The organism is Sphingomonas sp. KRR8, from assembly GCF_023559245.1.
Lineage (GTDB): Bacteria > Pseudomonadota > Alphaproteobacteria > Sphingomonadales > Sphingomonadaceae > Sphingomicrobium.
This window is the reverse complement of sequence record NZ_CP097462.1, coordinates 2,755,559-2,813,229: the sequence shown is the minus strand read 5'-3', so window position 1 is coordinate 2,813,229 and position 57,671 is coordinate 2,755,559. Positions and strand designations below refer to the sequence as shown.

Genomic DNA, 57,671 nt, shown 5'->3' with positions numbered 1-57,671 from the left:
ATGCTGGTCGATTCCAGCGGCTCCATGAACCCGCCGGACAGCCCCACGGCGATGCAGTTGCGGTGCCATTGTGCACGGCGGGCGCCGGCCTTGAAGCGAAGCCGGTTGGGCTCCGTCAACCGCGGACCGGTAAGCACGCCTTCGAACCGCTCGAACGCCGCATCGTCGTTGAGGAAGGCGCTGCAATAGACGATTCCGTTGCCCGTCCGGTGCTGCAGCGGGATGCGCCACTGCCACCCGGCGTCGTGGGCCATGGCGCGGGTGAACGGAACCGCCGGCTCGACCGAGCGCGTCTGCGCGGCGATGGCGCGATCGCAGGGCAGCCAGTGTGTCCAGTCCTCGAACCCGACGCCAAGCGCGCCCTCCATCAGCAATGCGCGAAAGCCCGTGCAATCGAGGAACAGGTCGCCGGCGATCCGCTGACCGTCGGCCAGGACCAGCGATGCGATGTCGCCGCTCTCACTATTAAGCTCGACCGTGGCGATCTTGCCCTCGACCCGGCGGCAGCCCTCGGCCTCGGCCATCTTGCGCAGGAAGCGCGCGTAGAGCCCGCTGTCGAGTTGGTAGGCGTAGTTCATCTTGTCGCCCGGGAGATGAGCGAACCGGCCTGCCTCCGCCGCCTTCAGCTCCAGGCAGAAATCGTCGTAGGAGCGATTCAGCCCGCGTGCGCGTCCTTCCAGCCAGAAGTGCTGGAAACCCGCGGACCAGTGGTCGGTCCCGGTCGCGCCGAAGGAATGGAAATAGCCCTCGCCGGGTACCCGCCAATTTTCGAACTGGATGCCCAGCTTGAAGGTCGCCTGCGTGGCCCGCATGAACTCGGCCTCGTCGATGCCGAGCAGGCGATTGAAGGTAGCAAGCGGAGGGATCGTGCTCTCACCCACCCCGATGGTGCCGATCTCCTCGGACTCGACCAGGGTCAGCTCGACCGCATGGCCGAGCGTGCGCGCGATCGCAGCCGCGGCCATCCAGCCGGCGGTCCCGCCGCCCGCGATCACAACCCGCTTCAGTGGCCAGGCCGAGGCACTCATCGCGACAGACTCCGCAGGATGTTGGCGCGGAGACTTCCGGCGGTCTCCGCGGTGAGCGGGGCGAGCACGCCGCGCGCATTCTCGGGGATGTGAGCGGTCACTTCGTCTCCATTCTCGAACACATAATGGTCGAACAGCGCGCGCCAGTGCGCCTTCGCCTCGGGCTTGAGGTCGCGGATCGCAAGCATCGCGTGATGTAGCGCGTCCTGCGGCATGCCGAGGAACGGACGCACCTCGCGCCACCAATAGTTCACCAGGATGTTGAAGGGGCTGAGCGCCTCGACATGGTGCCACCACAAGGACGGAACGAACAGCGCGTCCCCGGGCTCGAGCTCGGCAATCTGCGCGGTGGCAAGCGCTTCCCGGAACCGGGGAAAAGCTTCGAAGTCGGGGCGGGTGAGGTCGACCATGCTGACCGTCCGGCCAGCGGGCGTGTGGTCGATCGGCCCCAGGTAGAGGTTGGCGAACTGGTCGGGCGGGAAAAGGGTGAAGCGGCGCCTGCCCGCCGCGCAAACCGCGAGGTTGTCGGGCACGTCATTGTGGGCGGCGATCCGCGTGGGCGTACCGATCCAGATGCTGGCAAGCGGCTTGCGCTCACCCAGCGGGACGTGATTGGCCTCGTGCAGCCCGTCGAAATAATGCTGCATGTCGATCGAGGCGAGATAGATCGCCGGCCCGCCGGGCTGCCCCTCGGTGGCGTCGATGGCGCCGAACACTTCGGGCAGGCTGCCCTTCAGCGTCCGGAAGTTCATCTCCATCCGGTCGTCGTAGAACAGCCGCTCACCCGCCCCCGGCTGCCCCAGCGAGAAGGTGAACGCCCGTTCGCGGCGGTGGCGGAGGAGATAGGCGCGCGCCTCTCCGCCAGACTGTAGCCCGGCTTTCACCAGGGGCCAGTCGGCGGCAAGCGCGCGGATCACAAAGGGCCGGTCGGCGCCCGCCAGACGCGCATCGAGGTCGGCCGCCGAGCCAACCTCTTCCTCGGCGATGTGCGGGAGGGTGGAAAGATCGAAGGCGGCGGCCTCAGCCATGCCCCATCCGGCGGTTCTTGCGGCTGATCAGCGCCGGAAAATTGGAAAGGGAGGCAAGCGCCATGAAGATCGGCATCAGGTGTCCAGCCGAGTGAAGGTCGCCGAGCGCCGCGGCGTCGAGCGCACGCAACTTGTCCTCGTCGATCAATTGATAGCCGACCATCCGGTGGCTTGCCCCGTCCGCCAATTCGACATCGAGCGAGAAGGGCTCGAGCAGCTCATAGCGCTCCAGCGCGGCGAAGAAGTCGGCCGAGGCGCGATAGCCCTCGTCCAGTTCGCCGAGCTGGTCGGCGATGGTCTCGAGGTACGGGGTTGGCACGCCCGCCTCGTCGAACAGCCGCATGCCTTCGCCGCCCGTCGCAATCCGCGGGTGACCCATGTCGATGTGGACCTGCCCAGGCCCCTCCCCATCCGCCGAACGGCCGATCAGGAACGGCTGGATCGATAGCGCGAGCGGGCGATAGGGCGCATCCCAGCGGCCATCCTCGACGAACAGGTTCTCGCCCTGCTCGAAACCCAGCAGCGCGAGCGCGGAGAGCGTGCCATGCTCCAGGTCCCGGCGGAACAGAATCGGGAACACATTCTGCAGTCGGCGGAACTCGCTTGGCACCGCGAGGCAGCTCATGACGCCGTCACCGAGCGCCGGATCCGCGTCGGCATGGACGCGCAGGTCGCGGTGGGTGGTGCTGTCGAGAAGCTGGTGAGTGGTCATGCGAGGCGAATGTCCTGGGCAGGCGCGGCGGCTGTGCGCAGCGCATCGAGATAGGTGCGGTTGGTGGGCAGCGCGGCGGCAAGCGCCCGGGCACGCTGGCGAACCGCCGGGTCGACCGCCCCGACGGGTTCGCCGGCGGACGCCGTAAGGCCGCCGAGTCCGTAATAAACGTACTGATAGCTGGCGGCCGGAAAGAGCTCGTCGGCGAGCGGGAAGTCGTAGGCCGACGGTGGCTGGTCACGCCAAAGCTGGCGGAGGTCAGCCAGTCGCGGGCTCACCGATGCCGGGTCGCGATGCGCGCGCCAATAGGGCTGGTCACGCTCGCTGAGCAGGTAGTGGAGCTTGAGAAAATCGATAATCCGCTCCCACCGTTCGCGGAACAGGCTGTCGAAGCGGCGGCCGTGGACGGGCAGCGCGTCCCGGTTCGCCGGGAAATTATCGCACAGGTAACGCAGCGACAATTCGATGAGGACGATCGCAGTCGCTTCCAGCGGCTCGATGAAGCCCGCCGACAAGCCGATCGCAACCGTATTACCCACCCAGAAGCGGGAACGGTGGCCGGTCGGGAAAGCAAGCTTTCGCGGCGTCAGCGCGGCGACATCGGCGAATGGCGCGGCTTGCGCGATATAGTCGCGCAGGATCGCCTCCGCCCTTTCATCGTCGAGGAAGCGGGACGAATAGACGCAGCCTATACCTCGGCGCGTCGGCAGGCCGATGTCCCACAACCAGCCGGCTTCATGCGCCGTGCCGATGGTCTGCGAAGCGATCGGCGAGCCTTCGGGAACCGGCACCTGCACTGCCAGCGCCCGATCGTTGAACAGGCTGCCACTCCGGTCTTCCCAGCCGACGCCGTGATGACCGCCGACCAGCAAGGCCGCGTGACCGGTGCAATCGAGGAACAGGTCGCCCTCGATGCGGCCGTGCTGACGGGTCGAAACAGCGGCAATCAGGTCGCCGTCACCGGCTTCGACCGCGTCGACATGGTCCCGAATGTGAATAAGGCCGAGCCGCTCCACCGCATGGCGGGCAAGCAGCGCGGCGAGCCTCGCCGCATCGAGGTGATAGCCGTAGTTCGCGGCTCCCGCATAGTCGGGCATGGAGCGCTGGCGCGGGGCGAGGTCCTGCGCGCACAGCTCCGCCTGGGGCGTCGCCGCATCGGCAAAGGCCAGCGATGCCTCCTCGCCGTTGAGGGCGGCGATCAGCGGGCCGGCATCTCTGGCCGGCGGCGTGAAGGGATGGAGGTAAGTGTCATCTGCCTGCCCGGTCCGCCAGCCATCGAAGCGGGAGCCCTGCTTGAACGACGCATCGCACGCGGTGAGGAACTCGACCTCACCGATGCCGATGCTGGCGAGTGTCGCGCGCATGGTCGGCCAGGTGCCTTCGCCGACGCCGATGGTCGCGATGTCCGGGGATTCGATCAGGGTGATAGTTTTGGCGCGCGCGCTTCCGGCGGGAAAGCGCGCCGCAAGGACGGCAGCCGCCAGCCAGCCAGCCGTACCGCCGCCGACGATCGTGATCCGATCGAGCGGGGCCGTGGTCGAGGACTGGTCCTGCCTGTTCATCCGTGTCGTCCACACCCGCCTGGTAGACGCGGCGAGAGCCGCCCCGCGCTGACGGGACGACTCTCGGTTACGCACACTGGGGAAGCAAGCCCCAGCTAGAAGCTGAACCGGATTCCGGCGGCGTAGCGGGCATAGCCCGGCGCCGCAAAGTAGACGGTCTGGTTGTTGCGCATGTGTCCGCGGCGATCGGCATTGGTGATGTTGATGCCTTCGACAAAGGCGGTCAGGCCCTTGCGGAACTCATAGCTCGCGCTGGCGTCGAACTGGCCATAGGGTTCCACGTAGAACGGATCGAGCCCGTAGCCGGACAGGAAGCCGTCGCGCCAGTTGTAGGCGACACGCGCCTGCAACCCGCCCTTGTCGTAGAACAGCACCGCATTGGCGCTGTTGCTGACGCCGGTAATCGCGAACTGCGTCGCGGTGTAGCGGAGCGTGTTGTTGTACTTCGTGTCGCTCTTCACGATCGTGTAGTTGAGGATGGCGCCGAAGCCGGTGTTCCAGAAGCTGTGCTGGAGCGCGAATTCGAAGCCATGGATGTGGCCGACCTGGTCACTGTTGCCCGGCTGGCCGACGGTGAAGATCAGCGCCGGATCCCCAGGACGCCCAGCGATACCCACCGGAACACCATTGGCGTCACGAACGATCGCCGTCGGATTGTTGGCCAGCACGTAGTTCAGGATGCTGGCGTTCGCTGCGCCTCCCGGCACGTAGGCGAAGGACGCGCTCGGCCCGAGCGCGGACTGCGCGGCAAGGAAGGCTGCGCCCTGGCCAGGATTGACCAGCCCGAACTGCGGACCCTGGGTGGTAGTGGTCCCGATGAAGTTGCTGACGGTCTTGTGGAAGAAGCCGACCGACGCATAGCTCACAGGATTGTAATACCACTCGGCCGACAGATCGATGTTCTTCGACTTGTACGGCAGCAGGCCCGGATTGCCGCTCGAGCCCGTGCTTCCGCCACCCGGACGCGCCGGCGAGTTGACGGTCAGGCCGCCTTGCAGGCTGGCGTAATCGGGGCGGGTGATGGTGTGGCTGTAGGCGGCGCGCAGCTTGACGTCGCGAATGGGCGACATGTCGAAGTCGATGGCGGGCAACCAGTTATGGTACTCGCCCTTGAGCGTCGTGAAGTCGCTCGCGCCGACCGGCTGCACGATCGAGATCTCGTTGAACGATACCAGCGTCGTTCCGGTCGGCACCGGCACCAGCGCGGAGCTGGTGATCTTGGTCCGCTCGTATCGCAGGCCGAGCCGCAGATGCGCTTCATAGTCGAACAGATTGAAGGCATGCGTTGACTGGATGTACGGCGCGATCGACTTCTCGTTGATCCGGCGATCGACCTGGTACTGCGCCAGGCAGGAGCCAGGGACAACCGACGCCGCGCAGACGTTGAGGCTGGTCTGCAGCAGGTTGATCAGGCCCGGCGTATTCACCTGGAAGTAGTTGGGAATGATCGCGCTGTTGTTCGAACCTTCCATTCCCGACAGGCGGTCGGGCAGGTTGGTCAGCGTGAACAGGTCATCGGGGGTCTGCGCCGCGCTGAGCGTGCCGCCCCAGGTGTCGTTCTGGATGAAGCCATAGGCCGAGCGGACCTTGTTGTCGGTATAGGTCGCGCCGAAGTCGATGCTCTTGATCAGATCCGTGTCGAAGTCATAGCCCGCGCGGAGCGTCGCCTCGTTGATCCGGTCCTTCATGAAGGCGTTACGGAAGGCGTTGCCGGCCGGACGGATGTTCGACGCTTGGATTTCGGAACCCGGATACATCGAGACCGAGATCACGGGCATGTCGTGGGTGTAGTCGACCCGCTGCGACTGCACTCCGAAGATGGCGCTGCCGACCGCGATGTTGCTGCCATAAGGCGAGGTCGGCTTGCTGGTCGCCGTTGAATGATGCGCGTCGAGCTCGATCCGAGCGCCGCCGAGGCCCTTCCAGGCGAGATTGCCGCCGATTGAGCGATTGATCGAGCGATTGGCCGCGACCGCGCCGGTGATCGCCAGATCCTTACCCTCGCCCTGCGTAAAGGCTTCGGCGTAGAAGTTCGGCCCGGCCGCCGGACCGTTGGTCCAGCTGCTGCTCGTGTTGTTGTGGTTGAACCAGACACCGATGCTGCTGGTGCGCGCGTCGATCGTGTTCTGCGAGAAGGTGTAGTCGACCGTCGCCGTCAGATTGTCGACCGGACGCGCCTGCAAGACCAACTGGCCGTTGATGCGCTTGCGATCGACGTCCGTGAAATCATAGCCGGCGTTCTGCGTGACCTGGTAGATGTCGGTCGGCCCGGGCCGGTTCTGGATGTTGGCGTAACGCGGGTCGCCCGGGAAGGCGAGCGAGCCCCAGTTGTTTTCCGATCCGAGATAACCTTCGCGCCAGCCGGCATTGAACTGCGCCTGGCTCGACTTGCGGCGCTGGTACGAGCCGGTGAGCAGGATGCCGATGCGGTTGTCGGCGAAGGTATCGCTGACGATGCCCGACAGTTCGGGTGACAGCTTGCTGCCGCTGAACCGCGACGTGTCATAGACGGCCTTGAAGCCGAAGCTGCCGCGCAGGCCCGGCCGGTCGAGCGGTCGCGGCGTGCGGATGTTGATGGTCGAGCCGATGCCGCCCGTGGGGAGCGTCGCCCGGCCCGACTTGTAGACCTCGACCGCGGCAATGCCTTCGGACGCGAGATTGGCGAAATCGAAGCTGCGCGAGGCGGGCGCACTGCAGCAGTCACCGAGCCCCGAGGCGGGCATCTGGCGGCCATTGAGCAGGACGAGGTTGAAGTCGGGACCGAAGCCGCGAACGGTGACCTTGGAACCTTCCCCGTTGGTACGGTCGATGGACACGCCGGTGATGCGCTGCAGCGACTCGGCAAGGTTGGTGTCGGGGAACTTGCCGATGTCCTCGGCCGAGATGGCGTCGACCACGCCTTGCGAGTCGCGCTTGATGTTGCGCGAGGAGCGAAGGCTGGCGCGGATGCCGGTCACCGTGATGTCCTGCCCGGTGGTGTCGGGCAGCGCCGCGCCCGGAGCAACCGAGCCAACCTGCGGACTGGCCTGGACCTGGGCCTGCGCCTGCTGAGGCGCGGCAAGCGCGGCGAACGAGCCGCCGGTCAACAGGATTGCCACAAAATGCTCGCGACGGTTCGTCATGAATCCCCCTTCAATGAGCGAGCCGCGACGACGCAGCTTCCTCCCACTCTTTCGCAAAAATTGAATGTGAACGTTCACTTTGTCAAGTTACTGAAACAGGCAGGGCATTACGTCGGGGCCCTGTGTCCCGGGCGCCACGGCGCCGCTCGTCATTTGGCCGCAAGCTGCTAGGCCGCACTTAAGAGGAAGCGTGATCGAGCCATTCTCCAGCCAACAGCGCCGCCAGCCGCGCAGCTTTCTGGCCGCTTACGCCCTCGCCTGGGCCGGCGGCTTGATCGCCTACACACCGTTCCTGACCGTGCTCCTGCCGATCCGCTTCAGCGTGCTGGCGGGCGGTGGCGACGTGGCGTGGCTCGCCTTATGCGCCACCATCGGTGCGATTGCCGCGGGTCTCTCCAACATCGTCTGGGGTTGGGCGAGCGACCGCTGGCCGGCCGGGCCGAACAGGGCGCGCCTGCGCTGGACGATGGCGGGACTGGCGGCGACGGCGGGCGGCATGGCGGCGATCGTCGCGGCGCGGCATCCGGCCACCCTGCTGATGGCGGTGGCCTGCTGGCAGGTCGGGCTCAACCTCCTGCTCGCCCCCCTGTCGGCCTATGCGGCCGACAGTGTCGGTGACGAGCAGAAGGGCGTCCTCGGCGGCTTCCTTTCCTTCGCCCCGGCGCTCTCGGCCGTGTCGGTGATCGGAGTGGCAGCGGTCGGCGGTGGCTTCGAGCGGCAGATGGGGCTGATCTTCCTGATCGTAGCGGGGATGATGCTGCCGCTGCTACTCCGCGGCCACGCACGAGCCTTCGGCCAGGCCGAGGCAACTCCCGATCGCCATGATCGTGCGCTCGACCGCCGCATCTTGTGGCGGCTGTGGCTGTCGCGGCTGTTCGTCCAGGTCGCCGAAGGCCTGCTGTTCCTGTTCATCTATTACTTCCTGCGGAGCGTCTCGGGAGGCGCGCTGTCGCTTGGGGAATATGCGTGGACCAACGCCATCGTGCAGATCCTCGCGATCCCGGTGGCGCTGGCGATGGGCCGATTGTCCGACCGTTATCAGCGCCGCAAGGCACCGTTGCTGGCGATGATCGGGTTGATCATGATCGGTCTCGCCGGAATGGCGCTAGCGCACTCCTGGCTGCTGGTCGTGTGCTGCTACGGCATCTTCCTGAGCGGGTCGAACAGCTTCCTTGCGCTGCATTCGGCATTCGCCATGCAGCAGCTTCCCGACCGCCGGCATTTCGGCCGCGACCTTGGCCTGTTCAACCTCACCAACACCCTTCCCTCGCTCATCTCGCCCCTGCTTGCAGCGGTGGTGATCGGGCAGCTCGGTTACCAGAGCCTGCTGATGATCCTTGCCGCGCTCATGCTCGTTCCGGCCCTGCTGCTCAGCCGGCTGGCGATCCGCTGAGCCTCAAACCCGCTTGCCAACGAAGAAGCGGCAAGCGTATTTGATAACGTTCACAAAAGTAGTTGGGGGAGCAGGTGATGGGCGTTTCGATCGGGAATGGGCGCTTGCTGGCGACCTCGAGCGCGGCGCTCCTGCTGGCCGGAACCGCCGCCATCGCCACCGCGCCGCCGGTCGCGCGGTCGCCGGTCGCTCACCCCAATCTGTGGCCCCGCGCGCACAGTCCGGCGGCGATCACCGACGCCGCGACCGAGCGCCGTATCACCCGCATGATCGCGGGGATGACGCTCGAGCAGAAGGTCGGCCAGACCATCCAGGCCGACATCAGCTCGATCAAGCCGGAGGACCTCGACGTCTATCCGCTCGGCTCGATCCTCGCCGGCGGCAATAGCGGCCCGTTCGGTGACGAGCGCTCCAGCAGCAGCCGCTGGGCCGAACTGGTGCGCCAATATCGCGCGCACTCCAAGGCATCGGGCGGCATTGCGGTCCTATTCGGGGTGGACGCGGTGCACGGCCATTCGAACCTGCCCGGCGCGACCATCTTTCCGCATAACGTGGGGCTCGGCGCGACCCGTGATCCCGCGCTAATCCGCGCGATTGGCGCGGCCACTGCCGACGAAGTCACGGCCAGCGGCATCGAATGGACTTTCGCGCCCACCATCGCCGCGCCGCAGGACGTGCGCTGGGGCCGCAGCTATGAGGGATATTCGTCCGACGACCAGCTGGTCGCGACGCTCGGCCGGGCAATGGTCCTTGGCCTGCAGGGAGCGTTGGTCGCCGGTCGGCCCGTCGCCGCGGACAAGGTCGCCGCGACGCCCAAGCATTTCCTGGCGGACGGCGGGACATTCAACGGCAAGGATCAGGGCGATGCCCGCATCAGCGAACGCGAGCTGATCGCCAGGCACGCCCAAGGCTATCCGCCCGCCATCGACGCCGGGGCGCTGACGGTGATGGTGTCCTTCTCGAGCTGGAACGGCGCCAAGCACCACGGCAACCGCTCCCTCATCACGGACGTGCTCAAGGGCCGGATGGGCTTCCAAGGGCTGACCGTCGGCGACTGGAACGCGCACGGCCAGGTCGATGGCTGCACTACAACCCACTGCCCCGCGACCTACAATGCCGGGCTCGACCTGTTCATGGCGCCCGACAGCTGGAAGGGGCTTTACCAGAACACGCTGGCTGACGTGCGCGAGGGCCGAATCCCCATGGCGCGGATCGACGATGCCGTGCGACGGGTGCTGCGGGTGAAGGCCAAGCTCGGGCTGCTCGACGGCCGGTCGGTACGTGACGACCCATCGCGGATCGGTACCGACGCGCATCGCGCCCTCGCTCGCCGTGCGGTCGCCGAGAGCTTGGTGCTACTCAAGAACGAAGGCTCGGTGCTGCCGATCCGGCCAGGCGCGCGGATCCTCGTCGCCGGGGCAGGCGCCGACAACATGGCCAGGCAGGCCGGCGGCTGGACCATCACCTGGCAGGGCACGGACACCAGCAAGCGCGACTTTCCCAAGGCCCAGACGATCTACGACGGCATCGCGGAGGCTGCACGCGCCAGCGGCAGCAGCGCCACGCTGTCGGTCGATGGCAGCTTCAGCGAGCGTCCGGACGTCGCGATCGTCGTGTTCGGCGAGGAGCCCTACGCCGAATTCCAGGGCGATGTTCCGACGCTCGCCTATCAACCCCAGGCGCAGACCGACCTTGCACTGCTCCGCAAGCTCAAGAGCGCCGGGGTCAAGGTGGTCTCGGTGTTCCTGTCCGGCCGGCCGATGTTCGTCTCGCCGGAAATCAATGCTTCGGACGCATTCGTGGCGGCCTGGCTGCCCGGAACCGAGGGCGGCGGCGTGGCCGACGTGCTGATCGCCGGTCGCGACGGCCGCCCGCGCCGCGACTTCACCGGCAAGCTCGCCTTCGCCTGGCCGCGCGACGCCCGCTCGCCGGTGGTGCGGCCGCTGTTCCCGCTCGGCTATGGCCAGAGCTATGCCCACCCCGTGCACATCCCGACGCTGAGCGAAGCGCCCGGCGTCGACATCAAGGCCGCGCTCAATCTCGATCGCTATTTCGAGAACGGCCGGGCGCTCGCGCCCTGGACCATGACGCTTGTCGATGATGGCGGTGCCCGGCCGGTTGGCGCTGGCCCGGTGAGCAGCCCGACGGGCGCAGTGAGCGCGCGTCCGGTCGACCTCGCCGCCCAGGAAGACAGCCGGCAGGTGCGCTGGGTCAACAGCGGCAGCCTGTCGATCGACGGACCTAAGGCCGACCTCTCCCGCGAGCTTGGCGAAGGGTTCGCGGTGATCATCGAAGGGCGCGTCGACCAGCCCGCGACCGGCCCGGTCACCCTGTCGTTCGCCGGCGTGGCCAAGGATGTCGCCCCCGCATTCGCCCGGGCCGGCGCGCTGCGGCTCGCCATTCCGCTCCACTGCTTCACTTCCGACCAGGCCCGGCTGATGGCCGTCGACAGTCCGGTGCGGATCAAGGCCGCCGCTCCACTAACGGCGACCATCAAGCGGATCGGTCTGGCGGCGGTCGCGGACCAGACCTGCCCGCTCACCCCATCGCCGCAACCCGCTCGCTGACGGCCTCAGCGCGCAAGAAGGAAAGCCCTACGCCGGCTGAGCGCTCGCGCTGATCGTTCGCCGAAGCGCGTCGGCCCAGCCCGCAACCAGGCTCTCGCGCCGCTGAACGGGCATCGCCGGCTCGAAGCATGCCTGCCGCTTCCACAGGGCCGAAAGCTCGTCGAGGTCGGTCCACAGGCCGATGCCAAGCCCGGCGTGAAAGGCCGCCCCGCGTGCCGTGGTTTCGAGGTCGTCGGGCCGCTCGACCGGAGCGTCGATGAGGTCTGCGATGAACTGGCACAGCCAGTCGTTCGCCGCCATTCCCCCGTCAACGCGAAGCTTGGCCGGTGCCGCCGCCCCGTCCTTCATCATGGCGGTCAGCAGGTCCAGCGTCTGGAAGCCGACCGCTTCCAGCGCCGCCCTGGCCAGGTGCGCCTGGGTCGCGCCTAGCGTCAGCCCGAAGATCGCGCCGCGCGCTTCCGGGTCCCAATGCGGAGCGCCCAGGCCGACAAAGGCCGGCACCATGTAGACGCCGTGATTGTCGGCGACCCGCGTCGCCATGTCGTTGGTCTGGCTGGCGTGCGTGATGACTCCGATGCCGTCGCGCAGCCACTTGATCGCCGCGCCCGCGACGAAGATCGACCCTTCCAGCGCGAACGTCGTCCGGCCACCCAGCCGGTAGGCTGGCGTGGTGAGCAGACGATGCTGCGAACGCAACGCCGCCTCTCCCGTATTGAGGAGCATGAAGCAGCCGGTGCCATAGGTCGCCTTGGCCATTCCGCTCGCGAAGCAGGCCTGTCCGAACAGCGCCGCCTGCTGGTCCCCGGCAATGCCGGAGATCGGGATGGCCTTGCCGAACAGGGCGGGATCGGTGGTGCCGTAATGATGCGCGTTGTCGTGAACCTCGGGCAGCAGCGCCATCGGGACCGAGAACGCGCGGCACAGCTCCTCGTCCCAGCGGCCCTCGCGGATGTTCCACAGGGACGTGCGCGAAGCATTGGTGACGTCGGTCGCATGGACCCGTCCACCGGTCAGCCGCCACAACAGGAAGCTGTCCACCGTGCCGAACGCCAACTCCCCGCGCTCCGCCCGCGCCCGCGCGCCGCCGACATGATCGAGGATCCAGGCGATCTTGGTCGCGGAGAAATAGGGGTCGATCAGCAGCCCCGCGCGCTCCCGGACCTCCTCCTCGAACCCGTCCGCCTTCAGCTGCTGGCAGAGATCCGCGGTGCGCCGGTCCTGCCACACAATCGCGCGATGAATGGGCGCGCCCGTCGCACGATCCCAGATGATGGTGGTCTCGCGCTGGTTGGTGATGCCGATGGCGGCGACGCTCTCCACCCCTTCCCCACTGCCCGCGATCGCATCCCGGGCGGTGGTCACCACGTCGCGCCAGATGTCTTCGGCGTCATGCTCGACCCAGCCGGAGGCCGGATAATGCTGGGGAAACTCGCGCTGCGCATCGCCAAGCCGGCGCGCGGTCCGGTCGAACAGGATCGCGCGGGTCGAAGTGGTGCCCTGGTCGATGGCGAGAATGGTCGGTGCGCTCACACGGCATCTTTCGTCATGTTCGTTTTGCATCGTTGAACGTTTTCATTCGCGGGTCAACGCTTTCGTTTTTGCGTCAGAGCCGCTAAGGACAGCACCACGCAAGGACAGCAACAACGGCATGATCGATCTTCTGGTGGTGGGCGGCGGGATCAACGGAACGGGCATTGCCCGGGACGCGGCCGGCCGTGGCTTGTCGGTGACGCTGGTCGAACAGGACGACCTTGCGGGCCACACCTCCTCCGCCTCCACCAAGCTGATCCATGGCGGGCTCCGCTACCTCGAATATGGCGAATTCCGGCTGGTCCGCGAGTCGCTGATCGAACGCGAGCGGCTGTGGGGCATGGCGCCGCACATCATCTGGCCATTGCGCTTCGTCCTGCCGCAGACGCAATCGCCCCGGCCGGCTTGGATGGTCCGGCTGGGCCTGTTCATCTACGATCATCTGGGCGGCCGGAAGAAGCTGCCCGGCACCCAGACCGTCAGGCTGGACCGAACTTCCTTCGGCGAGGGGCTTCGCGATCGGCACGGGACGGCGTTCGTCTACTCGGACTGCTGGGTCGAGGACAGCCGACTGGTGGTGCTGAACGCCCGCGATGCGGCGAACCGCGGCGCCTCCATCCGCACGGGCACGCGCCTCGTTTCCGCACGGCGCGAAGGCGATCATTGGGTCGCCATCGTCGAGGATAAGACCGGCCCGTCGACCATTCACGCCCGCGCGCTGGTCAACGCGGCCGGTCCGTGGGTCGCCGACGTGCTGTCGCGGGTGCCGGGCGCCCGGTCCGAACGGCAGGTCCGGCTGATCAAGGGCAGCCACATCGTCGTTCCCCGGCTGCATTCGGGCGAACACGCCCTGATGCTTCAGAACCCGGATCGGCGGATCGTCTTCGCCATCCCCTATGAGGGCCGCTTCACGCTGATCGGAACCACCGACGAGCCGTGGACCGAGCCTCCGTCGCGGGCGCGGATCAGCGATGGCGAGACTGACTATCTCCTCGAAACCGCCAATCGCTATTTCTCGCGCAAGCTGACGCGGGACGACATCGCCTGGAGCTACGCCGGCATCCGCCCGCTCTATGACGACCATGCCGGCAACGCCTCGGCGGTGACCCGCGACTATGTGCTCGACCTCGACGGAGCGGCGGGTGTCCCGCCCCTGCTGAGCGTCTTTGGCGGGAAGATCACCACCTATCGCAAGCTGGCGGAGGATGCCCTCAAGGCCTTGTCGCTGTTCCTGCCGAACGCGGGGCCAGCCTGGACGGCCGGGGCGCCGCTTCCGGGCGGAGACATGGAAGACGGCGACTTCGACCGCTTCGTCGAGCGCCTGGCGAGGGAGCGGCCGACCTTCCCGCCTGCCCTCCTGCGCCGGCTGGCGCGCGCCTACGGGACCAGGACCGACGCCCTTCTCGGCGACGCGACGGACATGGCGCAGCTCGGCCCCGACTTCGGCGGCGGGCTGACCGCGCGCGAACTGGATTATCTCGTCAGCGAGGAGTGGGCGCGGACGGCGGAGGATGTGCTATTCCGGCGCAGCAAGCTGGGCCTTCACCTGACGCCGCAGCAGGCGGACGCGGTGGCGGAGTATCTCGCTGGGCAGGCACGCCCGAGCGACCAGCTGGTCGCCTGATGCCCGCCCTTCCGCCTCTGGTCGAGCAGCGCCACCGTCAGATTCTGGAGCTGGCGCGCCGAACCGGCAGCGTCGCGGTCGAGGAACTGGCGGCCGAGCTGGGCGTCACGCCGCAGACCATTCGCCGTGACCTGACGCAGTTGGCGGAGCGGTCGATGCTGTCTCGGGTGCACGGCGGCGCGGTGGTCACCTCCGGGGTCGACAATCTCGACCTCGCGTCCCGCCGTCACGTTGCCGCCGAAGCCAAGGCCGCCATCGGGGCGGCCGCGGCCGAACTCGTGCCCGACGGCGCCAGCCTGTTCATCAACATCGGCACGACCACGGAGGCGATGGCGCGCGCCCTCACTGGCCGCCGCAACCTCTTGGTGGTGACGAACAACCTCAACGTGGTCGACATCTTCGCGGATCAGCCCAGCGTGCAGGTGGTGGTCGCGGGCGGCCGCGTCCGGTCCAGTGACCGCGCGGTGGTCGGCGGGATGGCGACCGACTTCATCCGCGGCTTCAAGGTCGATTTCGCGCTGATTGGCGCGTCGGCCATCGATCGCGACGGCACGCTGCTGGACTTCGACCTCGACGAGGTCCGCGTGTCCCAGACGATCATCGCGCAGGCCCGCAGTGTCATTCTCGGCATCGACCAGACCAAGGTTGGCCGGCCTGCCCCCATCCGCATCGCCGGGCTGGATGCGATCGACCATTTGGTCACCGACCAGCTCTCCGACCTAGCTCTTCGCGCCGCCTGTGACCGGGCGCAGGTCGCCGTGATCGAGACCGGGACCGACTAGACCGCCTCAGCAAGGAGCGCGAGCAAGGCGAAGCTGGCGAGCCAATGCTCACCGGCATAGTCGCCTGCCAGGTGCGGCCAGGCGGCGGCCAGATGGGCATCCGCCGTTTCGCGGAAGAGGTCGGCCAGCGCAGGTCCGACCCCACGGGCGAGGCTTCGCTGGCACCACGCACGGCTGAGGTTCAATCCATCCAGGTGCGCGATCTTGCCGTCCGTCCGATCGCTGACCGTGGCCGGCGTGAACAGGGTGGCGGGCTCCCGCTGCGCCACGCGCGGCAGGAATGCGCTGAACCAGTCACCAAATTGTGCGGGGCAGCAGCGGGCAACCGCCAGCGCTTCGACCCAGGCCGGCGAAAGGAAATCGTCGCCGCTCGGCTCCCACGCCTGGCAGTCGCGATCCTTGCCGAACCAATGCCAGGTCCGATCGGCGAGGTCGGCGGCGAGCGGCTGGTCGAATTGCTCGGCCCAGTCCCGGGCCAGCACCAGCGCGAAGGCGGTGTTGAAGTGGGTGCCGGCCCGGATCGGGTAGGTCAGCACCTTCAGATAGGCACGCAGCCGCTCCGCGAACGCGCGGGCGAGCGGCTCAAGCTCGCCGCCCCACCTCTGGTCGGCATGGCGCGTTGCTTCCAGATGCAAGGTGAGCAGCCAGGCCCAGCCATAAGGCCGCTCGAACCCTCCGGATTGCGGTCGATCGAGGTAGGCGCGCTCGACCGCAAGCTTGTCGGCGGTGAAGCTCGCGTCCGCCAATTCGGCGATGGCGCACGCCTCGGCCATGGCCGGGTGCAGCCGCCGCAAGGTCAGCAGCGTCCACCAGCCGTGCACGCAGCTGTGCCAGTCAAAGCTGCCGTAGAAGACCGGATGAAGCACCCGCGGCGGTTGCGCGTCCTCGTCGCCGAGCAGCACATGATCGAGTTTGTGCGGATACTCCCGGGTGACGTGGCCAAGCGCGATCCGCGCCATTCGTGCGGCGGTGTCGGTGCCGAGTGCGATCATCGGAATGCCAGCCAGTAGATGATGAGCAGATTGACCAGCAGCAATGGCAGGGCGGTCGCGACCTGTGCCTTGACCACTCCATACTGGTCCTTGAGGTCGAGCAGCGCTGCCGGCACCAGGTTGAAGTTGGCGGCCATCGGGGTCATCAGCGTCCCGCAGAATCCGGCCAGCATGCCCACCGCGCCGATCACCGCCGGCGAGCCGTGATACTGCTGAATCAGCAGCGGCACACCAATGCCCGCCGCAAGCACCGGGAATGCCGCGAAGGCATTGCCCATGATCATGGTGAACAGCGCCATCCCCAGCGCGTAGATGGCGCAGGCGACGAACACGCTTCCTTGCGGGATCACGGACTGCGCCGCATGACCAACGATGGAGCCCACACCCGCCGCCGCGAACACCGCGCCCAGCGCGGCCAGCATCTGCGGCAGCACTAGCGCCCAGCCGATGGAGTCGACCAGTCGGCGTCCTTCCTGCAGCGGGGCGAGCGCCGGCGGCCGAAGCCAGGCGAAGATGACGGCAAGGGCGACCAGCACACCGAGCACCAGGAAAGCGTAGGTCTCGCGCTTGGGTTCGAACAGGCCGATCTGGCCTACCGGCGTGTAGGTCGTCAGCAGGGTGCCGACGAGCGCCACGACCGGGATGATCAGCGCCGGGCCGAACAGCCTGTTGCCCAGCCTGATCGACCAGCCCTCCCGCTGTTCCTCGCTGGTGGTCGGGGACGACCCCTTGCCCAGCAGGTTGAACCCGCCGATCCAGGCCAGCCCGAGCACCAGCAGCCCGTTGCCGAAATCGCCGATCCGGTCGCCGGCCAGAAGGCTCAGGGCCATCAGTCCCCAGAAGGCCGCATTGGCAAGCCGCCGGCGATTGCTGCGATCAAGCGCACTCAGCAGTGCGAAGCCTCCGAACATCAGTCCGGCCAGCGCATAGAGCATGGTCATGCTGATCATCGCCGAGCCCTCCCCAGCTGGCGGTCGAACCAGAGCAACCGACTGCCGTGGATGAGCAGTGCTGCGACGGCGCTGGGAATGGCCCAGACCGCCAACTCGAATGGGGCAAGGGTGTAGCCGTCGGCGGCAAGTGTCTGCTGGATCAGCACGATCGAGCCGATGGCGATGAAGATGTCCTCGCCGAAGAACAGCCCGACATTGTCGGTCGCTGCCGCCATGCTCTTCACCCGGTCGGCGACCTTGGGATCGAGCGGTCCCCACTGCTGCTCCGCGGCCGCGACCGCCATCGGTGCGACCAGCGGCCGAACCGTCTGGGCCTGACCCGCCGTGGACATCAGGCCCACGGCAGCCGTCGCCTGGCGATAGACCAGGTAGAAAGCGAGCAGCCGCCCGGTGGTCGCGCCCTGCATGGTGCGGATCAGTGCCGCCGCGCGCTGTTGCAGGCCGTAGCGTTCGAGCAGGCCGATGACCGGCAGCACCAGCCAGACGACGGCGATGATGCGGTTGTCGTTGAACGCCTTGCCGAAAGTCGACACCACCGCCACCGGGTCCAGCCCGCCGAGCAGGCCGGTCACCAGTGCCGCGGCGGTCACCACCAGCATGGGGTTCATGCGCAGGGCAAAGCCGGCGACGACCAGCAGGATTCCAAGCAGCGGCCAGTAGCTCATTCCACGCTCCCGAATCCGGCGCCGCCGGGCGTGTCGATGATGAACCGGTCGCCTGGGCCCATCTCCGCATGGCCGGTGGCGCCCAGAGGTTCGATGCTCCCGTCCGCCCGCTCGACCCAATTGCGACCAGGCGCCGCATCGCCGCCGCCGGCCAATCCCTTGGGCGCCACCCGGCGTCGATTGGCGAGGATGTTGGCTCGCATGGGCTCAAGGAACGTCAGTTCGCGCACGACCCCGTCGCCGCCGCGATGCCGGCCCTTGCCGCCCGAGCCCCGGCGAATGGCGAAGCGGTCGAGCCGCACCGGCAACCGGCTTTCCAATATCTCCGGATCGGTCAGCCGGCTGTTGGTCATGTGCGTCTGCACCGCCGAAGTGCCGTCATGGTCGGGACCCGCGCCCGAACCGCCGGCGATCGTCTCATAATATTGGTGGTGCGCGTTGCCGAACGTGAAGTTGTTCATGGTCCCTTGGCTTGGGGCGAGCCGGCCCGTCGCGGCGAACAGCGCGTCGGTCACTACCTGGCTGGTCTCGACATTGCCCGCGACCACCGCCGCCGGATAATGGGGCGCCAGCATCGACCCCTCCGGCACCACCAGCGTCACCGGACGCAGGCAGCCGTCGTTCAACGGAATGTCGTCGTCGATCAGCGTCCGCACCACATACAAAGCTGCGGCGCGGGTAATGGCGCGCGGAGCGTTGAAATTGTCGGGCCGCTGCGGGCTGGTGCCGCTGAAGTCGAACACCGCCGAGCGCGCCGCCCGGTCGACCCGGATCGCGACCTTCACCACCGCGCCATTGTCCATCTCATAAGCGAACGCCCCGTCGTCGAGCCGGCCGAGCAGCTGCCGCACCGACTCCTCCGCATTGGCGAGGACGTGGCCCATGAACGCCGCCACCACCTCCGCACCATGCTCGTCAGCCGCCGCCCGAAGCAGCGCCTCGCCCCGGCTGCACGCCGCCAGCTGCGCCTTGAGGTCGGCGAGGTTGCGGTCGGGCCGCCGGGCGGGCCACTCGCCGCCGGTCAGCAGCGCCACCGTTTCGCTCTCCAGCAGCCGGCCTTCGTCGACCAGCAGCGCATTGTCGATCAGCACCCCTTCATCGGCGATGGAGCGACTTTCAGGCGGCATCGACCCGGGCGCGATGCCGCCCACGTCGGCATGGTGGCCGCGCGCGGCGACGAAGGCGGAGGGCACGTCCTGCTCGGTCAGGAATACCGGCACGATCACCGTGATGTCGGGCAGGTGCGTGCCCCCGCGGTACGGATCGTTGAGCATGTAGGCGTCGCCGCGCCGGATCCCGCGTCCATCCCGCGCGCCGCCCCGGCGTTCGATCACCGCCTTGATGCTGTCCCCCATGCTGCCGAGGTGCACCGGGATGTGCGGCGCGTTGGCGATCAGCGCTCCGTCCGCATCGAAAATGGCGCAGCTGAAGTCGAGCCGTTCCTTGATGTTGATCGAGGTGGCGGTCGACTGCAGCGCCACCCCCATCTCCTCCGCAATGGCCATGAACAGGTTGTTGAAGATCTCCAACCGGATCGGGTCGACCTCAGTCCCGCCGGCGCGCGCGCGTTGCAGTGGAACCGCCCGCTCGAGGACCAGCGTGCCATCGTCGGCCCGGTCAGCCCGCCAGCCCGCATCCACCACCGTCGTCGACGCCGCATCGATGATCAGCGCCGGGCCGTCGACCCGCTGCCCGGCCCCGAGTTCGTTGCGGTGGTGACAGGGCCAGCGCCCGCCCCCGATCGGCTCGGCCCCCGCGCCCGCTTGCTCAGCCGTTTCCCCCATACCCGCTGTCTGTTCGCGCGCCTCGACGATCAGCGTCTCGACGATCACCGGGCCGCCCTCGTCGCTGTAGCCGAAGCGCTGCCGATGAAGCTGGTGGAACGCGCTCCGAAGCTCGCCGGAACCGCGCATGACCAACTCGAGCGACGTGTCGCTGCCCTCCAGCCGCAGCCGGCCGCGGCGCTCGATCACCAAATCGCCAGCCGCCACTCCCTGGATCAGCAGATGCTCGCGCGCTTCCTGCTCGAGCACGTCGAGCGCGCCACCCGCATTCTCGCCGAGCGGCTTTCGCCAACTCCGTTCGCGAATGACCTTGCGCCCGGCCAACCCGATGCCGAACGCCGACAGGACCCCCGCCAGCGGATGGATCAGGATCCGCTCCATGCCCAAGCGGTCCGCCACCCCGCAGGCATGCTGCCCGCCCGCCCCGCCGAAGCAGGCAAGCGTGTAGCGCGACACGTCATGCCCACGCGCGGTGGAGATCTTGCGGATTGCGGCGGCCATGTTCTCCACCGCAATGGCGATGAACCCTTCGGCGACCTCGGCCAGTGTCGGCTCGGTCGCGCCGCTTCGCGCCACCGCCGTGGCCACTTCCGCCGCACGCGCCTCCGCCGCCATGAGGTCGAGCGGCTGGTCGCCACCGGGGCCGAACACCGCCGGAAACTGGTCCGGCCTGATCCGTCCCAAGATCAGGTTGCAGTCCGTCACCGTCAGCGGGCCACCGTTGCGATAACAGGCGGGGCCCGGATCGGCACCGGCGGACTCCGGACCCACCCGAAAGCGGAGCCCGTCGAAGCGGCAGATGGAGCCGCCGCCGGCCGCGACCGTATGGATCTGCATCATCGGCGCCCGCACCCGAACGCCGGCGACCAGGCTTTCCTCGGCCAGTTCGAACTGCCCGCCATAGTGCGACACATCGGTCGACGTCCCGCCCATGTCGAAGCCGATCAGGCGCTCGGCCCCGTGCATCGCACTGGCCGCGACCATTCCGACCACTCCGCCAGCTGGCCCCGACAGGATCGCATCCTTGCCACGAAAGGCGCTCGCGGCGGTCAGGCCGCCATTCGACTGCATGAAGCTGAGCTCGGTCTCGTCGGGCAATCCGGCAGCCACCCGGTCGACATAGCGGCGCAGGACCGGCGACAGATAGGCGTCCGCGACCGTGGTATCGCCCCGGCTGACCAGCTTGATCAACGGCGCCACCTCGTGGCTGGCCGACACTTGCGCGAAGCCCAGTTCGCGGGCGATCGCCGCCAGCCGCGCCTCGTGCGCCGGATAGGCCCAGCCATGCATCAGCAGGATGGCGACGCTGTCGAACCCGGCTTCGCGCAATCGCGCCAGCGACGCCTTGGCACCGGCTTCGTCCAGCGGCAGCAGCACCTCGCCCGCGGCGCTGACCCGCTCCGCCACTTCCGCCACCTCGCGATGCAGCATCTCGGGCAGGATGATCACCTTGGCGAAGATCTCCGGCCTCGCCTGCGTGCCGATCCGCAGCGCATCGGCGAACCCCCGCGTGGTGACCAGCGCCGTCCGCTCGCCCTTGCGTTCCAGCAGCGCGTTGGTGGCAACGGTGGTGCCCATTCGCACGGAGGCCACGGTGCCACCCTCCTCGCGCAGAACCTGCGCAATCGCCTCCAGCGCCGCGTCGGGATAATGGCGCGGGTTCTCCGACAGCAGCTTTAGCACGCGCTGCCGCCCGTCCGAACTGGTGGCGATCACATCGGTAAAGGTGCCACCGCGGTCGATGGCGAAGGCCCAGGAGCGGTTCACACGGGCCTTTGAGCAGAGCCGTGCTCCCGGCTCAACCGCTTGCGTCATCCGCCAGCCCCATCGTCGGGCACGCGGCTGAACTTGCGTTCTCTCGACATCGGTAAGCTGGTTCTTAACAAGCCTGGCAATGACTGGTATAAAAGCGGGCCGGGGGAGCGATCTGGTTGGCGTTCCCGGTGACCTTGCAACAGAGCGAGGGAGGGGCCGTTGTTCTTGATCCAGCTCGTGATGCTTGCCCAGGCCGTCAGCGGCTCGGGCACCACCGATTTCGGAGAGCGGATCGTGCCCGGCAGCGGCGTGGGGCGGATCGCGCCGCCGCCACGCATGGCCACTGCTCCGGCGCGAACACCGCTTCGCTCCGGCGGGCCTCTGGCAGCCGGCACCAACCTCACCGAAGCGGTGCAGGTCGCGCGCGGGCTTGGACGGGTAACGTCGACGCTGCGCTCACCCGAACATAATCGCGCGGTCGGCGGCGTTCCCAACAGCTATCACCTCCGCGGCCGGGCGATCGACATCGTCCGCGCGCCTGGCGTGTCGCACCAGGCGCTCACCGCCACCTTCCGCAACGCCGGCTTCCAACTGGTCGAGTCGCTCGACGAGGGTGATCACAGCCACGTCGCCTTCGCTTGGGGACAGGCGCACCGACCGTCCCTGATCAACGTCGTCGCGACCAGTGCCCCAATCGTCGCCGCCGTGCACTGGAAGTGGATCAGCGCACCCGGTGCGCAGGGCTCTAGAAACGCCGGCCATACCAGGTGACGATCAGCGCCCCGGCCGCGATCGCCACTCCATAGGGCACACTGCGCCGGCTACTCAGCGGTCCGGCGCCGGGCTCCCGCCGAACCAGCAGCTTCGCCAGCATGATCAGCGCCAGCACGCCGCCGCTGATCAGGATCGCCACCAGCAGCCGGGGGGCGGCCGAAAGGTTGCTCCACAGGCCCACGGCAGCGAACAGCTTGATGTCACCGCCGCCAAAGATCTGCCGGGAGTAAGCGACGGTGCCGACCACCAGCAGTCCGGCGAAGATCACCCAGTTCTGCCACAATAACGGCCGGATTCCGGCGATGACCATGGCCACCAGCCCAAGCAAGAGGACCGCCAGCACCAGCAGGTTCGAAATCTTCCGAGCCACGATGTCTTGGATCGCCGCGGCCACCAGCACCAGCGTCAGCAACGCGGCCAGCCACCACGGGGCAATATGCAGAAGGTTCACTTGGCCGCCTGTGCTGCCTGCAGATTATTGTAGGCCCGCTGGTCCCACCGGCGGTTGACTTCGACCGCGCGGGCAAAGGCGGATATGGCCCGCGCCTTGTCGCCCGCCAGGCCCGCCGCCACGCCCGCGTCGTTCAGACGGGCGGCATAGTCCGCATCGCTTTCCCGGGCCTTGCGCTGCGGCAGCTCGGCCGCCAGGGCCGCCCGCGCCAGCTCGAGGTTGTTGGCGAACAGGTGGCTTGCGGGCTGTGCGGCCACGGCCTGCCGGAACAGCGCCTCCGCCGCCGCCCACCGACCGCGCGCAAGCTGCGACCACCCCGCGTTGTTGAGGGTTGCAGGCTCGGCCGGAGAGCGGCGAAGCGCCTGTTTGTAGGCGGCGTCCGCGGCCGCCCAGTCACTTCGCCGGTCAGCCAGTACGCCGAGCAGATCGAACGTGCGCCAATCCGCGCCGGGAAGCTTGGCCGCGGCGGTCGCCATCGCCGTCGCGGCTCCGTCGTCGTGCAAACGGGCGGCGGCGATCCCCGCCCCGGTCAGCAACTGAGCATCGTCGGGCTGCTGCTTCAGCAGCTGCTGAAATGCCGCCAGCGCCACCTCATTGTGACCTTCGGCGAGCGCCAGGCGCGCAAGCAAGCGGTCGGTCGCTTGGCCCGAAGCACCCTTTCCGATCGCATCGGCGATGAGCAGGCGGGCCTGCTCGGGCCGGCCGGCGTCCAGCGCGTGCGCGGCTTCGGCGATGGACAGCACGGTAGTGGCCGCCGGGATCATGGTCGCCGGAGCCGAGGGCGCACTGACCGCCGCGCCCAGCGCGATCAGCCAGATCATCGAGCGGCGGTGACCCGGGACCGCAGCAGGTCGCGGCCAAGCAGCATCACCAGCTCCCCACCCTTGGCCTGGCGTAGCGTGGCCGCCCCGAACTGCCGGCGGAGCCGCTCGGCGGTGCCGCGCCGAGTGGCAGGATAGAGGATGAGCGTATTAGCCTGCGCCACCGGCGCATTGCCGATGCTGAGCCCACGCCAGCCCAGTTGGCGCAGTTGCATCCGGGTCCGCGCCGCCAGGCCCTGCACCCGCGCGGCGTTGAGGATGCGGATTGGCGCGTCCTCGCGGTCGCCTGCCCTGTCGGCCATGTCGCGCCACCGCACGGGAGGCCCGGTGACCAGCGCCACTTCCTCCAGCGACAGCCGCTCCAGCCGCGGACCCGCGCTGCGCTCGGCCGCCTGGGGCGGTTCCGCCACCTGCGGGGGTTCCGCCACCGGCAGCGGGACCGTCACGCTCGTTGCCGCTTCCACTTGAACGGGCTCATTCGCCGGCTGCGGAGGCTCCGCGCTCGCCACCGCCAGCGCCGCACTTGCCGGCGCGGTTTCCCGCAGCAGCGCCTCGCGCCGAAGCGCGCTCGCCGCTACCGGATCGCCGGCCCGCTCACGCGATGCCGCGAACCGCTTCAGCAGGATCGGGTCGGCCGGCCGCACCGCCAGCGCGCTTTCGAAATAGCGGCGGGACAGGTCGAACCGTTCCATCCGGTCATAGCATTCGGCCATGCCCAGCCACGCGCCGACACTGCCCGGCTCCTCCCGGCTCGCGCGGCGATAGGCTTCGAGCGCCAGCGCCACGTTGCCAAGCTGCAGCTGCGCATCGGCATAAGCGACGCGCTGGCTGACCGGGCCGGTCAGCGCCAGCGGCGCGCTGCCCGCCGGACGAACCGCGATCGGCCGCTGCGCCGCGCAACCGGCCGCAAGCAGCACCAGCGGAATGAGTGTGAGCCCCCCCGAACGCATATCAATGCCCTCCCAAGGCCGGTAGCACCGCGCGAACCACGCGAATGGCAGCCGGCAGCATCAGCACGCCGATCATCACCGGCAACATGCAGGCGACCAGCGGCACCGACAGCAGCACCGGCAGGCGGTGCGCCTTCTCCTCCGCGCGCATCCGCCGCTTCTCCCGCATCTCGGACGCGTAGGTGCGCAGCGTCTGGCCGATCGACGTGCCCAGCTTGGTCGACTGGATCAGCAGCGTCGACAGGGCGCGGACCTCGTCCACTCCCGACCGGTCGCCGAGCCGGCGAAGCGCGTCCTCACGGCTGCGCCCGGCGCGAAGCTCCAGCACGACTTCACCGAACTGCTCGGCAAGCAGCGGATGGGCGTGGGTCAGCTCCATGCCGACCCGGCCGAACGCCGCGTCCAGCCCAAGTCCGCCCTCGACGCACACCAGCAACAGATCGAGCGAATCCGGGAAGGCGCGGACGATCGCCTCGCGCCGGCGGTCGGCCCGCGCCCGAAGGAACAGCGCCGGCGCATAAAGGCCCAGCGCCGCTGAGGCGACGAGCACCAGATAAAGCTTGAACAACCCTGGCGCGGACCCCGTCAGAAGAAGCAGCGCAAAGGCCATCAGCGGCAGGCCGATCACCAGCGCCAGCCGGATCAGCGTGTACAGGCGCGGCCCGTAAGGCGCCGTGTAGCCGGCCGCGATCAGCCGGTTGCGCAGCGTCTGGTCCTTGGTGTCGACCAGCGACAGGCCGCGCTGCTCGATCGAATCGACCAGCCGGGCCCAGGCGCTTTCGCCCTGATTCGCGCGCAGCGAGCCCTGCTCTCCGCTGAACCGGCTGGGCGTCTCGGCGATGTCGCCGACCCGCTGCCGGGCGCGCTGGCGGGTCACGACCGTCTGCACCACGCCGTAGCTGAACAGGGCAACCGCGACGAACAACAGCCCCATGCTGAGGAAGCGGATCATCGGATAACGGGTAAGGAGGTCGATCATCAGCTCAGACCTTCAGGTTCACGAGGCGCCGGATCCAGACGAAACCGACGATGTACAGCAGCATCAATGCCGCGAAACCGGGCACGAAGGCGGGATCGCCGGCCACGTCCAGGTAGAAGCGCGGATTGATCAGGAACAATGCCGTGAAGGACAGCAGCGGAAGCACCGTCAGCATGGCCGCGGTCATCCGTCCCTCGCTGGAAAGCGCACGCACCTTGAGCAGCATCGAATGACGCTCGCGCACCACCGTGGACAGGTTCTCGAGCACTTCGGCGAGGTTGCCGCCCGTCTCGCTCTGCACCGACAGGCAGGTGACGAACATCCGCATGTCCTCGGAGTCCCACCGCTCGGCCATGGCGCCGAGCGCGTCGCGCAGGTCGGCGCCATAGCTGACCTCGTCCACCACCAGACCGAACTCGCTGCCGATCGGATCGGGCAGCTCAACCGTCAGCAGGTCCAGCGCGGCCGCCACCGGATAACCGGCGCGAAGGCCGCGCACGAACACGTCCAGCGCGACCGGGAACTGGTCCTCCATCTTCTTGCGGGCTCGCTCAGCCCGTATCCTGAGCAACATCAGCGGCAGCATCGCACCGATCATCAGCGCCATCGCCGCAATCAGCAGCAGCCGGCCAAGGTTCAGTGAGAAGCCGGTCCCGCTGGCGATCAGCAGAAAGAGCAGGAACAGGGCCACCGGGGCGATCAGCACGGCCATCATCAGCCGCTCGGTCGGGACCGCCAGCTGGGCGGCGACCAGCGTCCGCTCCAGCTTCAACGCAACACCCTGGACCAGCGGCGGCAGTCCTTCGGGAACGACACTCCGCCCGCGCCGGAGGAGGTTGAGCCGTTCCACCCCGGCCTGTCCACGCCCGATCAGGCGCAGGCGCTGGTTGATCGCGTGACCCTCGCCGCGGGCGCGAACGATGGCACCTATCACCACCTCGACCAGCAACAGCACGACCGCGAAGACGCAGACCAGCAGCAGCGCTTTCAGCCAGACCGGGTTCATGCGTCGAACTTCACGTCAGGGCGGAACAGGTCGCTGGAAACAGCGACACCGTGGCTCACCAGTTGATCGAGGAAGCGCGGACGAACCCCGGTCGCCTCGAACCGGCCGAGCACCTGCCCGTCACTGCCGATGCCCGATTGCCGGAAGCGGAAGATCTCCTGCATGGTGATGATCTCGCCCTCGATTCCGGTCAGTTCCGCGACACTGACCAGCCGGCGGCGGCCGTCGGACAGCCGTGCCACCTGGATGACGACGTTGATCGCGGAGGCGACCTGCGCCCGGGCCGAGCGGGGCGGAATGTCGATGCCGCTCATTCCGATCATCTGCTCCACGCGGGACAGTGCGTCGCGCGGGGAATTGGCGTGGACGGTGGTCATGGAGCCGTCGTGACCGGTGTTCATCGCCTGCAGCATGTCAAATGCCTCCCCGGCCCGGACTTCGCCGATGATGATCCGGTCCGGCCGCATCCGAAGCGCATTCTTCAAGAGGTCGCGCTGGGTGATCTCACCCTTGCCCTCGATGTTGGACGGCCGTGTCTCCAACCGCGCGACATGGGCTTGCTGCAACTGCAGTTCGGCCGAGTCCTCGATGGTGACGATCCGCTCGCGCGGGTCGATGAACGCCGACATGGCGTTGAGCATGGTCGTCTTGCCGGAACCGGTGCCGCCGGAAATGAGCACGTTGCGGCGCGCCCCGACGATCGCTTTCAGCACCTCGGCAATCGGCGCTGGAACCGAGCCGATGGCGACCAGCCGGTCCATGCTGATCGGCACCTTGGCGAACTTGCGGATCGACAGCAAAGGCCCGTCGAGCGCCAGCGGCGCAATCACCGCGTTGACGCGGCTTCCATCGGCCAGGCGCGCGTCGACCAGCGGCGCGGACTCGTCCACCCGGCGGCCGACGCTGGACACGATCTTCTGGATGATCCGCAGCAGGTGCCGGTCATCCTTGAAGCGGACCGGGGTCAACTCGAGGATGCCGAAACGCTCCACGAACACGCGTGACGCGCCATTCACGAGGATGTCGGTAATGGTGCTGTCCTTGAGCAGCGGTTCCAGCGGGCCAAGGCCAAGCAATTCGTCAAGCACATCGGCGACCAGCTGCTTGCGCTCGGACTGGTTGAGCGCCTTGTCCTGCTTGTCGAGCTCCTCGCGGATGATGTCTCCGACCTCGGCCTCGATCTGCTCACGGCTGAGGCTGTCGAGCAGCGACAGGTTGATCAGGCTGATCAGCCGCTGGTGAAGTTCGACCTTGAGGTCGGTATTGATGTCGCGCTGGGCAAAGGCGCCCGCGTCGCCGACCGTCATCAGGCGGCGTTCTTCCAGGCTCGCTTCCTGCCGCGGCTCGGGCGCCGCGGCGACGTCATTTTTGCGGAATTGCCACATGGCTCAGCGCTCCCCGGCGAAGGCTGCGGCAAGCGCAGCGCGAATGGTTTCGAGGTCCTTGCCGATCGCACTCTTCCGGCGGACCTCGTCGATTGGAACACCCTGCTGGAGCGCGGCCGAAAGAACGTCGGGATCGTCGCTGACGGTGAAATCAACGGCGCGGCCCAGCACGCTTTCCACATGACCGATGTTCAGCGGCTGGCCACCGCCAAAGCGCTTGCGGACGGTCCGGTTGAGAATCAGCTGGAGCGGAATCCGGCCGAGGTCCTGCTCGGCCAGCAGGTCGAGCTGGCGGCGCGCCCGGTTGAGCGCGGTGAGGCTGAGTTCCGTGACCAGAAGCACCTTGTCGGCCCGCGCGATCAGCGACAACGACCAGTTGGTCCAGTTGGCCGGAAGGTCGACGAACACGGTTCCGAACTCTCGCGCCGCCCGGTCGACGATCGCAAGCACCTGGTCGCTGCTGAGTGCGTCCAGCGGGGTGAGCTGCGGGGGCGCGGCGATGATCTTGAGGCCGCTTGAATGCTCCACCGAAACGGATCGCAGAAGCTGGCCGTCAAGGCGCGGTCCGGCCTCGACCAGGTCGAGCACCGACAGGGTCGGCTTCAGCCCAAGCTGGAAGGCGGCGTCGCCATACTGCACGTCAAAGTCGATCAGCGCCGTTTCGCGTCCGCTCGCGCCGTCGGCGGCAGCGTAGCGGCAGGCAAGCTGCGAGGCGATGGCCGTCGCTCCGGCGCCGCCATGGCTCTTCACGAAGACGACCAGCCGCCCGTTCCTGGTAGGAACAGGGTTCGCCACCTTGGTCTGGACCGCCGGCTCGGCGATGATCTGGGCGACCGCGCTTTCGAGGTCCTCGAAGTTGAGCGGCAGCGGCAGGACGTCGCGCGCGCCATTTTTGAGCAGGAAGCGGAACAGCGCCAGCGGCGGCTCGTAGGCGGCCACGATCAGCGGGGTGTCCGTCATCTCCGCCAGCTTGGTGAACCGCTTGATGGACGCCGGATTGTCGCCATTGACCTGGATCACCGCCACTGCGGAATGGCTCAGGTCGGCCACGTCGATCCACTCGCTTACCGGGCAGATCGACAGGCTGAGCGGAAGCCCGCAGACCTTCTTCCCCAGCAGTTCGCCGGCCTCACCCTCGACGCCGCTGAGATACAGGTGAAGCGACGCTTCCGGGCCTTGCGGGCGGAAGCTGGTCGGGCTGTGATCAGGGTCCATTGCGGTCATGTTCAGTCTTTTTGATCCGCCGTTCCGCTCAGGTCCTCAGCCGTGAGCGTGGTGGCAAAATCTGGTAGCGAGAGGCTGAGGGACGGAAAGACGAAGGTCGTGATTGGCTGGAAGGTGAGCTGGCTCACGCGGACGGTGACGAGCGGTGAGATGTCCATGCCGGACGGATCGCCGGCATAACCCAATCCTGAACCCCGATACTCGACCACCACATTGCTCTCGCTGATGCGCGGGTCGATCAGCTGCATTCGCGCCACGATCTTGTCCCACCCGGTGGTGACGAGAGGCGTCAGGGTCAGCCCACTGCAGGCTGCGCAAGAGCAACTCAGCGTCCCGCTGGGCTTCGAGCAGGTCACGGTCCCCAGCGCCGCGGCCGGAATGACGTCGCCTTGCGTCAGCGTGACGCTCCCGACGGTCTTGCCGACGAAGGTTGCTTTGAGGCCACTTGGAATGACGTCGGTGACCACGGCCACTCGCGCGCCGAATTGCGTTGCTTTCTCGGCCTGGTTGCATTCCCACAGCCAGCGGCCGCCGTCGATGATGCCGAACAGCATCATGAGCAGCGGGATCAGCACAAGCGCGAACTCAGCCGCTCCCGAAGCTCGTTCATCGGAGAGAAGCGAGCGATCGCTCATATGCCGGTGACCGCTGCTTGCTGATTGGCCGACAGTGACAGGCCGACGCCCGTGAAGCCGTACGAGGCGAGCACGGGCCGGTAGGGGACGCTGGCGCTGACGATCACCACCGGGCCGGCGTTGGCCGTTCCGACGTTGTTGCCCTGGTAGATGCCTCCAAACGTCTGCCCGCCGGTTGCGGTATCGCAACTCACCGTGACGGAGAACGTCGCATCGGCGCTGCTCCAGTTCGGCAGGCGATCGGCGGCCGAGCTGTCCAGGGAGCCCTTGCGCACCAGTGTCTTGACGTCATTCGCAAGCCCGGCCGGAACGCTCGCCGCCGTGGTGCTGCAACCCGAAAAGTTGGTGAAGGACTGCCGGGCGGCGTAGCGGGCTCCGTCGCGAACCGACTTCACCAGCGCGTGCTCGCTCATGAAGAAATTGCCGAGCTCCACCGAGCCGAACATGATGATCAGCAGCAAGGGCGTAACCAGCGCCATCTCGGCGGCGGCCGCCCCGCGCTCCTCGCGCAATAGCTGGCGCAGCGCGCTGGTCATCGCACCAGATACGGCTTGTCGCGGCGGACGACCTGGCCCGCCGAGCTACCGGCGCCGAGCCTCGTCTCACCAATGATCTCGACATAGATGTCGTTGGGATCCGTCCGCTGGCTGCCGCCGCTGCCGCGGTCGATGGACGGTTCCACCAGGAACATCTCCACCCACTTCAGCACCGGATAGACCGTTCCTCCGCCGCCATGCACATTCTCCGCTTTGCAGTTCAGCACCGCCGCCGAGATCCGCCGCCGGTCAACCTGCGACCCGCCCGGCACCACGCCGGTGGACGACGGCGTCTGCAGCGGTGAGCAGACCGGTCCGTCAAAGTCCGTCGGCTGATTGGATCCGGTTCCCGCCGGATCGAGCTGCCTCGGTGCGAGGATCGTCTTGCCGCCGATCACCGTACCGCGGTTCGCAATCTCCCAACTGTACACTTCGTAACGGGTCGGGAGGCGGGTGGTCGGGATTCGGGCGGACACGACGCCCGAGTTCAGCGCGTTCTGCCACGTCGCATGATCCCACCGGTAATTGGCCCAGAAGTAGGCGTCCCGGTCCCAGATGCCGTCCCCGATCTTCGTGGCCGTGCCGCCGCCATAGGTGCAGCTGCCGTTGATGGACACGGCGTGACAGCGGTCGCGCGGATGGCCCATCAGCTTGACGGCATCACGCTGTGCCGCGGTGAGGTCGCTCGTAGCGGAGGTCGGTCGGTATGCGTCGGCGTCGGCCGGCACTTCCCACTCGTTGTTTGCCACTCCACACTTGCCGGCGTTGTTCGGCGTTCCTTTCTGGTAGAGGTCCTTCACAACGTTGATCGACGGCGGACAATAGCTTCCGCTCGGGCATGAGGCATTGTTGCCGTTGCCGGTGTTCGCGCGCTCATAGATATCGAACCTGGTGTTAAGCGCCTGCGTCACCGTGGTGCCGGCACCGGTTCGGGTCTGCACGCCCTCGAGTTGCGAACACTCGCCCGGCGCAGTGAGCCAGCCCAGCGCCTGGCGCAGTTCGACGTTCGGATTTGAGGTCGACGAGCCGACGTCGAGGTAGCCGAAATCGCCCGGAGCCCACGCGCTTGGGCCGTTGCCGACACTGACCAGGCGCAATCCATAGCCCTTCAGCGAGTCGGCATCGAAGGGGTAGTCGGGGTTGGCGTTGGAGGCCGGCTCGGTCGGGTTGCACATCATCACCGGCGGAACCTTGCAGATGGCGGAACCGAGCCCCGCCACAGCCTTGGCATTGATGGTGCCGGATTCGAACGCCCCTACCAGCGGAGTGAGCGCGTAGACCGCCTTCCGCCCAGTCACCGCGACCTTGACGAAGCGCGCCGTGAGGTCGGCCGCTGCGGACGCCGGGTAGCCGTTGGTGTTCGCTTCGGCGTCGGCCTTGGTCGTATAGAAGATGACGCGCGCCACCGGATTTGCAGGATCGGCGGTGTCGTCCTCGCCGGTGGCGACCCGCACTTCGGCCGCGCTGGAGCGGGATGCGAAGCGGGTCTCGTTCGTCAGCATGAATTGTGCGGCGGCCACCGCCCTGGTGGTCGAGCCCGCCTTCTGATCAAGTTGCGTCGCGGCGGCCAGTGCCGCCTGGTCCGCCGCCTGCTGCAATTCGGTATCGACCGCGGCCAGCCGCGCATAATCGAACGCGAGTCCCCCGGCCCCGATCAGCGCGAACAGGCTGAGCGCGACCAGCGGGGCGACACTGGCCTCTTCAGCTCTGGCGAAAGGATGCCTGAGAGCCATCGCGCATCCTCACCTCGGACCAGAGCCGCTGGATCCGGAGCCAGTCGCCTCGACCTGCGGCTGCTTCACCGTGTCGGTCCGCACCCGCTTGACCGCCGCCGCGCCAAGGTCGCCGCGCGTGCCCGGCTGGACCGCGCTGTCGGGATAGACCGGGTCCGGGTTGATGGTCTGAAGCGCGGTGTCATACTTCACCGCCTCGCCGAAGTCGCGGCCGAGGGCCGGTGCTCCGTCGGTCGAGGTGCTGCACGCCGCCAGCGTCAGCGGAACGAGCAGAAGCGCGAGGCGCACCTTACAGCTCATGCCCATACTCCTTCTCGAAACCGACCAGCCCGGTGGCCGCCGAGTCACCGCTGGCGCCTGCCGCCGGCGCACTTGCGGCCGGCGCAGTGGGCGGCGGTGGTGGTGGTGGAAGCGGCGCGGGCTGGTGGCCCACATAGGGTCCGCGGAACAGGTTCGGGCCGGTGTTGGAGCCCGTATCGGTCTGTCCCAGCAGGAACTGGTCCGCCTCGTTCGGCGGACGCGCCGTGTCGGTCGGGACCTTCAGCGCCGCCGCCCGGACCGGCCGCACCAGCCGCGGAGTGACGATGATCACCAGCTCCGTCTCCTCGCGCTGGAAACCATTGGAGCGGAACAGCGCACCGATGATCGGCAGCGAGCCGAGCAGCGGGACCTGCCGGATGGTGCTCTGGAAGTCCTGGCGGAGCAGACCGGCCATGGCGAAGCTCTCGCCATCGCGCAGTTCCACCGTGGTCTTCGCCCGCCGGGTCTGAAGCCCGGGGATGCGCAGGTTGTTGATGACCACCGAGGCGGTCGGATCGATCGAGCTGACTTCGGGCGCCACCACCAGGTTGATCACCCCGTCGGCCAGCACCGTCGGAGTGAACGCGAGGCTGACGCCGAACTGCTTGTACTCGACCGTGATCGCTGCCGTATTGCCGCTGCCGCCGCCGCTCGATCCGCTGGTCTGGGCGACGGGGATCGGGAACTCGCCACCGGCCAGGAAACTCGCGGTCTGACCCGACAGCGCTACCAGGTTCGGCTCCGCCAGCGTGGTCAGCGACCCGTTGCGCTCCAGCGCATCCAGCGTCGCATCGAACGTCCCGCCCAGGATCTTGAAGGTCCGCGAGAGGATTCCGAAGCTGTCGAGGATGGATCCGACGGCAAATACGGGAGCGCCGGGCACGGTAGTGGTGACCCCGCCCGTCGAAATGCTGACCGGGGCCCCCGGGGTCAGGCTCGCGCCCGAGCCGAGGACGCCCTGGAAGCCGTGGCTACCGCCTCCCTGCACCCCGATTCCGACCCCGATCTGCTTCAGTGCCGAGCGCTTCACTTCGGAAAAGCGCACTTCCAGCATCACCTGCTGGGCGGAGCCGAGCGACAGCATGTTGACGACCTTGCCCGGGGCATAGGTCTCGGCCAGCTGCACTGCCCGGTCGGCCGCGTCGGCGCTGGACACCGTGCCGTCGAGGACGATGGCATCGTTGCTGAGGCGCGCGCCGACCCGGTCGGCCGGCATCAGTTCGGACAACTGCCGGCGCAGTCCGATCACGTCAGGTCCGACCGCGACGTCGATCACCGCGATCAGCGAATTGCTGCGGTCATAGAGCGTCAGGCTGGTGGTGCCCGCCTTCTTGCCCAGCACGTAAAGCGACTGGCTGGTCAGCGGCAGCACGTCCGCGATTTCGGGATTGCCGATCAGCGCCCGGGCGTAGGGCCGGTCCGACCGGATCACCTGGCTCTTGTTGACCGGCACCGCCAGCTCGCCGGCGCGAACGCCTTCGGACAGGCTGATCCCCGCGCGCTGGGCCAGTGCGGCCTGCGGCATGGCAAGGACGGCGAACGCGGCCGTCAGCGCGCCTGACGCGCCCATGAACTTAATCCCCATAAGTCCCCACCTGATAAGTGTTGCCGGTCGTCCCCCTGACGACCTCCACGTTGGTGCCGCTCGGCGCCTTGGGCGCGGGCGGATTGGAGTGCCGGCGGATCGGCGCCGCCGCCCGGCGGGCCGGCACGGCCGCCCGCGGCGACCCGGCGGCCGCGACTGGAGTCCAGCCCGGCGCCCGGGTGATGCCATAGCGCAGGTCGGCCAGGCTGACGGTCTGGATGGCGGACAGGTTCTGATCGACGCCCGGCTTGCGAAGCACGAGGCTGAGCGTTCCCGCCTCCTGTGCCAGCGCCAGTTTCTGCGCCTCGAGCGGATCGACCTCCAGGGTCGCCGTGCGCGCCACATTGGGCTTGCCGTCGGGATTGTTGGCCTGCTGGTCGGTCGCCAGCACGCGGACGTTCTGCAGCAGGACGTCGGTCGCTTGCGAGGAAGTGTTCGCCAGGCTGCGGGTGATCAGCACGTCAACCGTGTCATTGGGCTGGACGAAGCCAGCCACTCCCGACACATCATTGATCCGCACCGATACGGCCCGCTTTCCGTCGGTCAGCAGGGCGGCGATCGATGCGCCCTGGCCCTTGCCGGTGATCTTGTCCGCGAGAATGGGTTCGTTGATCGCCATGGCCCGAAGCGCCACGCGCTTGACGCCCGGCGTCAGCAGGTCGGCGCGCTGGCTGAAGCTGCCGGCGGGCACCGAAGCGGCGGGAAAATCGACGAACTTGACCTTGTCGGGGGTAAGCTCGCTGCCATAGTTCAACGGCACGGCCGCCACCGCGACCCGCGTCATTGCCATGTCGTTGCGGCGCTCGGTCGCGGTCAGGAAGGTGTTCGCGAGGTAGACCGCGATCAACCCGATGAAGATCGCCGCCCCAAGCGCGATCATTGTTTGCTGCCGCATGCCGTGTCCCCCAGAATGACGTCAACCAGGCGCGGGCCGTTCAGCCACTCGGCTGAACGACCCGCGTCAGTGGGTCCGGCTCAGGCGGCCGGGGTACCGCAGTTGCCGCTGCTCGGCGTCGTGATGCAGTTCGACGCCTTGGTCATGGCGCCGCTGATCGAGTTGCCGAGGCCAAGCGCCGCAACCGCGATGCCGGTGCCGACGATCGCCAGGATCAGCGCATATTCGGCGGCCGAGGCGCCAGCCTCGTCCTTCATCATCTTCAGAAAGCTGTTCATTGTCGTGTTCCCCATATGTTGAGCCCGAACGCCACGTCGGACGTCCGCGAGCGTTGAGTCATCAGCAGGTGGAGGAGCTCGGCCCGTTGATGCAGTTGGTCGCCTTGGTCATGGCGCCGCTGATCGAGTTGCCGAGGCCAAGCGCCGCCACCGCGATGCCCGTGCCGACGATCGCCAGGATCAGCGCATATTCGGCGGCCGAGGCACCCGCCTCGTCCTTCATCATCTTCAGAAACATGTTCATGGTGACATTCCCCAGTTTGTCAGCCTGAACGTCCGGCCCGGACGCTCGACCGAAAGCTGCCGCGCAGCTTGGAGGAACCTTGTTGTCACCGCTGGAAACAACGCAGGACGGTGACGACGCACTTCCTACTGCTCAGCTATTTCGGAAGCTGACTTATTGTTAACTTTAAGTCAACTATATCGATTAACCGCGGTTAGTTACTCAACCTAGGACGCACAACACGTCTAAGTAGCTGTAATATTTGGGGAATTTTTTATCGCTGAAAAGCACGGTCCGGGCGGTCGAGTCCCGCTTTGACGCTATTGTGCCCCGCCGGCAACGCCCGAAATGGCGAAATTCAGTGCGTTAGCGGAACGAGTGGGGCGGTTAACTGCCGCCCGAGTCGTTTCAGGCTGGCAGGCGGTGTCGGAAAGTAATGTTTACCCGCCGCGAAAGCAGCAGGTAAGGAGTCCATACGGCCACGCTGATCAGCACCTTGGTCACATTGCCGTCCAGCAGTCCGTACAGGCTTTGCGCGACCGCCGCCGGCAGGTCGTTGGTTCGGCCAACCAGCTGGGCGGTCAGCACCTGCATCCCGATATCGGCAACCCACACCCCGGCCAGAAGGCGCGGGAACAGCGGCGAGCGGCGGAGCGCGGCGACGAACACGATGGCGTAGAGGCTCGGCAGCAGCACCACGTCGAGGCTGAGCAGGCTCCTCAGCACGAACAGCCAGTCAGGAACCGGTCCGCCAAGCGCCGGCACCGCCGCCAGATACTCGGCCGCCCGCACCGGGATGTTGAGCAGGATGCCTATCAGCAGCGACACCATGATCCCGCCGGTGCCGTAGAGCGGCTCTCGGCGCGCGCGCTCCAGGGAGACACTGCGCCAGTTGCCGACGGAGAACAGGGGCAGTTCGGGCCGGGGCTGGCGATCTGTCTCGGTGAACCAGCGGCGGGCGAGCAGCATGGACGCGGCCGGTGCCAGCACCAGCAGGCCATAGGGCAGGAGGAGGTTGGGAAGGGCGACACCCATGACCGGCGGGCTGGTCAGCAGCCGGGCCATGACGCCCAGGCCACTCAGGAGCAGCCAGACCATCAGGATGCTGTCGAGGCGGGTCTCGAGTGTGACCAGCAGGGCGGCCGAACGGACTTCAAAGCGCCGGGTTAGCCTTGACCAGATCATGCGCGGTTCGTCGCCTTCCTTGCCGTCACCCCTCCTTGCTCGAAACTTGCTTACGGAACCGTAAACCTTTCAGCGCCCTTGGGTTCCCGCGCGGTGACAGTTCAGGCGAAGACCTGCTGGAGGTCGCCCGCGCCGCCGCCTTCCCGGGCGTCGCGCAGTTCGACGAACAGCGATGGCTGGATGGTCGCCCACAGCAGCGTGAAGATCGCGCCCGAGATCGCGGAGCCGACCAGCAGCCCGATCGGCAGGCCCGCTGCGGGGTCAAGCATCAGGCTGGTTCTGGAAACCGAGGCAAGACCCACCAGCCCCAGCACCATGGAGATCAGATAATAGATGATCAGTAACATGATCAGCAGGCCAAAAATCTTCCACCGCGCCCCGCGGGTGAGTTCCCGGCTGCGGCTGAAGGCGCCGAACACTCCCGTGTTTTCCTCCACCAGCGCGGGGACGGCGACCGACCACATGGTGATCAGGATGAGGCCCGGGATCATCAGCAGCATGAACCCGAAGCCGACCGCGATCGACCAGAGGATGATCAGTCCGACAATGGGCAGGGCGTAACGCATTCCGCCGGCGAGGCACTGGCCGAAGCTTGGACGCCCTCCTTCATGCTCGATGACCAGCCCGCGCGTGATCGTGGCTTGCATCAACCCGCTGAATACCATGGCGACGACGAAGGACAGAAAGCCGAGGAACATGAGTCCGCTGAATAGGGGGCTGCTCGCGTTTGACGCCGCCACCCCGCGGAAGGAGGTGGTCATCAGAACCTGCGATAGAATGCTCGGCAGGGCCCCGAACAGCAGGGCCGAGCCCAAAGCGATCGCCGGGCTGCTCGCAATAAAGCCGAACGCTCGGGAGATGACTCGGCCCACCGAGACCTGGCCGTCCCCACTTCCCTGATAAGTCACCGTTGCCACCTTCGCCACTCCCCCAAAGACAAGATCCACAAGCTGCGACGAACATCTTTACCTGTCCAGTGATAACGTCTTGCGAATGTCGCGGTCGCGCTTCATGCTTCGCACCGGCACTGGGGGTCGCAAGTCATCAGCGTTTCGGGAGGAGCAGCGGCAGCAAGAGCGCAGCCGTTTGAGCAGGCCTGGCGGTCGCTGCACGATGACCCATCGGTGCAGTTCGCGCTGACCCCTGCACCGCGAAAGCCACCGCCGCCAGCGTGGATCGAGGAACTGGGCAAGTGGATCGAGTGGCTGCTGAAGCCGATCGGCCGCTTCATTGCCTGGCTGGTCAGCTGGCTGCCCGACGCTGATTGGGCGCGCGGTCTCCTCTACATCCTGCTTGCCCTTGGCGCAGCGCTGATTGCGTGGCTGGTGATCAACGGCTTGCGCCATGGCGAATGGCGCTGGCCGTGGCGCAAGGCGGCGGAAGCCGTTGGCGTTGCCGAAGCGGCGAAACTCGATTGGCAGCCGGATGCAGCCCCAGCCCGCGCCTGGCTCGACGAAGCCGATGCACTGGCGGCGCAAGGCCGCTTCGCCGAGGCTTTGCACTGCCTGTTGTTGCGCTCCGTGGAAGACATGGCGAGGCGCCGGCCGCGCGCGGTCCGACCTGCGCTGACTGCCCGAGAGCTGGCGAGTTCACCGCTACTGCCTGAGCGTGCGCGCGGGTTGTTCGGCCGTCTGGCCTCGGGGGTGGAGCGCAGCTTGTTTGGCCGGCGGCCGGTGGAGCAGACGGACTGGGCCGAAGCTCGTGCGGCTTATGCCGAGTATGCGCTTGCGGGGACGTGGAAGACGTGAGCGACGCGGCACGCACCGACCAGGGGCCGTTCCGCCGCTCGCTGATGTTGCTGATCACGACGATTGGTGTGCTCGCCTTCGTGGCAACGCTGGTGCTTGGCGCTTATGCGCCGGACCTGCGCTCGGGCAGGAATGGTGGCGGTCATGCCCTGTCAAACGCTGCGATCGGGTTCAGCGGCCTTGTCCGACTGGCCGAGGCGACCGGCCGCAACCCGAAGATCTTCCGCCGCGAACAACAGCTTGGTGAGAGCGAGGACCTCGCGGTCGTCACTCCCCCGAGTGGTTCGACTGACCTCAGCAAGATCCTTGCGGCACGCGGGCCGCGCTCCACGCTGATTATCCTGCCGAAGTGGGACGCGCGGCCTAGCGAAAGCCGGCCGGGCTGGGTCACGGTGGACAACATGATCGAGCCCTATCTGCTGACCAATGTGTTGGAACCCGGCTTCAAGATTGGCCTTGCGCGCCGCAAGACCGCCCGCGCACCGCTCCAGAGCCGCTCGGTGCTGACTCCGTCCGCCAGCCGCTTCCGCGAACCGCCGATTATACAGACGATCTCGGGTGCGAAGGTCACACCGGTAATTGTCGACAGCCAAGGCGCCATCGTGCTTGGCAAGATGGGCGACCGAAATCTCTACCTGCTCGCCGACCCGGACCTTCTGAATAATGCAGGGATGGCGGACCGGGAACAAGCGGCCTCTGCGCTAGCGATGTTGGACGAGCTCAACAGCACCGACGCGGACGGGATCCTGTTCGATGTGACCAGCAATGGCTTCGGCCAGTCGCGCAGCCCGCTTCGCCTCGCCTTTGACCCGCCATTCCTGGCCGTCACTCTGGTCCTGGGCGCTGCACTGCTGCTCGCCGGCTGGCAGGCGCTGGTTCGCTTTGGTGCGCCCGCCCTCTCCACCCGGGCGATCGCACTTGGCAAGGCGGCTCTGGTGGAAAATGCCGCGGCTATTGTCCGCAAGGCCGGGCGCGAGGTGCGGCTCGGCGGCCGCTACGCATCACTGGCGCGAGAGCGAGCAGCAGCACGCTTTCATTTGTCACCGGCGCTCGATGCCGACGAGAGCGACGCTGCTCTTGATCAGCTACGGCCCGAACAACCCTTTTCCGCGCTCGCCCGAGCGGTTGGCGAGGCGCGCAGCCGCGCCGACCTGGCCGCGGCTGCGCGGGCCATGAACCAATGGATCCAGGAGACAGGCAAGTGACGATCGACGAGGTACGCGGACTGGGCGAAGCAATCCGCCACGAAATCGGCAAGGCCGTCGTCGGTCAGGAAGCCACCGTCGATCTGCTGCTGACGGCCCTGCTGGCCCGCGGGCATATCCTGCTCGAGGGCCCGCCGGGGACCGCCAAGACCCTGCTCGCGCAATGCTTCGCGCAGGCCGTTGGGCTGGATTACGGCCGCATCCAGTTCACCCCCGACCTGATGCCCAGCGATATCATTGGCGCCAACCTGTTCAACTTCCAGACGAGTAGCTTCTCACTGACGCGCGGCGCGATCTTCACCGACCTGCTGCTGGCTGATGAGATCAATCGCACCCCGCCGAAGACGCAGGCAGCCCTACTCGAGGCGATGCAGGAACGGCAGGTCACCATTGACGGGGAGACGCACAGCCTCGGCGACCATTTCCTGGTAGTTGCGACCCAGAACCCGATCGAGCAGCAGGGCGTATACCCGTTGCCGGAAGCTCAGCTCGACCGCTTCCTGTTCAAGCATCTGGTGGACTATCCCATTGCGGAGGAGGAGCGGCGGATCGTCGCCAGTCACGGTGCTAGGCCCCAGGCCATGGAACCGCAAAGCTGGGGCGTGCGTGCGGTCGCCAGCCCGGCCCAGTTGACCCAGGCCATTCAGTCGGTCGGCGCCATCGCTCTGGTCGACGAAGTGGTCGACTACATCACCGCGCTGATCCGTGGCACCCGGCAGGTTCCCGACCTCCAGTCCGGCGCCAGCCCGCGGGCCGGCGCCATGCTGGCCGGCGCCGCTCGCGCCCGGGCCGCGCTTGAGGGGCGGGACTTCGTCATTCCGGACGACGTCAAGGCACTCGCCCCCGCGGTTCTCCGCCATCGCGTGTTGCTTTCACCCACAGCCGAGATCAACGGCCGCAGGGTCGAGGATGTTGTGCTGGCCATCATCGACGAGATCGAGGCCCCGCGTTGATCTATCCGACGCGCCGGGCAGTCCTGCTGATGGTCTTGGGCGCGGTAGTCGCGCTAGCCGTCGCGGCCCTGTTCGCGGCGCGCTGGTATCTCGCACTGGCCTGGCCGATCGGGCTTGCGATGCTGATCGCGCTGGATGCGTGGCGGACGCGTGGACCGTTGGCTATCGAGGTGGCATTGCCGGCGAGTGCCTATGTCGGCGAAGTGCGGGAGGCGGAGCTTGCACTGCGGATTGGGTCCGGGCCGGCCAGGGCGGAGGTCGCGTTGGCGAGATCGCTGCTGATCACACAGGCGGACGACGGGCGAATGACCATTCCGCTTGCAGGCGGCACTGGTACCGCGAAACACGCCTTGACGATGCTTCGCCGGGGTCGTGCCCTGTTCGACCGGCTATGGTTGCGGTGGAGCGGTCCGCTCGGCCTGGTCTGGCGCCAACGCGAGTTGCCGCGTGGTGACAGCCTGCACATCCTGCCCGACCTTCGACCCACGCACCGCCACGGTATTCGCCTGTTCGAACGCTACGCCGCCGAGGGCGCCCTCAAGCAATTACTGCGGGGCGAAGGCAGCGACTTCGACGCACTGGTCGAATTTCGTGCCGGCATGGATCGCCGTTCGATTGACTGGAAAAGCAGTGCTCGGGCGACAAAGCTGCTCGCCCGTCAATACCACGGTGAGAAGAACAACCAGATCGTCTTCGCGCTGGATTGCGGACGGCAGATGGCTGAGCCCGTCGGCGGCATCGCTCGGCTCGACCGCGTGATTTCGGCGGCGCTGCTGACCGGTTGGCTGGCGCTTCGGTTCGGCGATCGAGTGGCGCTGCATGCCTTCGACAGCAAGCCCCGGCTGACAAGCGGGCTGGTGTCGGGAGCGGGTGCATTTGCCGAACTGCAGCGCCTCGCCGCTTCCATCGACTATGGTGATGACGAGACCAACTACACCTACGCCCTGACCGAGTTGAACGCGCGCCTCTCACGGCGTTCGCTTGTCATCCTGTTCACCGAAGTCACGGACCGCATTTCCGCGCGTTTCCTGCTGACCTCGATCCGTTTGCTGATCCGCAAACATTTGGTGCTGGTGGTGATGCTTCGCGATGATGAGCTGGCAGGGTTCGCCGAGGCTGACCCAGTGGATGCTGACGACGTCACCCGCGCGATCACAGCCGCCAGTCTGCTCAAGGAGCGGCAGGAGGTCGTCGCCAAACTGCGCCAGTTGGGCATCGATGTGCTCGAAACGCCTTTCGGGGATGTCGCGCCGCAGATTGCCGAGGCATATCTGCGGATCAAGCGGAGGGACCGGCTTTGAACGGCCCGCTCGTCAATGCCACCCGCTTTCGGCTGGAACATGCCGACGAGTGGCAACGGCTGGAGCAGCTGGTCACCCGCCTCGAGAAAAAGTCACTGAGGAGCCTGACGGACGACGACCTGCTCGACCTGCCCCGGCTTTATCGCACGACATTGTCGTCGCTGTCGGTTGCGCGCGACACGTCACTTGACGCGAGCCTCCTAGCCTATCTGGAGCAGCTCAACACCCGCGCCTACTTTCAGCTCTACGGCGTCCAGACCTCGCCAGGCCGGCAAGTTGCACGCTTCTTCACCAGCGGCTGGCCCGATGCCGTGCGGACGCTGTGGCGCGGGATTGCTTTCTGCGTCGCCCTCACCGCCTTCGCGGCCGTCGCCGCCTATCTGCTCGTCCGCTCGGACCCTGACTGGTACTACGCCATCATCCCCGAGGGTCTGGCGGGAGGGCGCGACCCTTCAGCGTCGACCGAATTTCTCCGCTCTACCCTTTATGGTAGCGGAAAGGAGGACGGGCTCACCGTGTTCGCGACCTTCCTGTTCACCCACAATTCGCAGATCGCGATCTTCGCCTTTGCGCTTGGCTTTGCCTTCGCCGTGCCGACGGTACTCCTCGTCATCTACAACGGCCTGATGTTGGGAGCGATCTTCGCGGTGTTCGCTTCCCATGGGCTCGGAGCCAATCTCGCTGGCTGGCTGGCGATCCACGGCACCACCGAGATCCTCGCCATCTGCGTCTCCGGCGGCGCGGGCATCCGGCTCGGCACGGCACTCGCCTTCCCCGGTCAGGCGACCCGTATGGATGCGATGGTCGCGGCAGGCCGAACCGCAGCAACCGCGATGCTCGGCACCGTCATCATGCTTGCGGTTGCTGGCTTGCTCGAAGGTATCGGGCGCCAGACGATCACGGACGACGGTGCTCGGCTGGGTATTGGCCTGTTCGCTCTGGCCGGGTGGCTGCTCTACTTCTTCTGGCCCTTCGGCGGGACCGAGCGCGCATCGTGAACGACGCCCTATCCATCCCCAAGGGCAGCATGCGCCGGCGCTTCGTCACACCGGAAGGCGTGGATCTCCAGCTGGAGCTTGGTACGGCGGGTGCCCGCGCTGGCGCATTCCTGCTCGACGGGCTGATGATGCTCGGCATCCTGATCGCCGTGACGTTCTTCTTCATCTACATCGCAGTGCCGGGCCTGGATCAGGTGCTGATGATCGTCTGGCTGCTCGGCTTCTTCCTGCTCCGCAACTTCTGGTTCAGCCTGTTCGAGGTGGGCCGACGCGGAGCGACGCCGGGCAAGCGGGTGGCAGGCCTGCGGGTCGTTGCCCGGGACGGCAGCCGACTGACCGGTGCGGCCGTTGTCGCCCGCAATGCCATGCGCGAGATCGAGGTCTTCCTGCCCTTGTCCTTCCTTGGTGCGCAGGCGGCGGAGGGAACGGCGGACACATTCCTGACCATTTTCGCGCTGGCGTGGAGTAGCCTTTTCCTGTTCTTCCCACTGTTCAACCGTGACCGGCTTCGGGTCGGGGATCTCGTCGCCGGTACCTGGGTCGTCGAGGTGCGCAAGGCCGCGCTGTCCGATGACTTGGTCGGCGCCGTGCAGCGCCAGCGCCGGCGCTTTCCGGAAGAAGCACTGGCGGCTTATGGCATCTTTGAACTTCAGCGGCTGGAGCAGGTGCTACGGGCGGAGCAGGCTCTGCCGATCCAGACCGTCGCCGACACAATCCGTGAGAAGTTCGGCATTCCGAACGACGGCGACGACTACGGTTTCCTCTCAGACTTCTACGCCGAGCTGTGCGCCAGGTTGGAACAGAACATGCTGCTCGGCCGCCGTCGCGCCGACAAATACGACGCATAGCCGCTCTTTGCAGCAGCGCCCGCGAGGAATAGACCTGTACCCCTGACCCGAAGCGGAGCGCATTCCCATGGCCGACGCAGACCCTCGCCTCGCGACCACCGACACAGCCGAGATGCGGCGGGTCTTCGACCTTCAGCATGATGCCTCGCGGCGCTACCCGCCGGCCGACTTCAAGCTCCGGCTGGATCGGCTGAGCCGCCTTGGCGCACTGGTGAAGGCGAATGGCGATCGTTTTGCCGACGCAATCTCCAGCGATTTTGGCACTCGCGCTCGGATTGAAACCGAGTTGATGGAGCTGGTGCCGACGCTCGGCGCTGTTCGCCATGCGAAGAAGAATCTGGCGAAGTGGATGAAGCCGGAGCGGCGCCACGTCGGGATCAATTTCCAGCCGGGCAAAGCATGGGTCCGGCATGAACCCCTTGGCGTGGTCGGCATCATCAGCCCTTGGAACTACCCGCTACAGCTCGCCTTTTCACCGGCAATCGACGCTATCGCCGCTGGCAACCGGGTGCTGCTCAAGCCGTCCGAACTGACGCCCGCTTTCGCCGAATTGCTCAAGGAGCTGGTCGCGGACTCATTTGACGAAAGTGAGCTGGCGGTAGTCACGGGCGGTGTTGAGGTAGGCCGCGCATTCTCTTCCTTGCCCTTCGACCATCTGCTGTTCACCGGCTCCACTGCCGTCGGGCGGCTGGTCTACAAGGCCGCTGCCGAAAACCTCGTTCCGGTCACGCTGGAGCTTGGCGGCAAGTCACCCGCGATCGTCTGCGACGACTATCCCCTGCCCAAGGCCGCCCGCTCGATCGCTTTCGGCAAATTCCTTAACGCCGGACAAACCTGTATCGCACCGGACTATGTGCTGGTGCCTGAAGGCAAGGTGCAGGCAATGGCCGAAGCACTGCTGGCCGAAGTGAAGAACAGCTATCCCACCATTGCAGGAAATGCCGATTATTCCGGCGTGATCAGCGAACGCCATCGTCAAAGGCTACTTGAGGCGATCGAAGTCGCCCGGAAGGTTGGCAGCACCGTGCTTCAGCATGGCGAAGCCAAGGCGGTCGCCGCGGGCAAGGTTCCCCCGACCGTGGTTCTGAACGCGCCGGAAGAAACGATCCTCGCTTCCGAGGAGATCTTCGGACCAGTCCTGCCGATCGTTGCATACAAGTCACTCGACGAGGCCATTGCCTTCGTCAACGGGCGCGACCGGCCATTGGCGCTCTATTGCTTCACCAAGGACGAGGCGAGGGAGCAGGCGGTTCTGAACCGTACACTATCGGGGGGGGTTACCCTCAACGGCACCCTCCTCCACATTGCGCAGGAAAGTCTGCCGTTCGGGGGCGTCGGCGCCAGTGGCATCGGCGCCTATCACGGCCAGGAAGGTTTCAAGCGCTTCAGCCACGCGCGCGGAGTGCACAAGGTCGGCGCCTGGAACGCGTTCGAGAAGCTTGGGCCGCCGTGGGGCAACCTTGCACGCAAGGTCGCGAAAGCCATGCTTAAGCGCGGCTGAGCTCCTGAAACTGCCGCGCGCCTCTGACCAGCGCCGAGCTGCCAAACGTCGCTTTCGACCTGCGCTTCGTGGTGGTCGTAGCATCCATATCGCCGGTGCCGACGCGAGTTGACGCCCATCGCCACCTCAGCACGGACTAGGCTGCCACTCGCTCCCTCGCCGCCGCCTTGATCATGTCCGCCGCCTTCTCGGCGATCATGATAGTGGGTGCATTGGTATTACCGCTAATCAGGCGCGGCATGATGGAGGCGTCCACCACGCGCAGGCCGGCAACGCCGTGCACGCGCAGTTCCGGGTCAACTACCGCGCGATCGTTGCGGCCCATCGCGCACGTACCCACCGGGTGATAGATGGTCGTGCCCTTCTCCCGCGCATAATCGAGCAGCGCCTCGTCAGTTTGTGCCGCAGCGCCCGGGTTTGTCTCATGATCTATATATCCGGCCAGCGGATCGGTCGCAGCGATGCGACGACCCCACTTCATCGCGGCCAGCACAACTTCTTCATCTAGCGGGTCGGAAAGATAATTCGGTGCGATCGCCGGATGGTCGGCGGGGTTGCGCGTCTTAAGGTGCACCGAACCGCGCGACTCAGGCCGCAGTTGGCAGGGCGCGATGGTGAGTCCCGGTTCACTCTCCAATTCCATCTTCTGCTCGTTGGCGAGCTTATCGGCGTCCATTGTTGCGGGAAGAATGTGAAACTGGATGTCGGGACCGGCAAGATCCGGGCGGGATTTGCAGAACACCGCGACGTGGGCGGCTGACAGGGTCAGCAGGCCGCGCTTCTCGCGGAAGTAGCGCAAGACCTCCTTGAGCAAACGCGGCCCGCGCGCCAACTCGTTGACGGAGATGATGCCCTTCTTCAGCCGGAAGGTCTCGCCCACCACATAATGGTCCTGGAGATTCTCGCCCACGCCAGGCAGCTCATGCACGACCTCGACCCCGAGTGCTCTCAACCGATCGCCCTGTCCGATGCCGGAAAGCTCGAGGAGCTGTGGCGAGTTGATCGCCCCGCCCGCGAGTATCACCTCCCGCCTTGCGCGCACCACGCGAGTGGCGCCGCGCTGGGCGAACTCGACCCCCACGGCGCGCTTGCCTTCGAACAATACCCCGGAAGCCAGCGCCCGCGTCTCCACCCGCAAGTTCGGCCGGCTCATCGCGGGATGCAGGTAGGCGACCGCTGCCGAGCAGCGCTTGCCATTCTTGATGTTGAGCTGGAACCAGCCGACACCTTCCTGCTCGGGACCGTTGATGTCCCGCTCGGGCAAGCCGAGCGCCTCGCACGCCTTGATGGCCGCCTCACTGACCTCATGGCTGTCGCATGGGTCGGAGACGTTCAAGGGCCCGCCAACCGCATGATCTTCGCTTGCCCCACGCTCTTGGTGCTGCGCCTTGCGGAAGTAAGGGAAGACGTCCTCCCAACCCCAGTTCTCGCAGCCAAGCTGGCGCCAATGGTCGTAGTCGGACCTTTGCCCGCGCACGTAGAGCATCGCGTTGATTGAGGAGGATCCGCCGAGCACCTTGCCGCGCGGCCAGACGTGCTGCCGACCATGCGTACCCGGATCAGGCTCTGTCATGTAGAGCCAGTTGACCTTGGGATCTTTCAGTGTCTGCGAATAGCCGAGCGGAACGTGGATCCACATGTTGCTGATCAACTGAGAGGGCTCCTTCAGCGGACGGTCATCCCCGCCCGCCTCCAGCAGGATGACCCGCACCTGCGGGTCCTCGCTGAGCCGAGCCGCGAGAACGCAGCCGGCCGAGCCCGCGCCGACGATCACATAATCTGCTTCGATCGCCGCCTCGGCCATAGCCTACTCTCCCTTACGCGATGGCACTGCGCACCCATTTCGCCGTCTCGACCGGCTGAGTATAAGGCAGCATGTGCCCGCCCTCGACGAGGGTGAGCCGAGCGCCGGAAATCTCGGTCGCCGTGGTCTCGCCATGCTCGCGATAGTCGAGCAGATTGTCCTCGCGCCCGAACAGGATCGCCACCGGCAAATTCAGCGATGCATAGTGCGCCACCATCTCCTCGCCGTCCGCGCGAGCCAGCTGGAGGTCGCCGCAGGCCGCCTCGACGTTGCCCGGCCGCATGGCCAGCAGACCCCCGCCGGCCGTCAGATAATCGTCGGGCACCGCCTCGGGCCGAAAAACCTCGCGTAGCACCTTGTCACGGGTAGCAAGCGCCAGCGGAACCGCCACGGTGCGCGCAACCAGTGGGACCAGGCTCAGCGGCACCATCAGCCCCTTGAACACGTCCGGCACGTCGCGCACCGGCTGGGTGGCCGGCGCGATGAGTGCGAGGCCTCCGATCTTTTCCGGATGGCGGTGCGCGATCGTAAGGCTCAGTGCGCCACCGAGCGAGTGACCAACGAGGATCGGCTTCTCCAGCCCGAGCTCGTCGATCAGCGCGGCAATGGCGTCCGCCTGGTCCGACAGCCTTTGCGAACCACTCGGAAGCGGTGGCGAATAGCCCGAGCCCGGCCGGTCAACACGGATGACCCGGTGGTCCTTGGCCAGTTCGTCCACCATCGGCTGCCCGAAGCTGCGCAGCTGTGCGCCAAGGCCGTGGATGAGGAGCAGCGGCCTGCCGTGCCCCTGTTCCGTGACGTGCAGCTTGTATGGCCCTGCCGTGACGATGTGCCCGTCCATCGGCACCATGTCCTCAGCGCGGCGTGCCGCCCGAGCGCTGTAGAAACCCGCGCCGAGCAGTCCGGCGATTGCAGCCGTGCCCCCAATGACCCAATTTCTCATGACATGCTCCGCTGCAGGAATTTCCAGTAGCCGACCGGTGCAAGCCGCTCGATGAGGGCGCCGAACTTCGCATCATTGCCGACCAGGACGCGCGGCTTTTCGTTCTCAACCGCGCTCACGATGATTTCGCCTGCCTTGACCGGCGACATCTTCAGGAACTTCTGGAACTCGTCCCTGCGAGCGTCCATCGCGGCGGCTTCCTCGTTGGTGACGTACCGCGGCGGTCGGGCGTTGCGGGCGATGTTGGTGTTGATCCCGCCGGGGTGGACGACCGTCACCCCAACGGGCGAGCCGGCTTCCTCCAGCTCCCTGCGAAGGGATTCCGAGAAGCCCCTGACCGCAAACTTGGCCGCGCAGTAAGCTGTGTTTCCGGGCGGCGCGATCAGTCCGAAGAGGCTTGAGACATTGACGATCCGCGCCCAATCCCGCTGTTTCAGAACCGGTAGGAAGGCCCGGGTCAGCCGCACCACCGCGTAAAAGTTGACCTCCATCAACCAGTCGAAATCCGCCTCGTCGACCTGCTCGAAGGTTCCGCCGATGGCCACGCCCGCATTGTTGAACAGCATGTCGACACGACCATGCTCCCCCGCCACCTTGCCTGGCAAAGCCAGACAGGCGGCACGGTCAGTCACGTCCAGCTTGTGCATGGTGACCTTGACGTCCCGGATCATCCCGGCCGTCTCGCGCAGCCCGTCCTCGTTGAGGTCAGCGAGGGCGACCGCACAGCCACGGCGGGTACAGGCAAGCGCGATACCGCGACCGATGCCGCTGCCAGCGCCCGTGATGACAGCCACCCGTCCCTCGAGCTTCATGCGGCTTCCTTTGTCAGTGTTCGTGGTGGAACAGCCACACCGCGCGCCTGGCTGAACTGCATCACGCCATCCTCAAGCTTGCCACGCCGAAGCGCTCGCCGGTCCAGGATGTAGTTCTGGTAGAGCTTCCAAGGCGCGCGATCGCCCTGCTTTGGCAGGATGGCCAGCGCGCGCTGCACATAGCCGCTGCTGAAATCGAGAAACGGCACCTCGTGCACGTCCGGCTCCTGCCGGGGAGTGGCGATCTGCCGACCGGTCCGGGCGAGATGGTTGAGCAGCCGTGTGACATAGACGGACGTGAGGTCCGCCTTCAGCGTCCAGGATGCATTGGTGTAGCCGAAGCTGTAGCTGAGGTTGGGCACGTTGCTGAACATCATGCCCTTGTACGTCATGTGCTCGTTCAGCCTTTGGCGTACGCCGTCGATTGAAAAGGCGACGTCGCTCAGGAGTTGCAGCTTCAGCCCCGTGGCGGCCACGATGATGTCGGCCTCAAGCTCGCGTCCTGACTTCAACCTGATCCCCTTCGCGGTGAACCGGTCGATGTGGTCTGTTACGACCTCCACCCGGCCTTTGCGGATTTCGGCGAACAGGTCAGCATCGGGCACCAGGCATACCCGCTGGTCCCACGGATTGTAGGCAGGGTTGAAGTGGGTTTCGATCTCGTAGTCGGGTGGAAGCTCGCGCTGGACACCCTTCTTCATCAGCTTCTTCATGAATTCCGGCCGACGCCTGGATAATTGAAAGAAGGCCTGCTGCATCAGCACGTTTCGCCAGCGGATGACGCCGTAACTGGCCTTGGGCCCGAGCAGGCAGCGCAGTCGGTTAGCGGCTTTGTCGACGGACGGACGGCTTGCCATGTAGGTCGGCGAGCGCTGGAGCATGGTGACATGGCCCGCACCAGCTTTGGCCATCTCAGGCACGATGGTCACCGCGGTTGCGCCACTGCCGATGACCACTACGCGCTTGCCGTGCAGATCGAGGTCCTCAGGCCAGAATTGCGCGTGGAAGTAAGGGCCGGGGAAGCTTTTCGCCCCCTCGAATTCGGGTAAGTAAGCCTCGTTGTAATCATAGTAGCCGCTGCACATGTGCAGCCACTGACATCGGAAGGTCGCGGTTGCGCCATCACCAAGCCGCGCCTCAACCGTCCAGCGGGCCGTCTCGCTGTCAAAGTCGGCACTCACCACATGGTGGTTGAAGCGGATGTGACGGCGAATATCATATTTATCCGCGACCATGTTCACATACTTGAGGATTGACGGTCCATCGGCGATCGCCTTGCACTCGGTCCACGGCTCAAAGCTGTAGCCGAGCGTATACATGTCGCTGTCAGAGCGGATGCCGGGATAACGGAACAGGTCCCAAGTTCCGCCGATCGCTGGCCTTCCCTCGAGGATGGCAAAACTGCGGTCGGGACAATAGGTTTGCAGGTGCCAAGCGGTGCCGATACCGGAGATTCCGGCTCCGACCACCAGCACGTCGACGTTGGTCACTTCCCGCTCGCTCATGGCCTGCCTTCACCCCGTGCTTGACAGTGGGCCGAAGCCCGTGCGTCATTGTGTGCGTCCAACGGTCACGCTCCGCAAGAGCCTGCCTATGGGCGGAGGGCGTCCCTTGGAGGAGGGCACCCGAAGAAGTTCGTTGTCGACCGGCAACGTTGCCGGCCGTTGGTGACGTCCCAATGGGGCAAAAGGGGAGCTGGTCATTATGCGCGTGCAACTATACCTTGCCGGAGCCTCGCTCGCGGCGCTCGGATTAGCCGTCCCAGCAGCAGCTCAGACCGTCCCTGAACCGCAGTCCGGCCCGCCCCAAGGCACCGTCACAACCGGTGCCGGCGACAGCGCTCCGCAGGGCAAGAGCGGAGACGCTCAGAGTGGGACTACCCAAAGCGCCCAGCCATCCTCGGTACCGCAATCAACCGCCACCGAGACAAGCAACGGCGACATCATCGTTACCGCCCAGCGCCGTTCCGAAGCATTGCAGCAAGTGCCGATCGCCGTCTCGGCCTTCACTGGCCAGGCGCTCGAGCGGCAGCAGATCAGCAACGCCAGCGATCTTCAGCTTAGCCTTCCCAACGTCACCTTCACCAAGACCAATTTCACCTCGTCGAGCTTCACCATCCGCGGGATCGGCGATCTTTGCACCGGCTTCAGCTGCGACCAGGCGACCGGCATCCATGTCAACGACATGCCGCTGGTCTCCACCCGCTTGTTCGAGACGGAATATTTCGACCTTGAGCGCGTGGAGGTGTTGCGAGGACCACAGGGCACACTGTTCGGCCGCAATGCGACCTCGGGCGTGGTCAATTTCATTACGGCGCGGCCCAACCTTACCAAGGTCGCCACTGCTGCAAGCCTCGAGTATGGCAATTACCAGTCACTCAAGGCGACCGGCATGATCAACGTGCCGCTGACTGACACGCTGGGCATTCGCGCCGCCGGCTACTTCCTCACTCGCGACGGCTACACCAAGAACATCTTCAACAATTCGCGGGTGGATGGTCGCGACCTTTGGGCGGTGCGCGGCTCGCTGCGGTGGAAGCCGTCGGCCGGCACCACGCTTGACGTGATCGGCTACGCCTTCAACGAGAATGACGACCGCTCGCGCATTCAGAAGCAGCTCTGTCATCGCGATCCGACTGGCGTGCTCGGCTGCTTGCCCGATACCCTTCCATTCGAGATCGTGAACGGCAAGTCGACGCTGTCGGCCACTCTCTCATCACGCCAATTCATCAATGCGGCCGCGGGGTTCAATCCGCTCGTCGCCGGCTTTGGGCTGGGACTCGTTGACCTCAACAACGCCGCCGATCCCTTCTTCGGCGGAATCACCAACCCGCAGGACCTCCGCACGATCAGTGCCGACTTCAATCCGACCTACAAGGCAAAGGAATATTTCGTCATGGGCCGGCTGGAGCAGGACCTGGGCGAAACGTTCAGTGCGACGGTGACCGGCGGATGGGCCAAGAACAGCGTCGACAGCAGGACCGACTACAACCTGCTTGCCGGCAATAGCCTGGCTGGCAATCCTGGCCTGGTCAGCCTTTATCAACTCAGCCTTGCGCCTGGCGCGATCTTCCCGGGGGGTGTTAATCCGTTCACCAATGCGGCTCGGGCACTTATCCCGAATGGTCCGCTTGGCAGCGTCTGCACCTCGGAGACCAACCTCAACTACACCGGCATCTACGGCGGCTTCACCAACCGCTGCACGCCCGGCAGCACCGACTATGACCGATCGCAGTCCAACTATCGGCAATATTCGGTCGAGGCGCACGTCGATTCCAATTTCAACGGGCCGTTCAATTTCCTGCTTGGCGGCATCTACCTCGACGGCCGCTTCACCAACTCCAACTATTACGTCGCGAGCGCCGGCCTCGATTATGCCTCGGGCGTGCTGGGCGCCATCCAGTCACTTGGTCAGCGCGCTGCGGGGGCCACCTTCCCCAACACCTTCCTGGCGCCCCCGTTCTTCAATTCGGAGGTCAGCGATTTCCGCCTGAAGAGCTACGGCGTCTTCGGCGAGGCCTATTTCCAGGCGAGCGACAAGCTCAAGTTCACCCTTGGCGCGCGTTATTCGAATGACCGCAAGCGCCAGGTTGCCCGAGCGCCGATCCTCAGCTGGCTGACCCCGTTCGGCGTGACCGACGCGAACCAGTCGCCATTCATCGGCCTCTATGACGCCGATGCCTCCACTCCAGGCAACCAGGCGAATGCCATTGCCAAGGTACGGTTCGGAAGGGTCACCGGTCGCCTGGTCGCCGACTATCAGATGACGCCGAACAACCTGCTCTATGCGTCCTACTCGCGCGGCTACAAGTCGGGTGGCATCAATCCGCCGATCGATCCATCCTTCAACGTCTCGCCCACCTTCAGGCCGGAATCGATCGATTCGTTCGAGATCGGCAGCAAGAACACCTTCGCGGGCGGCGCCGTTCGGCTGAATCTCTCGGCCTTCTACTACAACTACAAGGGTTTGCAGCTCAGCCGCATCGTTGCCCGCACCTCCGTCAACGATAATACTGACGCGGGCATCTACGGGGCCGAGGCCGAAGCGGTGTTCAAGCCCGCGCCTGACTTCCTCCTCAATCTCACAGGCTCCTACCTCCATACAAAGATCAAGGGATTGAGCCTGGTCGATCCGCGCGATCCGTCCGGCGGTCGGAGCGACGCGGTGATCATCAAGGACCTGCAGGGCGGCGCCAACTGCGTGGTCACCCCCGCGGTCGCCGGCGTACCGGCGGCGGCCGTCAATGGCTTCGTCGGCGCGGTCAACGGCGCGCTTGGACTGAACGCCCCGGTGCCCATCCCCAGCACCAACACGACGGGCGCTTTCTCGCTCTGCTCGGCGCTGCAGGGTGCGGCGGCCAATCCGAACGCACTGCTGCGGGCGGCGTTCGGCGTCCCAACCGGGCCGCTGCCGTTCATCATCAATGAGGGTGTTGCCCAAGACCTTACGGGCAACGAGCTGCCGCAATCGCCCAAGTGGAAGGTCGGCGGCGGAGCACAATACACCTTGCGCTTCGGCAACGGCATGACGCTCGTTCCCCGGGCGGATGTCAACTACACCGGCAGCTTCTACGCCCGCAGCTTCAACCGGCCGATCGACAAGGTGAAGGGCTTCACCGTGATCAATGCCCAGCTTCAGTTGAACGGCGTAGAAGACCGCTGGTTCGTCCGCGCTTTCGTCCAGAACCTGACCAACAATGAGGCGATCACCGGTCAGTTCGTGGCCGACGCTTCATCCGGCCTGTTTACCAACGTCTTCACCCTTGAGCCGCGCCGCTTTGGCATGGCGATCGGCGCGAAGTTCTAGAACAGCCGCGCGGCGGCCACGCCGCCACCGGTCACCAGGACGGCGGTGCTTGCCAGAAGTGCAAGCACCGCCGTCTTCGCCTTTGCCCGGCCGTAAGCGGCGGCGATCCCGATCTTGAGTACCATGTTCGCAAAGATCGTGCCGGCCAGTGCCAGTGCCGCAACTTCGCGCGCAACGGCGGTCCGGGGCAGCTGGCTCAGGGTGACAATGGCCGCGTCGACGTCGAAGCTGCCGGTGATGAACAGGGAAAGCGCTGTACCGCCCGCTCCGAAACGCGCCTGCGCCCAGCGCGTCAGCAGCGCGCCCGCGGCAACCACGCCGACAAAGGTCAGCGCAGGCACCAGTTCGATGGGATTACCGGGACTTGCTTCATCGCCGCTGCCTCCGACCGCTGTGCCGCTCCGCCGCCACAGCCAAATGGCCGCTCCCCACGCCGTCAGCGCTGCTGGCCCCACCAAGAGGACGAAGGGCACGAAGGTCGAGGGGGTCAGCAGTCCCACCAGCAGCAGCACCCGGACGAACATCACCGAGGTGGCAAGCGCTATTCCGGCGGCAAACGGTCCCGCAGAACCCGTGCCGAGCTGCCGCGCCATGGATGCGGTTACCGCCGTCGAGCTGTAGGCTCCGCCGATCAGCGCAGTCGCGAGCACGCCCTTGCTCGCCCCAACCCAGCGGTCCGCGATATAGCCGGCGAAAGAAAAACCGGTCACCAGCACTGCCACCAGCCACAACTGGAACGGATTCCACGCACCGTAGGGGCCGAACTGCCGGTTCGGCAGGAACGGCAGCACGGCCGCCACGATCACGGCATAGCGGGCAAAGGCCTGAACATCGGTCGGGTCGAGCCGGTCAAGCAGTCCATGCAGCTTGCTTCGAGCGGCGAGCAACAGGGTCACGACTGCCGCAGCGCCAACGGCAAGCGCCGGCTGGCCCGCACCGGCCAGCAGGCCGAGCCCGAGCGCGATCGTCGCTGCGAGCAGGTTGGTGATGCTCCGCTCACCCTCGCGCCGATAACCCAGCAGCAGCAGCGTGCATGCGGCGCCGGCCAGAACAACCGTCAGCAGCGGGTGGACGATGATGCCCAGAACAGCCGACAGCCCGCCGGTCAGCCCCAGCAGGGCAAAGGTCCGCACCCCCGCCACGCGGCTTCCCGCCGGCTGGCCTCGCTGTTGCCAGCCGCGCTCCACGCCGATCATCAGCCCTGCCGCGAGCGCCGCCAGCAGCGGCATTGCATGAGCAAGGCCGACGCCGCTCATCGATTAGAGAACGTATCGGACCCGGACGGTCTCGGTCGCCGGGCCTCCAGGCAATGCGAACCGAATCTCGTCCCAACGTGGCGGCCGCGGTCGCATCGCCGGATTGTTGGAGAAGCCGAAGCCCTCGCGTGGAATGCCGAGGGTCATGTCGAATTTGCCGTTGTTGTTCTCGTCGTGGATCACCAGCAAGGCATAAGTCCCCGCCGGCACCCGGCCGAGCGAGATCTCCCTCGCCTGCACCGCCGCTACCGACCGCCCGACGGCACCCGGCACTTTCTGGCATTCCAGAAATCGCATAGAGTCGCTGGTCAGGCAGACGCGGACGGTTCCCTTGGTGTTGCGTAGGCCGTCGAGCTTGAGGGTAAGATCGCTCGTCGCAGGAGCCGCACCCGTCAGCGGAACGAGGGCGGTGATCAGCAGCGGCAAGGAAAGAGTGCGGTCCATGAAGCCATGCTAGCCGGGCAAAGCTGGCGGGTCCATTTACGGCTTTTCCCTTAGCGGTTGCCATGCGACAGGGGCAGGTAATGGCGGCCCCCGACTTCGACCTCTTGATCTTGGGCGGCGGCCTGGCAGGAGGTTTGACTGCACTCGCGCTCGCGCGGCGGCGTCCGGACCTGCGTGTCGGAATTGTCGAACCAGGTGCCCGTATCGGCGGCAATCACCTTTGGTCCTTCTTCGAGAGCGACGTTGCACCGGCTGATCGCTGGCTTGTCGAGCCACTGATCGGCCATCGCTGGAATGCATACGAAGTGCGCTTCCCGGCGCACTCCCGCATTCTCGATCAGGCATACCGCACCATCGAGAGCGAAGCGCTCGATGCAGCCGTCAGGGCCGCCCTGCCTGGCGAGCGCATCCTGCGCGCCGCCAGCCTCACCGTCAGTTCCACGGCGGCCACGCTCGACGACGGTCGTACCGTTGCGGCCGCAGCCATCCTCGACGCCCGCGGCGGCAAGGCGGAAGGGCTTCAACTCGGTTGGCAGAAGTTCGTCGGCCAGCTCCTCCACGTCCCGCAGGGCCATGGTCTCGGCCACCCCATCGTGATGGACGCAGACGTCGATCAGGCCAACGGCTACCGCTTTGTCTATTGCCTCCCCTTCAGCCGAACAGAGCTGTTCGTCGAGGACACCTACTACGCCGACGAGCAGGACCTTGATGTTGGGACTTTGCGCGATCGGATCGGTGACTATGCCGCAGCACAGGGCTGGCAGATTGCCGAACGAACCCGCGAGGAATGCGGTCAGCTGCCTGTCTTGAAGGGAGGTGACTTCGATGCCTTGTGGCCGGCCACCGACCTGGTCGCGCGTGCTGGCGCGAAGGGTGCCTTCTTCCACCCTTTGACGAGCTATTCGCTCCCCGACGCCGTTCGCTTCGCCACGTGGATCGCAACGCTGCCCAGCTTCGACGATCTCGGCCCCGCGACCCGGTCCCGGGCGAAAGCGCACTGGCGCCGCGGCCAGTTCGACCGCCTGCTCTCCCGAATGCTGTTCGACGCCGCCGATCCTGCGCAGCGCTATCGCGTGCTGGAGCGCTTCTACCGGCTTCCGTCCCCCTTGATCGCTCGCTTCTACGCGGGGAAGAGCACGGCGTTCGATCGGGCACGCATCCTGACTGGGCGCCCGCCCGTCCCTATCTCGCGCGCTCTCCGGGCGCTGAAGGAACCCAAGTGAAGAGTGCGATCGTTATTGGCGCGGGTTTCGGCGGACTGGCACTGGCCATTCGCCTGCAGTCGGCCGGCATCCAGACGACGGTCGTCGAGGCGCGGGACAAGCCCGGCGGCCGCGCATACGTGTGGGAGCGCGACGGTCATGTGTTCGACGCTGGCCCGACCGTCATTACCGATCCCGACTGCCTGCAGCGTCTGTGGCAACTGACTGGCCACCGACTTGAAGATGACGTTGAGCTTGTTCCAGTGAAGCCCTTCTATCGGCTTGCCTGGCCGGACGGTGTGGTGTTCGACTACACCAACGACGATGCCGAGCTGAAGCAGGCCATGGATGCGCTAAACCCGGACGATTGGGCCGGCTACCAGCGCTTCCTCGCCTACTCGGCCGGGGTATTCCGCGAAGGCTATCTCAAACTTGGCACCAAAGCGTTCGAAAGCGTCGGCGACATGCTCAAGGCCGCGCCGGCGCTGGCGAAGTACCAGGCTTGGCGTTCGGTTTACTCGACGGTGTCGAGTTTCGTTAAGGAAGAGCACCTCCGCCAGGCGCTCAGCTTTCATACTCTGCTGGTCGGCGGCAATCCGATGACCTGCTCATCCATCTACGCTCTGATCCACAAGCTGGAGCGCGATGGCGGGGTCTGGTTCGCCAAAGGCGGCACCAACCGGCTGATCGCGGGAATGGTCCGTCATTTCGAGCGGATCGGCGGAAAGGTTCGCCTCGGTGATCCGGTGACTGCAATCACGACCCGCGGCGACTCTGTCACCGGCGTTCGCACCCGCTCGGGCTGGACCGGCGAGGCTGACGCTGTCGCTAGCAATGGTGACGTGGTCCATAGCTACGGTCTGATCGAAGGCTCATCGCGCGGAGCGGCTCAGGTCCGCAGCCTGAAACGCAAGCGTTTCTCGCCCGGCCTGTTCGTGCTCCACTTTGGGCTTGAGGGCACTTTCCCCGATATCGCCCACCACACGATCATGTTCGGGCCCCGCTACCAGGGCCTGCTCGGCGACATCTACAATCGCGGGACGCTTGCGACGGACCCGTCACTCTACCTTCACCACCCGACAGTCACCGACCCGAGCATGGCGCCGCCCGGCTGCTCTACCTTCTACGCCCTTGCTCCCGTACCGAACCTGGGCAAGGCGCCGGTGGACTGGAGCAGCGAGGGTGAGAAGTATCAGAACGTCGTCCTCGACATCCTTGCCGACCGGCTGATCCCGGATATCCGTGAGCGCATTCGGACCATTTTTCACTATACACCGGACGACTTCGGCCGCGACCTGTCGGCGCACCTGGGCTCGGCCTTCAGCCTGGAGCCCGTTCTGTGGCAATCGGCCTGGTTCCGCACCCACAATCGCGATGACAAGCTCCGGAACCT

The 57,671-nt window shown here is 66.4% G+C and carries 48 protein-coding genes (2 of these 48 running past the window's edge); 15 read left to right on the top strand and 33 right to left on the bottom strand.

From position 1 onward, the window contains the following. The 5 genes from M8312_RS14155 to M8312_RS14135 all read right to left on the bottom strand — a co-directional run. Window positions 1-1,028, bottom strand: the 5' portion of a protein-coding gene (locus M8312_RS14155) for a tryptophan halogenase family protein (protein WP_250118327.1). Its footprint begins 478 nt before the window's first position; only the first 1,028 of its 1,506 coding nucleotides appear in the window; the start codon lies at window positions 1,026-1,028; its stop codon lies beyond the left edge, outside the window. Further along, the gene (locus M8312_RS14150) at window positions 1,025-2,056 is read right to left on the bottom strand and encodes a cupin-like domain-containing protein (protein WP_250118326.1); all 1,032 of its coding nucleotides are present in this window, start codon (window positions 2,054-2,056) and stop codon (window positions 1,025-1,027) included. Before M8312_RS14150 ends, M8312_RS14155 begins: the two co-directional genes overlap by 4 nt. Beyond that, entirely contained in the window at window positions 2,049-2,768 is a 720-nt protein-coding gene (locus tag M8312_RS14145; RefSeq protein WP_250118325.1) for a SapC family protein, read from the bottom strand. Before M8312_RS14145 ends, M8312_RS14150 begins: the two co-directional genes overlap by 8 nt. Beyond that, entirely contained in the window at window positions 2,765-4,330 is a 1,566-nt protein-coding gene (locus M8312_RS14140; protein WP_250118324.1) for a tryptophan halogenase family protein, read from the bottom strand. The genes M8312_RS14145 and M8312_RS14140 overlap by 4 nt, the downstream gene beginning before the upstream one ends. Window positions 4,331-4,425: 95 nt before the next feature. Beyond that, window positions 4,426-7,452, bottom strand: coding sequence for a TonB-dependent receptor (locus tag M8312_RS14135; protein ID WP_250118323.1), 3,027 nt, complete (start codon window positions 7,450-7,452; stop codon window positions 4,426-4,428). Between the two features lie 190 nt (window positions 7,453-7,642). On the opposite strand from M8312_RS14135, the gene M8312_RS14130 reads away from it, so the two are divergent. Further along, the gene (locus M8312_RS14130) at window positions 7,643-8,845 is read left to right on the top strand and encodes an MFS transporter (RefSeq protein WP_250118322.1); all 1,203 of its coding nucleotides are present in this window, start codon (window positions 7,643-7,645) and stop codon (window positions 8,843-8,845) included. A 77-nt stretch (window positions 8,846-8,922) separates the two neighbouring features. Continuing rightward, entirely contained in the window at window positions 8,923-11,412 is a 2,490-nt protein-coding gene (locus M8312_RS14125; RefSeq protein WP_250118321.1) for a glycoside hydrolase family 3 protein, read from the top strand. A 27-nt stretch (window positions 11,413-11,439) separates the two neighbouring features. On the opposite strand, the gene glpK is transcribed toward M8312_RS14125, so the two are convergent. After that, window positions 11,440-12,972 carry a glycerol kinase GlpK gene (glpK, locus tag M8312_RS14120; protein ID WP_502957430.1) on the bottom strand — a complete coding sequence of 511 codons (1,533 nt, stop codon included), beginning with the start codon at window positions 12,970-12,972 and terminating at the stop codon, window positions 11,440-11,442. A gap of 88 nt (window positions 12,973-13,060) precedes the next feature. Between glpK and M8312_RS14115 the strand changes: the two genes are divergently transcribed. Beyond that, window positions 13,061-14,566 carry a glycerol-3-phosphate dehydrogenase gene (locus M8312_RS14115; protein WP_250118319.1) on the top strand — a complete coding sequence of 502 codons (1,506 nt, stop codon included), beginning with the start codon at window positions 13,061-13,063 and terminating at the stop codon, window positions 14,564-14,566. Beyond that, the gene (locus M8312_RS14110; protein ID WP_250118318.1) at window positions 14,566-15,348 is read left to right on the top strand and encodes a DeoR/GlpR family DNA-binding transcription regulator; all 783 of its coding nucleotides are present in this window, start codon (window positions 14,566-14,568) and stop codon (window positions 15,346-15,348) included. Before M8312_RS14115 ends, M8312_RS14110 begins: the two co-directional genes overlap by 1 nt. Here the strand turns inward: M8312_RS14110 and M8312_RS14105 are convergent. The 4 genes from M8312_RS14105 to M8312_RS14090 are packed head-to-tail and all read right to left on the bottom strand — an operon-like array spanning window position 15,345 to window position 21,509. Next, entirely contained in the window at window positions 15,345-16,340 is a 996-nt protein-coding gene (locus tag M8312_RS14105) for a DUF2891 domain-containing protein (protein ID WP_250118317.1), read from the bottom strand. The genes M8312_RS14110 and M8312_RS14105 overlap by 4 nt on opposite strands. Further along, window positions 16,337-17,290, bottom strand: coding sequence for a DUF979 domain-containing protein (locus M8312_RS14100; RefSeq protein ID WP_250118316.1), 954 nt, complete (start codon window positions 17,288-17,290; stop codon window positions 16,337-16,339). Before M8312_RS14100 ends, M8312_RS14105 begins: the two co-directional genes overlap by 4 nt. Further along, window positions 17,287-17,958 (bottom strand): DUF969 domain-containing protein, encoded by a 672-nt coding sequence (locus M8312_RS14095; protein WP_250118315.1) that lies wholly within the window; start codon window positions 17,956-17,958, stop codon window positions 17,287-17,289. The genes M8312_RS14100 and M8312_RS14095 overlap by 4 nt, the downstream gene beginning before the upstream one ends. Beyond that, window positions 17,955-21,509 carry a hydantoinase B/oxoprolinase family protein gene (locus M8312_RS14090; protein WP_250118314.1) on the bottom strand — a complete coding sequence of 1,185 codons (3,555 nt, stop codon included), beginning with the start codon at window positions 21,507-21,509 and terminating at the stop codon, window positions 17,955-17,957. Before M8312_RS14090 ends, M8312_RS14095 begins: the two co-directional genes overlap by 4 nt. Before the next feature lie 213 nt (window positions 21,510-21,722). Between M8312_RS14090 and M8312_RS14085 the strand changes: the two genes are divergently transcribed. Next, window positions 21,723-22,268, top strand: a complete 546-nt coding sequence (locus M8312_RS14085; RefSeq protein ID WP_250118313.1) for a D-Ala-D-Ala carboxypeptidase family metallohydrolase — start codon at window positions 21,723-21,725, stop codon at window positions 22,266-22,268. Here M8312_RS14085 and M8312_RS14080 read toward each other — a convergent pair. The 17 genes from M8312_RS14080 to M8312_RS14000 all read right to left on the bottom strand — a co-directional run bounded on the left by M8312_RS14080 (window position 22,243) and on the right by M8312_RS14000 (window position 37,374). Further along, the gene (locus tag M8312_RS14080) at window positions 22,243-22,722 is read right to left on the bottom strand and encodes an A24 family peptidase (protein WP_250118312.1); all 480 of its coding nucleotides are present in this window, start codon (window positions 22,720-22,722) and stop codon (window positions 22,243-22,245) included. The genes M8312_RS14085 and M8312_RS14080 overlap by 26 nt on opposite strands. Continuing rightward, the gene (locus tag M8312_RS14075; RefSeq protein WP_250118311.1) at window positions 22,719-23,543 is read right to left on the bottom strand and encodes a tetratricopeptide repeat protein; all 825 of its coding nucleotides are present in this window, start codon (window positions 23,541-23,543) and stop codon (window positions 22,719-22,721) included. The genes M8312_RS14080 and M8312_RS14075 overlap by 4 nt, the downstream gene beginning before the upstream one ends. After that, window positions 23,540-24,493 (bottom strand): LytR C-terminal domain-containing protein, encoded by a 954-nt coding sequence (locus M8312_RS14070; protein ID WP_250118310.1) that lies wholly within the window; start codon window positions 24,491-24,493, stop codon window positions 23,540-23,542. Before M8312_RS14070 ends, M8312_RS14075 begins: the two co-directional genes overlap by 4 nt. A gap of 1 nt (window position 24,494) precedes the next feature. Further along, on the bottom strand, window positions 24,495-25,472 hold the full coding sequence (locus M8312_RS14065) for a type II secretion system F family protein (RefSeq protein WP_250118309.1): 978 nt from the start codon (window positions 25,470-25,472) through the stop codon (window positions 24,495-24,497). Window positions 25,473-25,476: 4 nt separating this feature from the next. Beyond that, complete coding sequence (locus M8312_RS14060; protein WP_250118308.1) at window positions 25,477-26,478, bottom strand: type II secretion system F family protein; 1,002 nt, start codon at window positions 26,476-26,478, stop codon at window positions 25,477-25,479. Further along, window positions 26,475-27,863: a TadA family conjugal transfer-associated ATPase gene (locus M8312_RS14055; RefSeq protein ID WP_250118307.1), complete on the bottom strand. Its 1,389-nt coding sequence runs from the start codon at window positions 27,861-27,863 to the stop codon at window positions 26,475-26,477. The genes M8312_RS14060 and M8312_RS14055 overlap by 4 nt, the downstream gene beginning before the upstream one ends. Window positions 27,864-27,866: 3 nt before the next feature. Beyond that, complete coding sequence (locus tag M8312_RS14050) at window positions 27,867-29,087, bottom strand: CpaE/TadZ family protein (protein ID WP_250118306.1); 1,221 nt, start codon at window positions 29,085-29,087, stop codon at window positions 27,867-27,869. Between the two features lie 2 nt (window positions 29,088-29,089). Beyond that, window positions 29,090-29,722 (bottom strand): TadE/TadG family type IV pilus assembly protein, encoded by a 633-nt coding sequence (locus tag M8312_RS14045; RefSeq protein WP_250118305.1) that lies wholly within the window; start codon window positions 29,720-29,722, stop codon window positions 29,090-29,092. Further along, a complete protein-coding gene (locus tag M8312_RS14040; RefSeq protein WP_250118304.1) occupies window positions 29,719-30,258 on the bottom strand; it encodes a TadE/TadG family type IV pilus assembly protein in 540 nt (179 codons plus the stop codon). The genes M8312_RS14045 and M8312_RS14040 overlap by 4 nt, the downstream gene beginning before the upstream one ends. Continuing rightward, window positions 30,255-31,991: a pilus assembly protein TadG-related protein gene (locus tag M8312_RS14035; RefSeq protein ID WP_250118303.1), complete on the bottom strand. Its 1,737-nt coding sequence runs from the start codon at window positions 31,989-31,991 to the stop codon at window positions 30,255-30,257. Before M8312_RS14035 ends, M8312_RS14040 begins: the two co-directional genes overlap by 4 nt. Window positions 31,992-32,000: 9 nt before the next feature. Beyond that, on the bottom strand, window positions 32,001-32,291 hold the full coding sequence (locus M8312_RS14030; protein ID WP_250118302.1) for a hypothetical protein: 291 nt from the start codon (window positions 32,289-32,291) through the stop codon (window positions 32,001-32,003). Then, window positions 32,281-33,876 (bottom strand): type II and III secretion system protein family protein, encoded by a 1,596-nt coding sequence (locus M8312_RS14025; protein WP_250118301.1) that lies wholly within the window; start codon window positions 33,874-33,876, stop codon window positions 32,281-32,283. The genes M8312_RS14030 and M8312_RS14025 overlap by 11 nt, the downstream gene beginning before the upstream one ends. Continuing rightward, window positions 33,866-34,771 (bottom strand): Flp pilus assembly protein CpaB, encoded by a 906-nt coding sequence (cpaB, locus tag M8312_RS14020; protein WP_250118300.1) that lies wholly within the window; start codon window positions 34,769-34,771, stop codon window positions 33,866-33,868. The genes M8312_RS14025 and cpaB overlap by 11 nt, the downstream gene beginning before the upstream one ends. An 80-nt stretch (window positions 34,772-34,851) precedes the next feature. Next, on the bottom strand, window positions 34,852-35,049 hold the full coding sequence (locus tag M8312_RS14015; protein WP_250118299.1) for a Flp family type IVb pilin: 198 nt from the start codon (window positions 35,047-35,049) through the stop codon (window positions 34,852-34,854). A gap of 61 nt (window positions 35,050-35,110) precedes the next feature. After that, a complete protein-coding gene (locus M8312_RS14010; RefSeq protein WP_250118298.1) occupies window positions 35,111-35,293 on the bottom strand; it encodes a Flp family type IVb pilin in 183 nt (60 codons plus the stop codon). Window positions 35,294-35,680: 387 nt separating this feature from the next. Beyond that, window positions 35,681-36,457 carry a DUF2569 domain-containing protein gene (locus tag M8312_RS14005; RefSeq protein ID WP_250118297.1) on the bottom strand — a complete coding sequence of 259 codons (777 nt, stop codon included), beginning with the start codon at window positions 36,455-36,457 and terminating at the stop codon, window positions 35,681-35,683. Between the two features lie 101 nt (window positions 36,458-36,558). Then, the gene (locus M8312_RS14000) at window positions 36,559-37,374 is read right to left on the bottom strand and encodes a hypothetical protein (RefSeq protein ID WP_250118296.1); all 816 of its coding nucleotides are present in this window, start codon (window positions 37,372-37,374) and stop codon (window positions 36,559-36,561) included. Window positions 37,375-37,581: 207 nt separating this feature from the next. On the opposite strand from M8312_RS14000, the gene M8312_RS13995 reads away from it, so the two are divergent. The 7 genes from M8312_RS13995 (at window position 37,582) to M8312_RS13965 (ending at window position 45,011) form a co-directional block, all read left to right on the top strand. Beyond that, complete coding sequence (locus M8312_RS13995) at window positions 37,582-38,205, top strand: DUF4129 domain-containing protein (RefSeq protein WP_250118295.1); 624 nt, start codon at window positions 37,582-37,584, stop codon at window positions 38,203-38,205. Beyond that, complete coding sequence (locus tag M8312_RS13990) at window positions 38,193-39,410, top strand: DUF4350 domain-containing protein (protein WP_250118294.1); 1,218 nt, start codon at window positions 38,193-38,195, stop codon at window positions 39,408-39,410. The genes M8312_RS13995 and M8312_RS13990 overlap by 13 nt, the downstream gene beginning before the upstream one ends. Then, a complete protein-coding gene (locus M8312_RS13985; RefSeq protein ID WP_502957429.1) occupies window positions 39,386-40,363 on the top strand; it encodes an AAA family ATPase in 978 nt (325 codons plus the stop codon). The genes M8312_RS13990 and M8312_RS13985 overlap by 25 nt, the downstream gene beginning before the upstream one ends. After that, window positions 40,360-41,664, top strand: a complete 1,305-nt coding sequence (locus tag M8312_RS13980; RefSeq protein WP_250118292.1) for a DUF58 domain-containing protein — start codon at window positions 40,360-40,362, stop codon at window positions 41,662-41,664. The genes M8312_RS13985 and M8312_RS13980 overlap by 4 nt, the downstream gene beginning before the upstream one ends. Beyond that, window positions 41,661-42,662, top strand: a complete 1,002-nt coding sequence (locus tag M8312_RS13975; RefSeq protein ID WP_250118291.1) for a stage II sporulation protein M — start codon at window positions 41,661-41,663, stop codon at window positions 42,660-42,662. Before M8312_RS13980 ends, M8312_RS13975 begins: the two co-directional genes overlap by 4 nt. Beyond that, window positions 42,659-43,510, top strand: coding sequence for an RDD family protein (locus M8312_RS13970; RefSeq protein ID WP_349773288.1), 852 nt, complete (start codon window positions 42,659-42,661; stop codon window positions 43,508-43,510). The genes M8312_RS13975 and M8312_RS13970 overlap by 4 nt, the downstream gene beginning before the upstream one ends. A gap of 67 nt (window positions 43,511-43,577) precedes the next feature. Then, a complete protein-coding gene (locus M8312_RS13965) occupies window positions 43,578-45,011 on the top strand; it encodes a coniferyl aldehyde dehydrogenase (protein WP_250118290.1) in 1,434 nt (477 codons plus the stop codon). 136 nt (window positions 45,012-45,147) lie between these two features. Here the strand turns inward: M8312_RS13965 and M8312_RS13960 are convergent, their stop codons facing one another. From M8312_RS13960 to M8312_RS13945, 4 genes are read right to left on the bottom strand one after another with little or no spacing between them, the layout of a single operon-like run. Then, window positions 45,148-46,815, bottom strand: coding sequence for a GMC family oxidoreductase (locus M8312_RS13960; protein WP_250118289.1), 1,668 nt, complete (start codon window positions 46,813-46,815; stop codon window positions 45,148-45,150). Between the two features lie 13 nt (window positions 46,816-46,828). After that, window positions 46,829-47,758 carry an alpha/beta fold hydrolase gene (locus M8312_RS13955; RefSeq protein WP_250118288.1) on the bottom strand — a complete coding sequence of 310 codons (930 nt, stop codon included), beginning with the start codon at window positions 47,756-47,758 and terminating at the stop codon, window positions 46,829-46,831. Continuing rightward, the gene (locus tag M8312_RS13950) at window positions 47,755-48,570 is read right to left on the bottom strand and encodes an SDR family NAD(P)-dependent oxidoreductase (RefSeq protein WP_250118287.1); all 816 of its coding nucleotides are present in this window, start codon (window positions 48,568-48,570) and stop codon (window positions 47,755-47,757) included. Before M8312_RS13950 ends, M8312_RS13955 begins: the two co-directional genes overlap by 4 nt. Continuing rightward, the gene (locus M8312_RS13945; RefSeq protein ID WP_250118286.1) at window positions 48,567-50,075 is read right to left on the bottom strand and encodes a flavin-containing monooxygenase; all 1,509 of its coding nucleotides are present in this window, start codon (window positions 50,073-50,075) and stop codon (window positions 48,567-48,569) included. The genes M8312_RS13950 and M8312_RS13945 overlap by 4 nt, the downstream gene beginning before the upstream one ends. A gap of 199 nt (window positions 50,076-50,274) precedes the next feature. On the opposite strand from M8312_RS13945, the gene M8312_RS13940 reads away from it, so the two are divergent. Continuing rightward, the gene (locus tag M8312_RS13940) at window positions 50,275-53,376 is read left to right on the top strand and encodes a TonB-dependent receptor (protein ID WP_250118285.1); all 3,102 of its coding nucleotides are present in this window, start codon (window positions 50,275-50,277) and stop codon (window positions 53,374-53,376) included. On the opposite strand, the gene M8312_RS13935 is transcribed toward M8312_RS13940, so the two are convergent. Together M8312_RS13935 and M8312_RS13930 are read right to left on the bottom strand one after the other, a co-directional pair. Then, a complete protein-coding gene (locus M8312_RS13935) occupies window positions 53,373-54,632 on the bottom strand; it encodes an MgtC/SapB family protein (RefSeq protein WP_250118284.1) in 1,260 nt (419 codons plus the stop codon). The two genes, M8312_RS13940 and M8312_RS13935, sit on opposite strands and share 4 nt — an antisense overlap. A gap of 3 nt (window positions 54,633-54,635) precedes the next feature. Continuing rightward, on the bottom strand, window positions 54,636-55,076 hold the full coding sequence (locus M8312_RS13930) for a DUF2141 domain-containing protein (protein WP_250118283.1): 441 nt from the start codon (window positions 55,074-55,076) through the stop codon (window positions 54,636-54,638). Window positions 55,077-55,156: 80 nt separating this feature from the next. Here M8312_RS13930 and crtY point away from each other — a divergent pair, with 80 nt between their 5' ends. Together crtY and M8312_RS13920 are read left to right on the top strand one after the other, a co-directional pair. Beyond that, a complete protein-coding gene (crtY, locus tag M8312_RS13925; protein ID WP_250118282.1) occupies window positions 55,157-56,299 on the top strand; it encodes a lycopene beta-cyclase CrtY in 1,143 nt (380 codons plus the stop codon). Then, window positions 56,296-57,671 carry the 5' portion of a phytoene desaturase gene (locus M8312_RS13920; protein WP_250118281.1) on the top strand. The gene runs 94 nt beyond the window's last position, so only the first 1,376 of its 1,470 coding nucleotides appear in the window; the start codon lies at window positions 56,296-56,298; its stop codon lies off the right edge, out of view. The genes crtY and M8312_RS13920 overlap by 4 nt, the downstream gene beginning before the upstream one ends.

What these genes read in the sequence shown, in the direction of transcription:
- M8312_RS13955 (WP_250118288.1), bottom strand. Translation starts at nt 47,758, where the DNA reads ATGAGAAATTGGGTCATTGGGGGCACGGCTGCAATCGCCGGACTGCTC.
- M8312_RS14005 (WP_250118297.1), bottom strand. Translation starts at nt 36,457, where the DNA reads ATGATCTGGTCAAGGCTAACCCGGCGCTTTGAAGTCCGTTCGGCCGCC.
- M8312_RS14030 (WP_250118302.1), bottom strand. Translation starts at nt 32,291, where the DNA reads ATGAGCTGTAAGGTGCGCCTCGCGCTTCTGCTCGTTCCGCTGACGCTG.
- M8312_RS13935 (WP_250118284.1), bottom strand. Translation starts at nt 54,632, where the DNA reads ATGAGCGGCGTCGGCCTTGCTCATGCAATGCCGCTGCTGGCGGCGCTC.
- M8312_RS14075 (WP_250118311.1), bottom strand. Translation starts at nt 23,543, where the DNA reads ATGATCTGGCTGATCGCGCTGGGCGCGGCGGTCAGTGCGCCCTCGGCT.
- M8312_RS13930 (WP_250118283.1), bottom strand. Translation starts at nt 55,076, where the DNA reads ATGGACCGCACTCTTTCCTTGCCGCTGCTGATCACCGCCCTCGTTCCG.
- M8312_RS14115 (WP_250118319.1), top strand. Translation starts at nt 13,061, where the DNA reads ATGATCGATCTTCTGGTGGTGGGCGGCGGGATCAACGGAACGGGCATT.
- crtY (WP_250118282.1), top strand. Translation starts at nt 55,157, where the DNA reads ATGGCGGCCCCCGACTTCGACCTCTTGATCTTGGGCGGCGGCCTGGCA.
- M8312_RS14010 (WP_250118298.1), bottom strand. Translation starts at nt 35,293, where the DNA reads ATGAACATGTTTCTGAAGATGATGAAGGACGAGGCGGGTGCCTCGGCC.
- M8312_RS14025 (WP_250118301.1), bottom strand. Translation starts at nt 33,876, where the DNA reads ATGGGGATTAAGTTCATGGGCGCGTCAGGCGCGCTGACGGCCGCGTTC.
- cpaB (WP_250118300.1), bottom strand. Translation starts at nt 34,771, where the DNA reads ATGCGGCAGCAAACAATGATCGCGCTTGGGGCGGCGATCTTCATCGGG.
- M8312_RS14015 (WP_250118299.1), bottom strand. Translation starts at nt 35,049, where the DNA reads ATGAACAGCTTTCTGAAGATGATGAAGGACGAGGCTGGCGCCTCGGCC.
- M8312_RS14070 (WP_250118310.1), bottom strand. Translation starts at nt 24,493, where the DNA reads ATGCGTTCGGGGGGGCTCACACTCATTCCGCTGGTGCTGCTTGCGGCC.
- M8312_RS14040 (WP_250118304.1), bottom strand. Translation starts at nt 30,258, where the DNA reads ATGACCAGCGCGCTGCGCCAGCTATTGCGCGAGGAGCGCGGGGCGGCC.
- glpK (WP_502957430.1), bottom strand. Translation starts at nt 12,972, where the DNA reads ATGCAAAACGAACATGACGAAAGATGCCGTGTGAGCGCACCGACCATT.
- M8312_RS14110 (WP_250118318.1), top strand. Translation starts at nt 14,566, where the DNA reads ATGCCCGCCCTTCCGCCTCTGGTCGAGCAGCGCCACCGTCAGATTCTG.
- M8312_RS14145 (WP_250118325.1), bottom strand. Translation starts at nt 2,768, where the DNA reads ATGACCACTCACCAGCTTCTCGACAGCACCACCCACCGCGACCTGCGC.
- M8312_RS14125 (WP_250118321.1), top strand. Translation starts at nt 8,923, where the DNA reads ATGGGCGTTTCGATCGGGAATGGGCGCTTGCTGGCGACCTCGAGCGCG.
- M8312_RS14105 (WP_250118317.1), bottom strand. Translation starts at nt 16,340, where the DNA reads ATGATCGCACTCGGCACCGACACCGCCGCACGAATGGCGCGGATCGCG.
- M8312_RS13960 (WP_250118289.1), bottom strand. Translation starts at nt 46,815, where the DNA reads ATGGCCGAGGCGGCGATCGAAGCAGATTATGTGATCGTCGGCGCGGGC.
- M8312_RS14095 (WP_250118315.1), bottom strand. Translation starts at nt 17,958, where the DNA reads ATGAGCTACTGGCCGCTGCTTGGAATCCTGCTGGTCGTCGCCGGCTTT.
- M8312_RS14135 (WP_250118323.1), bottom strand. Translation starts at nt 7,452, where the DNA reads ATGACGAACCGTCGCGAGCATTTTGTGGCAATCCTGTTGACCGGCGGC.
- M8312_RS13940 (WP_250118285.1), top strand. Translation starts at nt 50,275, where the DNA reads ATGCGCGTGCAACTATACCTTGCCGGAGCCTCGCTCGCGGCGCTCGGA.
- M8312_RS14060 (WP_250118308.1), bottom strand. Translation starts at nt 26,478, where the DNA reads ATGAACCCGGTCTGGCTGAAAGCGCTGCTGCTGGTCTGCGTCTTCGCG.
- M8312_RS13965 (WP_250118290.1), top strand. Translation starts at nt 43,578, where the DNA reads ATGGCCGACGCAGACCCTCGCCTCGCGACCACCGACACAGCCGAGATG.
- M8312_RS14035 (WP_250118303.1), bottom strand. Translation starts at nt 31,991, where the DNA reads ATGGCTCTCAGGCATCCTTTCGCCAGAGCTGAAGAGGCCAGTGTCGCC.
- M8312_RS14140 (WP_250118324.1), bottom strand. Translation starts at nt 4,330, where the DNA reads ATGAACAGGCAGGACCAGTCCTCGACCACGGCCCCGCTCGATCGGATC.
- M8312_RS14100 (WP_250118316.1), bottom strand. Translation starts at nt 17,290, where the DNA reads ATGATCAGCATGACCATGCTCTATGCGCTGGCCGGACTGATGTTCGGA.
- M8312_RS13950 (WP_250118287.1), bottom strand. Translation starts at nt 48,570, where the DNA reads ATGAAGCTCGAGGGACGGGTGGCTGTCATCACGGGCGCTGGCAGCGGC.
- M8312_RS14055 (WP_250118307.1), bottom strand. Translation starts at nt 27,863, where the DNA reads ATGTGGCAATTCCGCAAAAATGACGTCGCCGCGGCGCCCGAGCCGCGG.
- M8312_RS14045 (WP_250118305.1), bottom strand. Translation starts at nt 29,722, where the DNA reads ATGAGCGATCGCTCGCTTCTCTCCGATGAACGAGCTTCGGGAGCGGCT.
- M8312_RS13985 (WP_502957429.1), top strand. Translation starts at nt 39,386, where the DNA reads ATGGATCCAGGAGACAGGCAAGTGACGATCGACGAGGTACGCGGACTG.
- M8312_RS14150 (WP_250118326.1), bottom strand. Translation starts at nt 2,056, where the DNA reads ATGGCTGAGGCCGCCGCCTTCGATCTTTCCACCCTCCCGCACATCGCC.
- M8312_RS14050 (WP_250118306.1), bottom strand. Translation starts at nt 29,087, where the DNA reads ATGACCGCAATGGACCCTGATCACAGCCCGACCAGCTTCCGCCCGCAA.
- M8312_RS14065 (WP_250118309.1), bottom strand. Translation starts at nt 25,472, where the DNA reads ATGATCGACCTCCTTACCCGTTATCCGATGATCCGCTTCCTCAGCATG.
- M8312_RS13945 (WP_250118286.1), bottom strand. Translation starts at nt 50,075, where the DNA reads ATGAGCGAGCGGGAAGTGACCAACGTCGACGTGCTGGTGGTCGGAGCC.